Source organism: Halorientalis sp. LT38 (assembly GCF_037031225.1).
In the GTDB taxonomy this organism is placed as follows: Archaea; Halobacteriota; Halobacteria; order Halobacteriales; family Haloarculaceae; genus Halorientalis; species Halorientalis halophila.
This window is the reverse complement of the sequence record NZ_JAYEZN010000001.1, coordinates 2663141-2717173: the sequence shown is the minus strand read 5'-3', so window position 1 is coordinate 2717173 and position 54033 is coordinate 2663141. Positions and strand designations below refer to the sequence as shown.

At 68.0% G+C, this 54033-nt stretch carries 61 protein-coding genes and 2 tRNA genes (2 of these 63 only partly in view); 36 read left to right on the top strand and 27 right to left on the bottom strand.

Annotation, left to right across the window (positions count from 1 at the left end; all coding sequences use genetic code 11):
- Nucleotides 1-1789, top strand: the 3' portion of a protein-coding gene (locus tag U5918_RS13985) for a CARDB domain-containing protein (protein WP_336002029.1). Its footprint begins 455 nt before the window's first position; 1789 of the gene's 2244 nt are visible here — the last part of the coding sequence; its start codon lies beyond the left edge, outside the window; the stop codon is at nucleotides 1787-1789.
- Nucleotides 1790-2143: 354 nt separating this feature from the next.
- The gene (locus tag U5918_RS13980) at nucleotides 2144-4369 is read left to right on the top strand and encodes a carboxypeptidase regulatory-like domain-containing protein (protein ID WP_336002027.1); all 2226 of its coding nucleotides are present in this window, start codon (nucleotides 2144-2146) and stop codon (nucleotides 4367-4369) included.
- Nucleotides 4370-4513: 144 nt separating this feature from the next.
- Here the strand turns inward: U5918_RS13980 and idi are convergent, their stop codons facing one another.
- Both idi and U5918_RS13970 read right to left on the bottom strand, forming a co-directional pair.
- On the bottom strand, nucleotides 4514-5101 hold the full coding sequence (idi, locus tag U5918_RS13975; RefSeq protein ID WP_336002025.1) for an isopentenyl-diphosphate Delta-isomerase: 588 nt from the start codon (nucleotides 5099-5101) through the stop codon (nucleotides 4514-4516).
- A 53-nt stretch (nucleotides 5102-5154) separates the two neighbouring features.
- Nucleotides 5155-6114: a diacylglycerol/lipid kinase family protein gene (locus tag U5918_RS13970; RefSeq protein WP_336002024.1), complete on the bottom strand. Its 960-nt coding sequence runs from the start codon at nucleotides 6112-6114 to the stop codon at nucleotides 5155-5157.
- 56 nt (nucleotides 6115-6170) lie between these two features.
- Between U5918_RS13970 and U5918_RS13965 the strand changes: the two genes are divergently transcribed.
- Nucleotides 6171-6872 carry a CehA/McbA family metallohydrolase gene (locus tag U5918_RS13965; RefSeq protein WP_336002022.1) on the top strand — a complete coding sequence of 234 codons (702 nt, stop codon included), beginning with the start codon at nucleotides 6171-6173 and terminating at the stop codon, nucleotides 6870-6872.
- A 33-nt stretch (nucleotides 6873-6905) separates the two neighbouring features.
- On the opposite strand, the gene U5918_RS13960 is transcribed toward U5918_RS13965, so the two are convergent.
- Nucleotides 6906-7358: a DUF7992 family protein gene (locus tag U5918_RS13960; protein ID WP_336002021.1), complete on the bottom strand. Its 453-nt coding sequence runs from the start codon at nucleotides 7356-7358 to the stop codon at nucleotides 6906-6908.
- A gap of 77 nt (nucleotides 7359-7435) precedes the next feature.
- Nucleotides 7436-7849 (bottom strand): Lrp/AsnC family transcriptional regulator, encoded by a 414-nt coding sequence (locus tag U5918_RS13955; RefSeq protein ID WP_336002019.1) that lies wholly within the window; start codon nucleotides 7847-7849, stop codon nucleotides 7436-7438.
- A 102-nt stretch (nucleotides 7850-7951) separates the two neighbouring features.
- On the opposite strand from U5918_RS13955, the gene carA reads away from it, so the two are divergent.
- Complete coding sequence (gene carA, locus U5918_RS13950) at nucleotides 7952-8998, top strand: glutamine-hydrolyzing carbamoyl-phosphate synthase small subunit (protein ID WP_336002018.1); 1047 nt, start codon at nucleotides 7952-7954, stop codon at nucleotides 8996-8998.
- 64 nt (nucleotides 8999-9062) lie between these two features.
- Here carA and U5918_RS13945 read toward each other — a convergent pair whose 3' ends face one another.
- The 11 genes from U5918_RS13945 to U5918_RS13895 form a co-directional block, all read right to left on the bottom strand.
- Complete coding sequence (locus U5918_RS13945) at nucleotides 9063-10010, bottom strand: hypothetical protein (protein ID WP_336002016.1); 948 nt, start codon at nucleotides 10008-10010, stop codon at nucleotides 9063-9065.
- Nucleotides 10011-10158: 148 nt separating this feature from the next.
- Complete coding sequence (locus U5918_RS13940; protein WP_336002015.1) at nucleotides 10159-10815, bottom strand: DUF7978 family protein; 657 nt, start codon at nucleotides 10813-10815, stop codon at nucleotides 10159-10161.
- An 86-nt stretch (nucleotides 10816-10901) separates the two neighbouring features.
- The gene (gene carB / locus U5918_RS13935) at nucleotides 10902-14105 is read right to left on the bottom strand and encodes a carbamoyl-phosphate synthase large subunit (protein WP_336002013.1); all 3204 of its coding nucleotides are present in this window, start codon (nucleotides 14103-14105) and stop codon (nucleotides 10902-10904) included.
- A 120-nt stretch (nucleotides 14106-14225) separates the two neighbouring features.
- The gene (locus U5918_RS13930; protein WP_336002012.1) at nucleotides 14226-15101 is read right to left on the bottom strand and encodes a phosphatase PAP2 family protein; all 876 of its coding nucleotides are present in this window, start codon (nucleotides 15099-15101) and stop codon (nucleotides 14226-14228) included.
- Between the two features lie 4 nt (nucleotides 15102-15105).
- Complete coding sequence (locus U5918_RS13925) at nucleotides 15106-16893, bottom strand: ABC transporter substrate-binding protein (RefSeq protein WP_336002011.1); 1788 nt, start codon at nucleotides 16891-16893, stop codon at nucleotides 15106-15108.
- 344 nt (nucleotides 16894-17237) lie between these two features.
- On the bottom strand, nucleotides 17238-17465 hold the full coding sequence (locus U5918_RS13920; protein WP_336002010.1) for a hypothetical protein: 228 nt from the start codon (nucleotides 17463-17465) through the stop codon (nucleotides 17238-17240).
- Nucleotides 17466-17641: 176 nt separating this feature from the next.
- Nucleotides 17642-18175 (bottom strand): DUF5815 family protein, encoded by a 534-nt coding sequence (locus U5918_RS13915; RefSeq protein ID WP_336002009.1) that lies wholly within the window; start codon nucleotides 18173-18175, stop codon nucleotides 17642-17644.
- Between the two features lie 53 nt (nucleotides 18176-18228).
- Nucleotides 18229-19062 (bottom strand): DUF7847 domain-containing protein, encoded by an 834-nt coding sequence (locus tag U5918_RS13910; protein WP_336002008.1) that lies wholly within the window; start codon nucleotides 19060-19062, stop codon nucleotides 18229-18231.
- Nucleotides 19063-19162: 100 nt separating this feature from the next.
- Nucleotides 19163-19576 carry a DUF7124 domain-containing protein gene (locus U5918_RS13905; protein WP_336002007.1) on the bottom strand — a complete coding sequence of 138 codons (414 nt, stop codon included), beginning with the start codon at nucleotides 19574-19576 and terminating at the stop codon, nucleotides 19163-19165.
- A 92-nt stretch (nucleotides 19577-19668) separates the two neighbouring features.
- Nucleotides 19669-19860 (bottom strand): multidrug transporter, encoded by a 192-nt coding sequence (locus tag U5918_RS13900; RefSeq protein WP_336002006.1) that lies wholly within the window; start codon nucleotides 19858-19860, stop codon nucleotides 19669-19671.
- Nucleotides 19861-19920: 60 nt separating this feature from the next.
- The gene (locus U5918_RS13895) at nucleotides 19921-21171 is read right to left on the bottom strand and encodes an NAD(P)/FAD-dependent oxidoreductase (protein WP_336002004.1); all 1251 of its coding nucleotides are present in this window, start codon (nucleotides 21169-21171) and stop codon (nucleotides 19921-19923) included.
- Nucleotides 21172-21372: 201 nt separating this feature from the next.
- Here U5918_RS13895 and U5918_RS13890 point away from each other — a divergent pair, with 201 nt between their 5' ends.
- Nucleotides 21373-21969: a DUF6149 family protein gene (locus U5918_RS13890; RefSeq protein WP_336002002.1), complete on the top strand. Its 597-nt coding sequence runs from the start codon at nucleotides 21373-21375 to the stop codon at nucleotides 21967-21969.
- 15 nt (nucleotides 21970-21984) lie between these two features.
- Here the strand turns inward: U5918_RS13890 and U5918_RS13885 are convergent, their stop codons facing one another.
- Both U5918_RS13885 and U5918_RS13880 read right to left on the bottom strand, forming a co-directional pair.
- On the bottom strand, nucleotides 21985-22644 hold the full coding sequence (locus tag U5918_RS13885; protein ID WP_336002001.1) for a hypothetical protein: 660 nt from the start codon (nucleotides 22642-22644) through the stop codon (nucleotides 21985-21987).
- A 61-nt stretch (nucleotides 22645-22705) separates the two neighbouring features.
- Nucleotides 22706-24016, bottom strand: coding sequence for an NAD(P)/FAD-dependent oxidoreductase (locus U5918_RS13880; protein ID WP_336002000.1), 1311 nt, complete (start codon nucleotides 24014-24016; stop codon nucleotides 22706-22708).
- 102 nt (nucleotides 24017-24118) lie between these two features.
- On the opposite strand from U5918_RS13880, the gene U5918_RS13875 reads away from it, so the two are divergent.
- From U5918_RS13875 to U5918_RS13865, 3 genes are all read left to right on the top strand, one after another.
- Nucleotides 24119-24634 carry a hypothetical protein gene (locus U5918_RS13875; protein WP_336001998.1) on the top strand — a complete coding sequence of 172 codons (516 nt, stop codon included), beginning with the start codon at nucleotides 24119-24121 and terminating at the stop codon, nucleotides 24632-24634.
- Between the two features lie 50 nt (nucleotides 24635-24684).
- Nucleotides 24685-25089: a hypothetical protein gene (locus U5918_RS13870; RefSeq protein WP_336001996.1), complete on the top strand. Its 405-nt coding sequence runs from the start codon at nucleotides 24685-24687 to the stop codon at nucleotides 25087-25089.
- A gap of 433 nt (nucleotides 25090-25522) precedes the next feature.
- Nucleotides 25523-30898, top strand: coding sequence for a right-handed parallel beta-helix repeat-containing protein (locus U5918_RS13865; RefSeq protein WP_336001995.1), 5376 nt, complete (start codon nucleotides 25523-25525; stop codon nucleotides 30896-30898).
- 466 nt (nucleotides 30899-31364) lie between these two features.
- Here U5918_RS13865 and U5918_RS13860 read toward each other — a convergent pair.
- Nucleotides 31365-31435: transfer RNA gene (locus U5918_RS13860), tRNA-Gly, on the bottom strand.
- Between the two features lie 81 nt (nucleotides 31436-31516).
- Nucleotides 31517-31885, bottom strand: a complete 369-nt coding sequence (locus U5918_RS13855; protein WP_336001993.1) for a sensory rhodopsin transducer — start codon at nucleotides 31883-31885, stop codon at nucleotides 31517-31519.
- A 168-nt stretch (nucleotides 31886-32053) separates the two neighbouring features.
- Here U5918_RS13855 and U5918_RS13850 point away from each other — a divergent pair, with 168 nt between their 5' ends.
- From U5918_RS13850 to secY, 26 genes are all read left to right on the top strand, one after another.
- On the top strand, nucleotides 32054-32590 hold the full coding sequence (locus U5918_RS13850) for a hypothetical protein (RefSeq protein ID WP_336001991.1): 537 nt from the start codon (nucleotides 32054-32056) through the stop codon (nucleotides 32588-32590).
- Nucleotides 32591-32753: 163 nt separating this feature from the next.
- Entirely contained in the window at nucleotides 32754-33626 is an 873-nt protein-coding gene (locus U5918_RS13845; RefSeq protein ID WP_336001989.1) for an RNA methyltransferase, read from the top strand.
- Nucleotides 33627-33632: 6 nt separating this feature from the next.
- On the top strand, nucleotides 33633-34649 hold the full coding sequence (locus tag U5918_RS13840; RefSeq protein WP_336001987.1) for a 50S ribosomal protein L3: 1017 nt from the start codon (nucleotides 33633-33635) through the stop codon (nucleotides 34647-34649).
- On the top strand, nucleotides 34646-35389 hold the full coding sequence (gene rpl4p / locus U5918_RS13835; RefSeq protein WP_336001985.1) for a 50S ribosomal protein L4: 744 nt from the start codon (nucleotides 34646-34648) through the stop codon (nucleotides 35387-35389). Before U5918_RS13840 ends, rpl4p begins: the two co-directional genes overlap by 4 nt.
- Nucleotides 35386-35640, top strand: a complete 255-nt coding sequence (locus tag U5918_RS13830) for a 50S ribosomal protein L23 (RefSeq protein WP_336001984.1) — start codon at nucleotides 35386-35388, stop codon at nucleotides 35638-35640. The genes rpl4p and U5918_RS13830 overlap by 4 nt, the downstream gene beginning before the upstream one ends.
- 2 nt (nucleotides 35641-35642) lie before the next feature.
- Nucleotides 35643-36374, top strand: a complete 732-nt coding sequence (locus U5918_RS13825; RefSeq protein ID WP_336001982.1) for a 50S ribosomal protein L2 — start codon at nucleotides 35643-35645, stop codon at nucleotides 36372-36374.
- Nucleotides 36371-36793 carry a 30S ribosomal protein S19 gene (locus U5918_RS13820; RefSeq protein WP_336001980.1) on the top strand — a complete coding sequence of 141 codons (423 nt, stop codon included), beginning with the start codon at nucleotides 36371-36373 and terminating at the stop codon, nucleotides 36791-36793. The genes U5918_RS13825 and U5918_RS13820 overlap by 4 nt, the downstream gene beginning before the upstream one ends.
- Before the next feature lie 3 nt (nucleotides 36794-36796).
- Nucleotides 36797-37258, top strand: a complete 462-nt coding sequence (locus U5918_RS13815) for a 50S ribosomal protein L22 (RefSeq protein ID WP_336001978.1) — start codon at nucleotides 36797-36799, stop codon at nucleotides 37256-37258.
- The gene (locus U5918_RS13810; protein WP_336001977.1) at nucleotides 37258-38229 is read left to right on the top strand and encodes a 30S ribosomal protein S3; all 972 of its coding nucleotides are present in this window, start codon (nucleotides 37258-37260) and stop codon (nucleotides 38227-38229) included. Before U5918_RS13815 ends, U5918_RS13810 begins: the two co-directional genes overlap by 1 nt.
- Nucleotides 38226-38438: a 50S ribosomal protein L29 gene (gene rpmC, locus U5918_RS13805; protein WP_336001975.1), complete on the top strand. Its 213-nt coding sequence runs from the start codon at nucleotides 38226-38228 to the stop codon at nucleotides 38436-38438. The genes U5918_RS13810 and rpmC overlap by 4 nt, the downstream gene beginning before the upstream one ends.
- A gap of 2 nt (nucleotides 38439-38440) precedes the next feature.
- On the top strand, nucleotides 38441-38770 hold the full coding sequence (locus tag U5918_RS13800) for a ribonuclease P protein component 1 (protein WP_336001974.1): 330 nt from the start codon (nucleotides 38441-38443) through the stop codon (nucleotides 38768-38770).
- Complete coding sequence (locus U5918_RS13795) at nucleotides 38761-39120, top strand: 30S ribosomal protein S17 (RefSeq protein WP_336001972.1); 360 nt, start codon at nucleotides 38761-38763, stop codon at nucleotides 39118-39120. Before U5918_RS13800 ends, U5918_RS13795 begins: the two co-directional genes overlap by 10 nt.
- The gene (locus U5918_RS13790) at nucleotides 39120-39518 is read left to right on the top strand and encodes a 50S ribosomal protein L14 (protein WP_336001970.1); all 399 of its coding nucleotides are present in this window, start codon (nucleotides 39120-39122) and stop codon (nucleotides 39516-39518) included. The genes U5918_RS13795 and U5918_RS13790 overlap by 1 nt, the downstream gene beginning before the upstream one ends.
- Nucleotide 39519: 1 nt before the next feature.
- Nucleotides 39520-39882: a 50S ribosomal protein L24 gene (rplX, locus tag U5918_RS13785; RefSeq protein ID WP_336001968.1), complete on the top strand. Its 363-nt coding sequence runs from the start codon at nucleotides 39520-39522 to the stop codon at nucleotides 39880-39882.
- Nucleotides 39879-40616: a 30S ribosomal protein S4e gene (locus tag U5918_RS13780; RefSeq protein WP_336001967.1), complete on the top strand. Its 738-nt coding sequence runs from the start codon at nucleotides 39879-39881 to the stop codon at nucleotides 40614-40616. Before rplX ends, U5918_RS13780 begins: the two co-directional genes overlap by 4 nt.
- On the top strand, nucleotides 40613-41146 hold the full coding sequence (locus U5918_RS13775) for a 50S ribosomal protein L5 (protein ID WP_336001965.1): 534 nt from the start codon (nucleotides 40613-40615) through the stop codon (nucleotides 41144-41146). Before U5918_RS13780 ends, U5918_RS13775 begins: the two co-directional genes overlap by 4 nt.
- Nucleotides 41143-41358, top strand: a complete 216-nt coding sequence (locus U5918_RS13770; protein ID WP_336001963.1) for a 30S ribosomal protein S14 — start codon at nucleotides 41143-41145, stop codon at nucleotides 41356-41358. The genes U5918_RS13775 and U5918_RS13770 overlap by 4 nt, the downstream gene beginning before the upstream one ends.
- On the top strand, nucleotides 41355-41747 hold the full coding sequence (locus tag U5918_RS13765; protein WP_336001962.1) for a 30S ribosomal protein S8: 393 nt from the start codon (nucleotides 41355-41357) through the stop codon (nucleotides 41745-41747). Before U5918_RS13770 ends, U5918_RS13765 begins: the two co-directional genes overlap by 4 nt.
- 2 nt (nucleotides 41748-41749) lie before the next feature.
- Nucleotides 41750-42286, top strand: a complete 537-nt coding sequence (locus tag U5918_RS13760) for a 50S ribosomal protein L6 (RefSeq protein WP_336001961.1) — start codon at nucleotides 41750-41752, stop codon at nucleotides 42284-42286.
- A complete protein-coding gene (locus U5918_RS13755; protein WP_336001960.1) occupies nucleotides 42286-43233 on the top strand; it encodes a 50S ribosomal protein L32e in 948 nt (315 codons plus the stop codon). Before U5918_RS13760 ends, U5918_RS13755 begins: the two co-directional genes overlap by 1 nt.
- The gene (locus tag U5918_RS13750) at nucleotides 43230-43679 is read left to right on the top strand and encodes a 50S ribosomal protein L19e (protein ID WP_336001958.1); all 450 of its coding nucleotides are present in this window, start codon (nucleotides 43230-43232) and stop codon (nucleotides 43677-43679) included. Before U5918_RS13755 ends, U5918_RS13750 begins: the two co-directional genes overlap by 4 nt.
- A gap of 1 nt (nucleotide 43680) precedes the next feature.
- Nucleotides 43681-44238 carry a 50S ribosomal protein L18 gene (locus U5918_RS13745; RefSeq protein ID WP_336001957.1) on the top strand — a complete coding sequence of 186 codons (558 nt, stop codon included), beginning with the start codon at nucleotides 43681-43683 and terminating at the stop codon, nucleotides 44236-44238.
- The gene (locus U5918_RS13740) at nucleotides 44235-44867 is read left to right on the top strand and encodes a 30S ribosomal protein S5 (RefSeq protein ID WP_336001955.1); all 633 of its coding nucleotides are present in this window, start codon (nucleotides 44235-44237) and stop codon (nucleotides 44865-44867) included. Before U5918_RS13745 ends, U5918_RS13740 begins: the two co-directional genes overlap by 4 nt.
- Nucleotides 44867-45331 carry a 50S ribosomal protein L30 gene (gene rpmD, locus U5918_RS13735; RefSeq protein WP_336001953.1) on the top strand — a complete coding sequence of 155 codons (465 nt, stop codon included), beginning with the start codon at nucleotides 44867-44869 and terminating at the stop codon, nucleotides 45329-45331. Before U5918_RS13740 ends, rpmD begins: the two co-directional genes overlap by 1 nt.
- A gap of 2 nt (nucleotides 45332-45333) precedes the next feature.
- On the top strand, nucleotides 45334-45843 hold the full coding sequence (locus U5918_RS13730) for an uL15m family ribosomal protein (protein ID WP_336001951.1): 510 nt from the start codon (nucleotides 45334-45336) through the stop codon (nucleotides 45841-45843).
- Between the two features lies 1 nt (nucleotide 45844).
- Entirely contained in the window at nucleotides 45845-47314 is a 1470-nt protein-coding gene (gene secY, locus U5918_RS13725) for a preprotein translocase subunit SecY (RefSeq protein ID WP_336001950.1), read from the top strand.
- A gap of 80 nt (nucleotides 47315-47394) precedes the next feature.
- Here secY and U5918_RS13720 read toward each other — a convergent pair whose 3' ends face one another.
- From U5918_RS13720 to cmk, 5 genes are all read right to left on the bottom strand, one after another.
- Nucleotides 47395-47784 carry a PIN domain-containing protein gene (locus U5918_RS13720; protein WP_336001949.1) on the bottom strand — a complete coding sequence of 130 codons (390 nt, stop codon included), beginning with the start codon at nucleotides 47782-47784 and terminating at the stop codon, nucleotides 47395-47397.
- The gene (locus U5918_RS13715; RefSeq protein ID WP_336001947.1) at nucleotides 47781-47981 is read right to left on the bottom strand and encodes a DUF7557 family protein; all 201 of its coding nucleotides are present in this window, start codon (nucleotides 47979-47981) and stop codon (nucleotides 47781-47783) included. Before U5918_RS13715 ends, U5918_RS13720 begins: the two co-directional genes overlap by 4 nt.
- Before the next feature lie 329 nt (nucleotides 47982-48310).
- Nucleotides 48311-48381: transfer RNA gene (locus U5918_RS13710), tRNA-Pro, on the bottom strand.
- A gap of 47 nt (nucleotides 48382-48428) precedes the next feature.
- Entirely contained in the window at nucleotides 48429-49334 is a 906-nt protein-coding gene (locus U5918_RS13705) for an RNA-guided pseudouridylation complex pseudouridine synthase subunit Cbf5 (protein WP_336001945.1), read from the bottom strand.
- Nucleotides 49334-49912, bottom strand: coding sequence for a (d)CMP kinase (cmk, locus tag U5918_RS13700; protein WP_336001943.1), 579 nt, complete (start codon nucleotides 49910-49912; stop codon nucleotides 49334-49336). Before cmk ends, U5918_RS13705 begins: the two co-directional genes overlap by 1 nt.
- 162 nt (nucleotides 49913-50074) lie before the next feature.
- Between cmk and U5918_RS13695 the strand changes: the two genes are divergently transcribed.
- The gene (locus U5918_RS13695; RefSeq protein ID WP_336001942.1) at nucleotides 50075-51127 is read left to right on the top strand and encodes an AI-2E family transporter; all 1053 of its coding nucleotides are present in this window, start codon (nucleotides 50075-50077) and stop codon (nucleotides 51125-51127) included.
- A 6-nt stretch (nucleotides 51128-51133) separates the two neighbouring features.
- On the opposite strand, the gene U5918_RS13690 is transcribed toward U5918_RS13695, so the two are convergent.
- Both U5918_RS13690 and U5918_RS13685 read right to left on the bottom strand, forming a co-directional pair.
- Entirely contained in the window at nucleotides 51134-52018 is an 885-nt protein-coding gene (locus U5918_RS13690; RefSeq protein WP_336001941.1) for a DUF106 domain-containing protein, read from the bottom strand.
- 69 nt (nucleotides 52019-52087) lie between these two features.
- On the bottom strand, nucleotides 52088-52735 hold the full coding sequence (locus U5918_RS13685) for an adenylate kinase (RefSeq protein WP_336001940.1): 648 nt from the start codon (nucleotides 52733-52735) through the stop codon (nucleotides 52088-52090).
- 110 nt (nucleotides 52736-52845) lie between these two features.
- Between U5918_RS13685 and U5918_RS13680 the strand changes: the two genes are divergently transcribed.
- A complete protein-coding gene (locus U5918_RS13680; RefSeq protein WP_336001939.1) occupies nucleotides 52846-53214 on the top strand; it encodes a DUF7975 family protein in 369 nt (122 codons plus the stop codon).
- A 19-nt stretch (nucleotides 53215-53233) separates the two neighbouring features.
- Here U5918_RS13680 and U5918_RS13675 read toward each other — a convergent pair whose 3' ends face one another.
- Nucleotides 53234-54033, bottom strand: partial view of a TrkH family potassium uptake protein gene (locus U5918_RS13675; RefSeq protein ID WP_336003335.1) — the 3' portion only. It continues 730 nt past the right edge of the window; 800 of the gene's 1530 nt are visible here — the last part of the coding sequence; its start codon lies off the right edge, out of view — the gene reads right to left on this strand; it ends in the stop codon at nucleotides 53234-53236.

Here is a 54033-nt window from a genome sequence, read left to right as displayed (position 1 = left end):
CCAGCTTTCCGGGGTCGCCTCGAACTCGCCGGTGACCGAAGGCGAGACGCTGACGGTCGACGCGACCGTCGAGAACACCGGTAACGATTCCGGCACGCAGACGGTCGACTTCGCCGTCGACGGTTTCTCGGACAGCCAGTCGGTGACGCTCGACGCGGGCGCGTCCACCACGGTCACGTTCGAGTGGACGACCCAGGACGGCGACGCCGGCAGCTACACGGCGACGATCGAGAGCGCCAACGACACCGCGACGACCGACGTCACGGTCGAGTCGCCGGCGCCCGAGCCGACGCCGGCCAGCTTCGACGTGTCCGTCGCGAGCACCAACTCGCCGGTGACCGAGGGCGAGGCGCTCGAGGTGACTGCGACGGTCACGAACACCGGCGAACAGGACGGCACCCAGACGGTCGAACTCGCGTCGAGCGGGTCGACCCTGGATAGCCAGGACGTGACGCTCGCGGCCGGCGCGAGCCAGCAGGTCACGCTCTCGTGGACGACCGGATCGGGTGACGCCGGCTCCTACGACCTGACGGTCTCGTCCGCCAACGCGTCGGCGACGGCGTCCGTGACGGTTGAGGCGCCGGCCGCACCGGCGAGCTTCGGCGTCTCGGTCACGGGGTCGAACTCGCCGGTGACCGAAGGCGAGACGCTGACGGTCGACGCGACCGTCGAGAACACGGGCGAACAGTCCGACACGCAGACGGTCGACCTCGACGTCGGCGGCGGCGTCCAGGACAGCCAGGAGGTGACGCTCGGCGCCGGCGAGAGCCAGACCATCACGCTCTCGTGGACGACCGGGTCCGGTGACGCCGGTGACTACACCGCGACGGTGTCGAGCGCCGACGACTCGGCGACGACCTCGGTTACCGTGGACGAACCGGCCGCGCCGGCGAACTTCGGCGTGTCCGCTGACTCGAGTAACTCGCCGGTCACGGCGGGCGAGGCGCTCGACGTGACGGCGACGATCACGAACGACGGCGAACAGTCCGGCACGCAGACGATCGAACTGAACGTCGCAGGCGGCGTTCAGGACAGCCAGTCGGTGTCGCTCGGCGCCGGCGAGAGCCAGACCATCACGCTCTCGTGGCAGACGGCCGAAGGCGACGCCGGTGACTACACCGCGACGGTGTCGAGCGACGACGCAAGTTCGCAGACGGCCGTCACCGTCGAGGCGGCGACGACGATTCCGTCCAACTTCACAACGGTGGTCGAGGACGGATACATCCAGCTGGGCACCGGTACCGAGGCCTACAGGATCAACCTCACCGAGTGTCCGAACGGTGAAGCGCCGTCCTCGGACGTGCAGTGTCAAACTGCCACGGCAACGGTCGACAGCGAGACCGGGAACTTCACCATCGCATCCGAGGACCTGGACTTCGGCACCACGGTCAACGTGGATGTGATTGGGGAAATTGCCGTGCAGATGAACGCACCGAACGGTCTCACGGGAACGGCCGATTGGGAGTCCGGTGACGTGACGCTCAACGGAGAGTTGAAGGTTTTCGCTTCGGACTTCGGCAGTGAATGTGGCGCGACGACGACGATCAGCGCGACGACCGGTACCGAAGGCCCGCTCACCGGATCGACGTTCAACGTGTCGGACCGCTCTCCCGCGGCGGGGACGCTCGTCGACAGCACTTACAGTGTGCCCGCTGTGACCGGGTGTCCGACGGACTACACGGCTCTCGGTCTCAATGTCAACGACCTTGCGAACAGCCAGCTCGGCCTCCCCAGCGACTCCGGGAACAACCGACTGGTGATGGACCTGCATATGGAGTACGAGGAGTAAGCTCCCGGCGGTCCACCGGTTTACACTGCTTTTCTTCGCGATCCCGCGGCGTTGCCACTTGGACTCACCGGTCGATGACCCGCCGGTCGCGCCAGAACACGCGGATGGCGAAATCCGGCTCGTCGAGCACCACAGCCCGAAACACGTCGTGACCGCCCGGGAGTCACCCGGCGTGAACTGGCCCGTATAGCAAGTAAATTCCTCACCGGTTGAGGCGAAATATTATATGTATGCAACTTTCTATGAGTACCTGGGGGTAGCGGAATAAAAATGAAGCAAGCAAATCGTAAGTACCTGTATTCAGCCGGGTTGACGGCACTGCTTATCGCCGTAGTGGCGATGGGGATGGTGGCGATGCAGCCCGCAGCCGCGACAGACGTATCGACACAGACAGACGGGCCGGAGTTCGACGAGGCGACGGCCGAAGTGACGAAGACGACGCTCTTTACGAACAAGGTATCCAAGGTGACCGTCGGCTTCACCGCTCCTGAGGGGGAAACGGTGGATATCACGGTCGCCGACAAGACCGAGACCGTGACGGCCACGGGCGATCACCAGGATGTGACCGTCCGCGTGGGCGCGTACTTCTTCTTCGGTGAGCACTACCCGGTCGACGTCTCCGCGTCCATCGAGGGCGGCGAGACGGTCGAGGGGACGCTCAACGAGGGCGACGGCGAGATCACGCTCAAGGAGCCGGACACCGATCCGGCGCCGCCGAACCTGGACGTCTCAGGTCTGAGCACGAACTCGCCGGTGACCGAAGGCGAGACGCTGACGGTCGACGCGACCGTTACGAACAACGGTGAGGAAGCCGGCACGCAGACCGTCGAGCTCGACGTCGCCGGTGGCGTCCAGGACAGCACGGAAGTGTCCCTGGACGCCGGTGCGAGCACCGACGTCTCGCTCACGTGGACGACCGCGTCCGGTGACGCGGGCGACTACACCGCCACGGTCAGCTCCGACAACGACAGCGAGACCGCGGCCGTGACCGTCAACGAGCCGGTCACGACCGGAACCATCGCGGGCACCGTCACCGACGCGGGCGGCAGCGCTATCGAAGGCGCGACCGTCACGGCCGACGGCCAGTCCACGACGACCGCCGCCGACGGCAGCTACTCGCTGACCGTCGAGGCGGGCGACTACACGGTCGACGCCAACGCGGACGGCTTCAACCCGTCCTCGCAGACCGTCACCGTGAACGCGGAGGAGACGACCACCGCGGACTTCTCGCTCGAAGCGCAGGTCACTGACGGCACGGTCGAAGGGACCGTCACCGACGCGGGCGGCAGCGCCATCGAAGGCGCGACCGTCTCCGCCGGTGGCCAGTCCACGACCACCGCCGCCGACGGCAGCTACTCGCTGACCCTCACCGAGGGTGACTACTCCGTCGAGGCCAACGCTGACGGCTTCAACCCGTCCTCGCAGTCCGTCACCGTGACGGCCGGCGAGACGACCACCGCCGACTTCGCGCTCGAAGCGCAGGTCACGGACGGCACGATCGCGGGCACCGTCACCGACGCGGGCGGCAGCGCCATCGAAGGCGCGACCGTCTCCGCCGGTGGCCAGTCCACGACCACGGCCGCCGACGGCAGCTACTCGCTGACCCTCACGGAAGGCGACTACACGGTCGAAGCCAGCGCCGACGGCTTCCAGTCCGACTCGCAGTCCGTCACCGTGACGGCCGGCGAGACGACCACCGCCGACTTCGCGCTCGATGCGGTCGTGACCGAGGGTGACATCGCAGGTACCGTCACCGACGCGGACGGCAGCGCCATCGAAGGCGCGACCGTCACCGCGGGCGGCCAGTCCACGACGACTGCCGCCGACGGCAGCTACACGCTGACGCTCGAGGAAGGCGACTACACGGTCGAAGCCAACGCGGACGGCTACGTGGCCGACTCGCAGACCGTCACCGTGACGGCTGGCGAGACGACCACCGCCGACTTCGCGCTCGAGGCGGAAGGTCCGACCTACCAGTCGTTCACGGCCTACACCGAGGACGGCTACATCGACGTGGGGACGGACGAGAACGCCGGCTACGGCGAGATCCCGGAGTGTCCGAACGGCGAACTCCAGGACACGGCGAACTTCAGTAGCTGTGTGAAGTTCAACGCGAGCTTCGACCAGTCGACCGGCGACTACACCGTCGCACCGGAGGACTTCACCTTCCCCGTGATCGACTTCTCGTCGAACACGCTGGGTCCGGTGCCGACCAACAACACGGCCTCCGACACGATCACCGGCTCGCTCGACACCTCGACCGGTGAGAGTACGTTCAACGCGCCGATCTTCGCCGAGCTCCAGCTCGGCACCGACGGCTGTGGCATCCCGGTCAACGTCGCGGGGACGACCGGCCAGAGCGGTGCTCTGACCGGCTCGCCCGCCGACCCGGCCACCTTCGACGCGAACGGCACGGCCGAAGCCACGCTCGTCGACAACGAGCTCGAGGTGCCCGCCACCGAAGGGTGTGGCATCCTCGGCGGCACGATCGACGACGACGTCGGTCTGCCCGCGCCGTCCGGCGAGAACGAGGTCGTCCTGGAACTCTACATCGAGTTCCACGAGGAACCGCTGAACTGACGACGGCTCGAACGCAGAGCCGATCACCGACTCATTTTTTCGACTGTTCGACCCGATAGCGGTCGCTGTGTGACGGAATCGTCGAGACGGACGGCCGATTGTGACGGTAGAGAGAAACCGATAGGCGAGAGCCGTGATCGTGACTCAGTCGTCGCGCCGCATCGCGATCTCGAACCAGGGACAGAGGCGGAGCTGGCGGTACCAGCGCGGGTTCTCGCGGAGGCGCTCGTAGGGTACCCACATGATCCCGGCCACCTCGTCGGGGTCCGGGTCGAGCGAGCGGTCGGTCAGGGTGGCCTGCAGCACGGCACAGACCTCCCACTCGACGCCCTCGGTCGGGTAGTAGCGCTTGTACTCGAAGCGGTCGGTCACCCGGAGGTCGTCGTACTGGTCGGGCGTGACGCCCAGTTCCTCCTCGAGGCGCTGGCGCGTGGCGTCCTCCTGGCTCTGGCCCTGGACCGGGTGGGAGGCGACGGTGCCGTCCCAGTAGGTGTCCCAGAGGCGCTTGTCGGGGCTGCGCTGTGCGAGCAGGATGTTGTCGTCCTCGTCGAACAGCAGGGACGTGAAGGCGCGGTGGCGGATCCCGTCGCCCGTGTGGGCGTCGAGTCGGTTCACCGTCCCGAGTTCCTCGTCGTCCGCGTCGACCCGGACGACCGCCTGCCGGGCGTTCTCGTGTTCGGGGTCGTCGGCCCCCCCGGACTCAGCCGCTCCGGGCGTTTCCTCTGAACTCATGGCTGTCCAATCGGTGGACGGGTTGAAAAAGGAATCGAGGTTGTCCGAGCCGCTCACTCCGCGTCGGGGTTCGGCCGATAGGCCGGCCCGACCGGGAGCCGGACGGCCGACGGCTTCGTCCGCAGGTCGACCTCGGTGACTGACTGGAGTTCCCCGTCGAGGCTGAACGTGGCCGGGCCGTCGTCGATCACCTGGACGGACAGCGCCGGCGCTCGCAGCCGAGTCACGTACTCGGCGTCGGTGCCGAGCACCCGTTCGAGCACCGCCGTGCGCGCGAGACCGGCCAGGTCCGATCCCGGCCGCTTCTCGACGACGGCCACGTCGAACAGGCCGTCCTCGACGTTGGCCTGGCTGCGGCCCTGCGCGGGGAAACAGCGGGCGTTGCCGACGAGCAGGAGAACGGCCGTCCCGGTCCACTTGGTCTCGCCGTCGGCCGCACCGAAGGCCTCGATGTCGAGCGAGACGCCGTCGAACGACGCCGCCGTCCGGAGGGTCTCGAGGACGTACGCCAGGACGCCCAGTTCGGACTTGGCCTCGGCGTCGGTGTCGGCGCTGGCGTCGGCGGTCAGCCCGCAGACCGCGGAGTTCAGGAAGGGCGCGTCGTCGGCCACTCCGAGGTCGATCCGGCGACGATCTCCGGTCTCGATCAACTCGAAGGCGTGTTCGATTCCCTCGATGCCGACGTTGTCGGCGAAGTTGTTGCCCGTCCCGGCGGGGACGGCGGCGAACTCCACCTCGGGGAGGGCGTCGGCCCGGACGAGTCCGCGGATCACCTCGTTGAGGGTGCCGTCGCCGCCGGCCGCCGCGACGAGGTCGGCCCCCTCGTTTGCTGCCTCGGCCGCGAACCGAATCGCGTCGCCCTCGCCTTCCGTCTCGCGGACGGCGAAGCCGTACTCTCCGGCCAGTTCGCGGACGCGCTCCGCGTGCCCGGCGTCGCCGCTCACCGGATTCGACACCAGTACCCGTTCGGCCGTCGCGTCGGCGTCCGCCGTCGCGCGTTCGGGATGGGTCACTACTCGCTAGAAAAGCGGACAGAACGCAAAAGGACTGTTACCGCTTCCTTGCCTCCGTGTTCGCAGTCGACCTCCACACGCATACGCGGTCGTTTCACGGGTTCGAGTCGCGTCCCACGCCGGTCGATCCGGCGGGCGCGCGGGCGCTGGCGGCCGTCGCCCGCTATCGCGGGCTCGACGGACTCGCCTTTACCAACCACGACTACGCCACCGACTACGACGTTCCAGGGCTCGTCACGATCCCCGGCATCGAAGTATCGAGTTCCCGGGGGCACGTCGTGGTGCTGGGGCCGGACCCGCCCGCGGCGACGAAGGTCGGCGGGATGGATCCCCCCGCGGTCGTCGACCTCGCGCACGATCGGGGCTGCGTCGCCATCGTCGCCCACCCCTATCGGAATAGCACGGTGCGGGAGGTCGACGCGCCGTTCGACGCCATCGAGATCAACGGCAAACACCCCCGGACGCGGAGCTGGGTCGAGCGGCTGGCCGAGCGCCACGACCTCCCCACCGTCGGCGGCAGCGACGCCCACTACCCCTTCGAGGTGGGCCGTGCCCACACGCTCGTGGACGCCGACGAGTTGACCCCGGCCGCGGTCGTCGACGCCATCCGGAACGATCGGGTCGCACCGCGGATCGATACCTGGCTCCCCCACCAGCTACTCAGATCGGTCTACCGCCGAATCCACAGCGAGAAAGATCACCTGACCGAGCCGGAGTGGACATCTCCCGGCGTCGGCTCGCCGCCCGGCGAGGAGTGAGGGCCCGGTGGCGCGGCCGCCGTCCGGCCCCGCTCACTCCCAGTCGTAGCCGAACTCCTCCGAGGACCGGTCGATGTAGTCGTTCTCGAGGACCTCGCTGACGATGCGGCCCAGGTCGTCGAGTTGGCCCTCGATCTCCTGGACGTCGTCGCGGTCGAGCGCCGCGTCGTAGGGCGCGGGCCGGTCGTCCAGCAGTTCCGGGGCGCGATAGCCGACGTCCTCGGCGTTTGGGTTGTAGTGGAAGTCGAACCGGTCGATCACCGACAGGTCGACGACCGCCTGGAACTGCTCGGCCGAGAGGGAGGTCCCCCGGCGCCACTCCTCGAAGGCGTCCTCCCAGGCGCCCGCTTCGAGCATCTCGGCGAGGGCCCGCCGCGGGGCGTCGTCGCCGGTCCACTCCTCGGGTTCCTCGACGGCGTCGTAGTCGCCGGGGTCGCCCGGGCCGCTCAGATCCGGTGGGTCTGGTCGCTCGACTTCGAGTGCCATGGCCCGTACTTCGGTCGGCAGCGGTATGTGCGTTCCCCCGACGGAGCGGTCAGGATCCGATCCAGTCTCGCCGTGGTCTACCCGAGCCGCTCGTCCAAGATGAGGCGAGTCTTCGTGCTCACCACTTCGTCGAGCTCCCGGGCCTTCGTGATCAGCTCGTTGACTCGCTCGGTGTCGGCGGCGTCGACGACCAGCACGATGTCCTCCTCGCCGGAGACCTGCCAGACGGAGTCGACCTCGCGCCACTCGATGATGCGGTCGCAGACGGCCGCGGTGTCGACGTTGACGTCGACGCCGAGCTCGATCATCGCTTTGACGTTCCCGGTGGACGTGGCGACGGTAAAGCGCTCGATGATCCCGTCCTCGACGAGACGCTCGACGCGGTTGCGGACCGTCCCCTCCGAGGTCCCCACCCGATCCGCGATCTCGGTGTAGGCCGTCCGAGCGTCCCGCCGCAGGATACTCAGGATCTGCCGGTCCAGCTCGTCCATTGAGGTGCGACACTACAGGAGGGCCGTACTTGAGGATTTCGAAATTCGTAACTGCGCTTCGAAAGCAACACTTATGGACGGCGGGCGGATACGCATCTCGTAATGACGGACGCCTACGTCGCGATCGAGGGCGGACGCGTGGTCGAAGCGCGCGCCCGCGCTCCGGGCACGACACGCGGAGAACTGGTATTCACGACGGCCTACACCGGCTACGAGGAGAGCCTGACGGATCCCTCCTACGAAGAGCAGATCCTCACCTTCTCGTACCCGCTGATCGGCAACTACGGCGTCCGGGAGGAACGCTTCGAGTCCGACCGGGTCCACCCCCGCGGCGTCGTCGCGCGCGAACTCACCGACGACGTCGCCGAGTGGCTCGCCGAGGAGGGCGTGCCGGCCGTCGACAACCTGGACACGCGCGAACTCGTCACCGGCATCCGCGACGAGGGCGCGATGAAGTGCGGCATCGCCGCCGGCCCGGACGTCACCGAACAGGACGCGCTCGACGAACTCGACCAGTGCGAGCACATGTCCGACCACACGGACATCGGCGCGCAGGTCAGCGTCGGCGAACCCCAGGTGTTCAACGAGGACGGCGACGGCGCGACGGTCGCGCTGATCGACTGCGGCGCGAAGGGCTCGATCATCGACTCGCTGGTCGAACGCGACAGCGTCGTCCACGTCCTGCCCTACGACGCCACCGAGGACGACGTGGCCGCCGTCGACCCCGACCTGCTGTTCGTCTCGAACGGCCCCGGCGACCCCGAGAACTTCCAGCAGACGAAGGATCTCGTGGACAGCTACGCGGGCGAGACACCCATGGCCGGCATCTGCCTGGGCCAGCAGGTCGTCGCCAGCGCGCTCGGCGGCTCCACCGAGAAGATGGAGTTCGGCCACCGCGGCGTCAACCAGCCCGTCCGTGACCTCCGCACCGATCAGGTCGTCATGACCACGCAGAACCACGGCTACACCGTCGCCGAACCCGGCGAAAAGCTGGAGGTCACCCAGATCAACGTCAACGACGACACGCCCGAGGGCCTGGAGAACGACGACCTCGAGATCATCACCCGCCAGTACCACCCCGAGGCCCACCCCGGCCCCCACGACTCGCTGGGCTTCTTCGACGACGTGCTGGCGATGGCTGAGGACTGACGGGAGAACGACGACGTCTGCCGACCGACCTTTCGAGAGGCTGCCTTCGAAGCGACCCGACCGCCTACACCGCACTCCGTCCGTCGGCCCTTATCTCGCCGAGTTCCGTCTCCATGATCTCGTACTCGTCGAGGTACTGGCTGCGGACCTGCTGGAGCCGTTGCTCCATGTTCTCGTCGTTGTTCTTGAGGGTCTCCAGCCGGCGGTGGACCAGGTCGACCTGGTCGGCGACCGCCGACTCGCCGCGGAGTTGCATGAACTCGGTCCGATAGGCGTCGAGCAGGAGTTCGGCGTAGGCCTCGGTGTCGAGGTAGGCGGTGCCGTTCAGTGACGGCTCCGGGTTCGTGAGGACGAGACGGGCGAACAGCCGCGGATGGGCGTCGATGAACTCGTTCGGGTCGACCCAGGGGTCAACGTCGTCCGCGCGCGCGGCGTCGGCGTAGGCCTCGGGAACGAGGTCGTCGATGACCTCGGGCGGGTCGGACAGCTCGAAGCCGTGCTGGACGATCCGTGCGAGGTCGACGTGCAGTTCCCGCCAGGCGTCGCGGTACTCGCGGCTGGCGGTGAGGAAGGCGCTGACGTCCGAGACCAGGTCGGGGTGGTCCCGGGAGATGTCGGCGACCACGTCGTCCGGGACACCGGTGTCCTCGATCTCCGGGTAGACCGGCATCCCGGCAGGCGGGTTCGTCCGGTTCCACCGGGAGCGGTTCGTCGTGAGCCACTCGAGGATGCGGTCGATGCCCGTCGCGACGACGCGCTTGACGTACGGCCGCCGCCGGAGTTTGCGGCTCTCGGCCTCCGCCGCCTCCAGTCGCCTGGCGTACCAGCCGACGATCACGAGCAAGACGACCGTCGCGAGCGCCGCGGCGACGCTCGCCAGCGTCTGTGCCGTCGCCAGGCTGTCGGTGAACGCCGTGATGAGGACGCTGACGACGATCCCCACCACCGCGATTGCCAGTACCTGCACCGCTCCCGCGAGTATCCGCGCCGTGCTGTTGTCCCTGTCTAACATACCCTCCCCTCCGATACGTCTCCCTTCTTACCTGTGCGGGTACTTAGCAACTGTTATCTGACGGGTCCGCGCGCGAGAGTTCGCCGCGGGGCGCATGGGTGACGCTCGCGAACTGTCGAGGGCTCGCAACCGGTCCTCCTGCCCGCCGTCAGCGGGGGGCGTCCCCGGTTCCGCCGCGCTTCCCGGCGAGGACGGCGCCGAACGTCCCGAACACGAGCGGGTAGAGCAGTCCCACCAGCAGGATCGACGGCAGCAGTTCGGGCCCGGCCGCAACGGAGAGGCCGGTCTGTCCCTGCACCGTCAGCGATCGGGAGTGCGCGAAGACGAACGCGCCGGCGACCGCCAGCGCGAGGTAGCCGATCGCGACGGACGTACCGCGGGCGGCCGACCGAGTCGGCGCCATCGCGACGGCCCCGCCCGTCCAGCGGGCCAGATAGCCCGCGCCGAGGAGTGCGAGGGCCGGCACGAGCAGGTACAGCGGTTCCGGGATCGTACTCGTCAGCCCGGAGACCGGGGTCGCGAACCCGTCGCCGGTCATCTGGAAGACGCTCGCGTGCTCGGTGACGCCGTCGCCAGTGGCGCCGCTGCTCGACTCGATCCGGACGGTGTGCGCGCCGTAGAAGACCCACCCGGCGGCCTTCCAGAGCGGGAGGTCTCCGGCCACCTCGAACCCGTCGACGACGGCGAACGCGAACGTGATCACGTAGCCCGCCAGGTACGCGCCGGCGCCGATCAGGGCGCCGTCCAGTAGCTGCTCGGTGACCGCATCACTGACGCGCCGTGACTGTCCCACTCCCCCAGTCATGCGGGGACGTACGACGGAATCGGTGAAATGGATGCTGCAACGTGAGAGAAAACGGAGAAGAGCGGGCCGCTACGGCGTGGTGGCGCTCAGTAGTCGCCCCAGTCGCGGGTGTCCTTCGGGCGGGCGGCGACGTCCTGGACGTTCAGGGGCTGGTCGGCCGACTCGATGGCCTCCAGCGCCGCCTCGGCGCTCTCGATAGTCGAGAAGTAGGTGATCGTCTCCTCGACGCACACCTCCAGGATCTCGCGGTTGCGCGAGACGACGAGGTCGATCTCGCCGTCGCGCAGGCGGGACTTGACCGCTTCGAGGTCGGCCTCGTCGAGGTCCTCGACGTCGAAGTGCTCCTCGAAGCCGATCACCGGCAGGTCGACGATGGCCGACCCTTCGAGGGGGATGGCCTTGCCGACGGACATCTGGGCCTTCTGGTAGGCCTTGCCGAAGGAGCCGGCGGTGCCCATGACCTCGCCGGTCGACTTCATCTCCGGGCCCAGGCGCGGGTCGCTACCCGGCAGGCGGTCGAAGGGCAGGACGACCTCCTTGACGGAGACCTGGTCGGGGATCTGCTCGTCGACGTCCAGGTCCTCGAGGGTCGCGCCGGCCATGACCTGCGCGGCCAGCTTCGCGATGGGGACGCCCGTCGCCTTCGAGACGAAGGGCACGGTGCGGGAGGAGCGCGGGTTGGCCTCCAGTACGTAGACGGTGCCGTCTTTCACTGCGAGCTGGACGTTGAGCAGGCCCACCGTGTCCAGCGCCGCCGCGATGTCCTCGGTGACCTCGCGGACGCGGGCGAGCGTCTCCTCCGACAGCGAGCGCGGCGGGATCATACACGCCGAGTCGCCGGAGTGGACGCCGGCGGTTTCGACGTGTTCCATGATGCCGCCGATGAGCACGTCGTCGCCGTCGGCCACGGCGTCGACGTCCAGTTCCACGGCGTCGGCGAGGAAGTCGTCGATGAGGATCGGCTTGTCCGGGGAGACGCGAACCGCCTCCTCGATGTAGGTCTTGAGGTCCTCGTCGTTGTAGACCACGTCCATCGCGCGGCCGCCCAGCACGTAGCTCGGGCGCACGAGGACGGGGTAGCCGATGTCGCGAGCGATCTCCAGGGCCTCCTGTTCGGAGGTCGCGGTCCCGCCCTCGGCCTGGGCGATGCCCAGTTCGTCCATCAGCTGGTTGAAGCGGTCGCGGTCCTCCGCGAGGTCCATCGCCTCGACGGCCGTCCCCATGATTTCGCAGTCGAGGCCGCGGCGCTCGATCTCGTCTTCGAGGGGCTCGCCGATGTCGACGGAGGTCTGGCCGCCGAACTGGACCATCACGCCGTCGGCGTCGGTGGTCTCGATCACGTCGGCGACCTCCTCGGCGGTGATCGGCTCGAAGAACAGGCCGTCGGAGGTGTCGTAGTCCGTCGAGACGGTCTCGGGGTTGTTGTTGACGACGTGGGCGTCGATGCCCGCGTCCTCGAGCGCCTGGACGGCGTGGACCGAACAGTAGTCGAACTCGACGCCCTGCCCGATGCGGATCGGGCCGCCGCCGACGACCACGACGCTCTCGACGTCGCGGTCGACCTGCACCTCGTCGCGGCCCAGTCCCGACAGCGGCTCGCGCGAGGAGTAGTAGTACGGCGTCGAGGCGGCGAACTCGCCCGCGCAGGTGTCGACCTGCTTGAACGTGCGGTCGGGCGTCTCGGCGTCGACCTGCTCGACGGTGACGCCGGAGCCGTCCGCGGACACCTCCTCGCTGTCGACCTGCTGTGCCTCGTCGCGATCAGGCAGCCAGGAGGCGTGCGTGTCGTTGAACTCGCCGCCGGCGATGGCGGTGATCTCCTGGTCGGTGAACCCTTCTTCGGCGGCGGTCGCGAAGTCGCCCGCCGCGGCGCCCGCGGCGGCGTCGGCGATCCGCTTGTAGCGTTCGAGGTACCACTCGCGGATCTCGGTGAGTTCGTTGACTTTCTCGATCGAGTAGTCGCGCTCGAAGGCCTCGAAGATCGCGTAGGTGCGGTCGGGCGTCGGGCGTTCGAGCCACTGGGATTCGAGTTCGTCGTCGCTGACGTCCGCCCAGTCGACCGCGGGGTCGTACTCGGAGGAGCGGAGGGCCTTGAGCATCGACTCCTCGAACGTCCGGCCGATGGCCATGGCCTCGCCCGTGGACTTCATGCCTGGGCCGAGTTCGAACTCCACGTCGCGGAACTTGTCCTTGGGCCAGCGCGGCACCTTCGTCACGACGTAGTCGATCGCCGGCTCGAAGGCGGCGGTGGTCTGGCCGGTGATCTCGTTTTCGATCTCGTGGAGGCGCTTGCCCATCGCGACCTTCGCGGTGACGCGGGCGATGGGGTAGCCGGTCGCCTTCGAGGCCAGCGCCGAGGAGCGGGAGACGCGCGGGTTGACCTCCACCACTCTGTATTCGCCGCCGGGCGTGCCGTCGTCGCGCCAGGCGAACTGGATGTTACAGCCGCCCTGGATGCCGAGTTCGCGAATGACCTTCAGGGCCGTGTTGCGCATCTCCTGGTGGCCCTCGTCGGGGATGACCTGGCTGGGCGTGACGACGATTGACTCGCCGGTGTGGATGCCCATCGGGTCGATGTTCTCCATGTTGCAGATGATGATACACGAGTCGTCGGCGTCGCGCATCACCTCGTACTCCAGTTCGATCCAGCCGTCGATCGACTCGGTGATCATCACGCGATTGTCGCGCGAGAGGCTGAGCCCCTTCCGGGTGGCCTCCTTCAGTTCCTCCATCTCGTCGATGACGCCCGACCCCGCACCGCCCAGGGTGTAGGTCGTCCGCATGATGACCGGGAGGCCGCCGACGGCCTCGACGGCGTCCTCGACCTCGTCGACGGACTCGATGGTCACGGATTCACAGACCGGTTCGCCGATGGACTCCATGCGCTGGCGGAACTGGTCGCGGTCCTCGGTCGCGTAGATGGTGTCCAGCGGCGTCCCCATCACCTCGACGTCGTGTTCCTCGAGGACGCCTTCCTCGGCCAGTTCGGCCGTGACGTTCAGCCCCGTCTGGCCGCCCAGACCGGCGATGACGCCGTCCGGTTTCTCCTTCCGGATGATCTCGGCGATGGCCTCGGTGTTGATCGGCTCGATGTACACCTTGTCGGCCATCTCCGGGTCGGTCATGATCGTCGCCGGGTTCGAGTTCACCAGGACGACCCGCGCACCCTCCTCCTGGAGCGCGCGGCAGGCCTGTGCGCCGGAGTAGTCGAACTCCGCTGCCTGCCCGATCTTGATCGGCCCGCTTCCGATCAGCAGGATCGTCTCCGCCTCGTCTGGTCCGTCTGTCATTGTCCGTCCTCAGTTCGCTCATCGTAATAAGCCCGGCGATAGATTGCGAGCATCGTAGCCGAATTTCGAAATTCGTATTGAGAGACGGTCACACGGGACCGGTGTCGGGCCGGGGGCGCCTCAGCGCCGCCAACTGGGGAGCCGGTCGCGCCAGCCGTTCGGGGCGAGGCGATCGAACCGCTCGCGAACGGCGTCGTCGTGCCGGTCGGAAAAGAGACGGATGCGCCGCGCCGCGACGACGCAGAACACCGCGAGGAGCGTCCCGGCGACGACGTCGACCCCCCAGTGGATCCCCAGGTACATCGTCGAGGCGGCGACGCTCGCCGCGCCGATGGTCGCGACGGGGAGCCAGGCGGGATAGGCGTCGCGGGTCCGGTAGGCCAGCAGCGCGACGGTCACGGACAGGGAGGTGTGCAGCGAGGGGAAGACGTTGGTGTTGCGGTTGATCTCGCTCGTCAGCAGTTGCGACCGCGGCCAGTTCGTGTACAGCAGCGGTTCGACCAGGTCGGGCATGAAGTTGCGCGGGCCGTAGGCGATGAAGGCCAGATAGCAGATCAGCCCGATCCCGTAGTTGAGGATGTACGCGACGACGAGTTCGCGCATCGGCCGCTGGTCCTCCAGCGCCAGGTACGCCACCACCGGGAAGATCATGAGGAACGCGTAGCCGTAGACGTAGACGAACGAGAAGTAGCCGGTCAGCGGGGGTGCTGCGAGCGACTGCACCTCCGCGACGAAGGTCCCCTCGATGGCGAAGATGGTACTCGTGATCCGGACGCCGACCAGCTGTGAGACGTCGTTGCTCACGTCCCTGACGACGCTGTTCAACAGGAGGACGACCGCGAGCACGGCCATCGCCGGGCCCGTCTCTCTGATCCGCTGGCGGCCGTCCGTCCACGTCGCTCTGAGTCGACGCGGGCCGACGACGATGAGCGAGGCCGCGACGAGCATCACCGCGACCACGCCGAGCACACGGATGGAGAGTTCGAGCAGTCCCATGGTGTCACCGTCCGCGGAGGTTCCCGTTCTCGTAGCGGTAGCCGATGTTCGCCCAGGCCTGGCGGACGCGGTCCTCGTCCAGTTCCCCATCCGTCCCTAGGAACGGCGTCATCGGGTGATCGCCGTTCCACTCGAGACTGGCTGGGACCCAGTCGGTGTCGGCCAGCGGGCTCGCCGCCGCCGAGGCGTAGCCGTCGTAAACCGTCTCGACCAGCGACTGGCGGTCGATCAGCCCGCTCAGCAGCCGGCGGAACTGGAAGTTCGAGAGCGGTGCCCGGCGCGCGTTGTACCCCAGGATGTAGTAGGAGTTCGAGGGCCGGGTCAACAGTTCGAGTTCCTCGGCGCTCTCGATGCGGTCGACGGTCTGGGCGCCGATGCCGTTGATCGCGGCGTCCAGCGTCCCGTCGGCCGCCGACTCGACGATGATCCCGTCCGAGACGTCCGCCCGCACGACCAGTCGCTCGAACGGGATCCCACCGTCCATCCACGACGGGAACTCGTCGCCCGCGTTCCGGTGGAGGAAGTGATCGTCGAAGCGCTCCAGGACCAGTTCGACGCCCGAGGGGTCCTCGGCGAAGGCCAGCGGCCCGCTCCCGATGGCCGGCAGGTTCTCGGTGACCAGCGCCTCCGTCACCTGCCCGCCGACGTCGACGCCGCCGATGGTCGCCGGTTCCCGCCGCTGTTGCCAGACGTGTTCGGGGAGCAGGGGGACGGTGAACGCCCGTCTGGCGACCGCCCGCGAGACGTCGCCGAAGGTGAACTCGACGGTCCGGAGGTCGACCGCCCGGACGTTCTCGACCAGGCTGGCCTCCCCCTGATACCGCGGCACGGGAACGAAGTTCTCGCTGTCCTCGGCCGAGGTGTCGGCCACGAAGTCGTACGTGAAGGCCACGTCGCTCGCCGTCAGCGGTTCGCCGTCGTGCCAGCGCTGGTTCGAGCGCAGGCGGACGGTCGCCCGCTGGCCCCCGTCCCACTCGTCGAAGGTCCAGTCGGCGGCCAGCCACGGCCGGATCCGGTCGCCGTCGTAGGTCCGCCCCAGGGGTTCGTAGAGCAGGTTCGTCAGGATCGTGTTGTCCCGGAACCGCACCGCGAGCGGGTTCAGGTTCTGGGTCTCCTCCTCGTAGGTCGTCCCGAACCGGAGCGTCCGCGGACTGGTCCCCGCCCCCGTCGTGGCCTCGAGGGCCAGATACCCGATCGGCGAGTCCAGATCGGCCCGGTCCCAGCCGGTGAACCGGTCGGTCCGCACGGCCCGGATCGTCTGCGGGAACCCGAGGATGCTGAACGGCTGGGTGCGCGAGATCGTCCGCTGGAGGCTCGCCACCGCGTCGCGGCGCGCGTCGCCGCTGGCCCGCCGCTGGCGGTCGAGCAACTCGTCGACCTGGAAGTTCGAGTACCCGAATGGGTTGCGCCACCCCGGCGAGGAGACGCCCGTCGAGTGCAACAGCGAGTGCAGCGCGTCCGGCCGCCGGGGAACGTCCGGCGTCCGCCCGACGAACAGGTCGAACTGGTGGTTCACGAGGATCTGCCGGCGGAGTTCGTCCTCGGCGGTCGGGACGATCCGGGCGTCGACGCCCGCGGACTGGAACCACGCCCCCACCGCACGGGCCAGCCGCTGGGCGTACGGGTCGGCGTCCGCCGGGAGCGTCTTGATCCGCACCGTGAGCTGCCCGCCGGAGCGCCAGCCCAGCAGCGCCTGGAGCCGGTCGAGACAGCCGGCGCTCGACCCGGCCGCCACCGTCGCGGCCCCGGCCAGGAGCTTCCGCCTGCCCAGTCCGTCTCCGCCGGCCGACATTGTGTTGCGCTTACGTTTACTCGTCGCCGCTATATCCCTTATGTATTCGACTACCGCTCCCGAGGCCGCACGAGCCGACGCGGTCGCCCCGCGGCCCCTCACGGACCGACGCGCGCCCGCCGTTCGGTGCCGGTCCCCTGCCGGACCGACGGCGCCCAGGCTCGCGGACGCGACTGCACCGCGCCGAGTCCGGCGAGTCGGACGACGACCGCGACCGCTACTGGCCCCGGCCTCGGGCAACGGGCCTCGCATATCGGTACCAGTGCGGACAGACCACCAAAACTATCCCGGTCAGTCCTACTCGACAGCCAAGAGGTTCCGTCCCGTTCCGCCCCGTGGACGCCTCAGGACCCGTCCGCGAAGCGGTACTTGTAGGGCTGCTCGCGGATGACCTCGACCTCGTCGGTGTCGGCGCGACGCCCCAGCACGGTCGCGACCTGGTGGGCGCTGTCGAACCCCTCGCCCGACTCCTCGAGCAGGGCCAGAATCTCTCGCGCCGTCAGCGGCTCGTCTGCGTCCGCGTCCGCACAGACGGCGCGGATCCGCTCGAACTCGCTCCGACGGAATCGCATACTATAGTCTTGGCCTGCAAACACATTAAACGGCGTCAGACACTCGTCAGACGCTCCGCTCTTCAGATCTCCGTGTCGTGTTCGGACTCGAACCACCGGTGGACAGCGTCCACCGACGTCCCGGTCGCTCCCGCTCCCGGGACTCCCCTGGGAGTACTCGCGGCCCACGACACGGCTCAGATCGCCGTGTCGTGTTCGGACTCGAACTCCCGTTCGGCCCGATACCGCTCGACGAACTCGCTCACGTCGAACTCGAGCATCTGTTCTTCGAACTCGGCCATGGCGTCGTCGTCGCCGGCGTGGCTCATGGCGTGTTCCATCAACTCGACGAGGAGTTCGACGACGACCTCGTGGAGCCGTCGGGCGTCGAAGTCGGTGATCCAGACGGCGCCGTAGCCCACGTCACCGTCGTCAGAGAGGTCCGCGCTCGCGACCAGTTCGGGGAACTCCTCGATGAGCATCCCCATCAGGTGAGCCGTCGTGAACTCGTCGAACTCGTCGGCGGGTTCGACCGTCGCCCGCAACACGTCGGCCAGCGACTCCGGGACGAACCGCCCCAGCGGGTGGACGTCCATCACGACCCCGTGGGCGTCGCCGCAGTCGCAGTCGTACTCCCGGACCCCCAGGTCGAGGTCGCGGGGGCTGACGGACTCGCCGCAGGCCAACTCGAGCCGGTCGCTCCCGCCGCCCGGGACGCGCGGTTCTGCCATCGCCGCCGGCTACCACCTGCGCCCGGTTAAACGCCGCGGGTCGCCCCGGCGAGTCAGACCCCGGCGGGGTCGTCCCACTCCTCGCCGTCGTCGAAATCCGTCGTCTCGTCAGTCTCCTCGGGCCCCCGGAGCTGTTCGTAGGCTCGCGTCGTCGCCGCGATGCCGAACGCGCCCGTGATCGCCCCGAAGGTCACGCTGAGGATGGTACTCGCCTCCGGCCCGAGGAAGCTCCCGAGGCCGCCGACGACGCCGACGGACGCGCCGAGGACGCCGAACAGCAAAATGAGGGCGAGCAACTGCCAGCGGTTCCCCTTCGCCCGGTCCCAGCTCTCGCTCAGCGCGCCGAGGAAGTTCTCGTCCTCGAGGGCGACCTCCTGCCGGACGAACAGCAGGGAGATGGCGACGAACGCGGCCAGGACGAACCCGCCCACGATCAACCCGATCAGGCCGACGACGAACGCGAGCGCGATCAGCACGAACGCCAGGATGCCCGCGACGAACGCGTTGAGCGTCGCCATCGGCAGCCGGTCGGTCGCGCCCGTCCACGGATCGTCCGCGTCGCCGGCGAAGACCCGCACGGCGACGACGCTGAGGGCTTCGGTCACGACCGCGAGCAGGAGGAAGAGCACGGCCAGAAGCGACGGTGCCAGCGAGACGGCAAAGGGGGTCGGACCGGTGGACTGGCGGAACTGCTCCAGTTCGCGGGTCTCGGACAGTTGCGGGCCCAACTCGTCGACCACGAACTCGACGAAGGCCACCGTCATCGACTGGGTGACGACGACGTTCGCGAGTCCGAGCGCGAGGAAGGCACCGACGAGCGTGAGGCCCGGGGCCGACGCCAGCCGATCGATTCCCTCGTGGAGGACCGCACCGATATCGATGGACATGTCGGGTAGACAACCACACGGCCCAAAACAGTGTCGTTCGGCGTCGGGGAGCGCTCGGGACGGTGCGCGGGGCGAGCGCGGACGATGCGAAGCGAGTCGGTCAGGGCCAGTCGTCGCGGCTGTCTTCGACCTGCTGGTCGGGGCCCTCGGGGTTGCCGAGTTCCCAGTCCGCCGCCTCGGCGGCGTCCTCGACGTGGAGGAACTCCCAGCCGACGGCGTCGGCGAGGGCCTCGTCCTCGTCGTCGGTACCGACGAAGACGTGGCGTTCGGTCTCGAACTGGCGTTTGACGTTCTCCAGGCTCTCTTCGCGGCCGCGCGGGCCCGAGAAGAAGTCCTGGCGGATCCGGTGTTTGCGCGTGAAGTTGGTCACGACGTAGGTCGGCTTCTCGGAGACGACGCCGACGTACTCGCTCCACTGGCGCGCGTCGTTGAACACCGCGTCCGGGTGTTCGAGCTCCTTCAGCGCGCTCAGATCGAACGCCAGGGTCATGTCGCCGCTCCCGCCACCGTTCATACCTCCCGGTGGGCCCGGGCCGGAGAAAACGCCTTCGGTACGGCCGCTCACCGAGGCGGCTGCGACGACGCGGCGTCACGAGGGACGGCGGCCTACCCCAGGTCGAAGCGGCGGTACAGTGTCCAGCCGACGGCGACTGCGGCGGCAGTGACGCCGAGGACCGTCGGAAGCGGGTCACCGCTCCCCCAGCGCCACCCGAAGGCGACGGTCCCGACGACGGCCACGAGCGCGACGAGCGCGCCGACCATCTGGAGGGGTCTCGATTGCGAGGGACGACCGGGCATGGTCGGCGGTTCGTCCCGATAGCTGAAAAATGTAGGTCCGGAACTCGACTGTTCGGTCGGCTACTCGGACTCGGCGGTCGCGGGGGCGTCCAGTTCGTCGAGGTCGACGCTCTGCTGGAGGAGGACCTCCTTCTGGTCGGCGACCTCGCGTTCCTCGCGGATCAGCTGCTTGTACTTCGACTGGGGGGCCAGGTCGCCGATGAGGACGCCGCCGACGACCTTGCCGTCCTTGAAGGCGATGCGGCGCCACTCGGTGTCGGAGTACTTGCGCTCTGCGTGGTCGTCGCCCAGCGTCGGGTGGCCGAAGGAGAGGAAGGGGAAGTCGAAGTGGGTGATCGAGTACGAGGAGACCCAGCGGAACGCTTCGGCTTCGTCGTCGGCGACCATGTTCTGGCCGGCGACGGCGCCCTGCTCCTTGGCCGAGCCCCAGGCCCCGTTCTGCGTGTACTCGCCGATGATGGTGTCGTAAAAGCGCGTGATGTCGCCCGCCGCGTAGACGTCCTCGACGTTCGTCTGCATGTACTCGTCGACGACGACCCCGTCGTCGAGTTCCAGGTCCGTGTCGCCGAGGAACTCGGTGTTGAAGTCGAGCCCGATGGCGACGCCGACGAACTCGCCGTCGAACTCGTCGCCGTTGGGGTCGACCGCGCCCGTGACGTGGCCGTCGTCGTCGACCGTGAAGCGGTCGACACCGGAGTCGAAGACCGGGGTGACGCCGTTCTCCGCGAGCGCGTCGTGGATGATCTGCGCCCCGTCGAGCGAGAGGGCGTAGCGCCACCAGCGGTTGCCCCGCATCAGGTAGTTCGCCTCCACGTCCTGCGCACCGCAGATAGCCGCCAGGTCGATGCCCAGCAGGCCCGCCCCGATGACGATGCCGGTCTCGGACTCGTCCGCGTGCTCCCGGATGGCGCGGGCGTCCTGGAAGGTCCAGAAGTGGTGGATGCCCTCGGCGTCCGAGTTTTCGACGGGGAGCTGCGTGGGCGTGCCGCCGGTCGCGACGAGGAGTTTGTCGTACTCGATGTCGTCGCCCTCGTGGGTGCGGACCACCTTCTCGTCGGTGTCGACGCCCGTCACCACGGTGTCGAGCGCGAGGTCGATGTCCCGCTCGGCGTACCAGTCTTCCTCGTGGATCGAGATGGGGGCCTCCGGGAGTTTCCCCTTGGCGAACTCCTTGATGAGGATCCGGTTGTACAGCGCCTCACCCTCCTCGGTGACGACGGTGATGTCGGCATCGGGGTCCTGTTCCCGGATCGTCTCCGCGGCGGAACTCCCCGCGATGCCGTCTCCGATGATGACGTGCGACGCGCTCATAACTCGTCGTTTGCATACCGGGCCTAATGTGCATTGCTATCCGAGAGAGTTTCGCGGGACCGTACCGTCGCGGGGTCGGACCCGGGGCACCCTCGCTTCCCATCCGCCCAGACCGGTCCCGAGTAGTCGACTCACCCGCTGGACCCCCGGTCGCCGCGAGTCGGGACGTTTTAGGCCGTTCCGGCCCTAGGCGTGTCACCGATGAAACTCCGACAGAACGTGCGCCACTGGGCCGCCAAGAAGGCGCTGACGGCGCCCGTCATCGGCCAGCGGGTCAACGACAAGCTGGTCGACCTCCACACGGGCATCTTCCTGGAGAAGGCAGACGCCGACCACCGCGAGGCCCGGCGCGCGCACCTCGACGAGTTCTTCGACGCCACGATGGACACCTACGTCGCGGCGCTCGACGCCGGCTACACGGAGGCCGAGGCCCGGGAGATCACGCACGTCCAGGCCAACTTCGACTTCTACAACCACGGCTGGACGGAGATGATGGAGTTCCCGAGCGACGAGCTCGAGGCCCACTACGACCGCTACGCCGACTTCTTCCAGCGCTGGGGAATCACCATCGACGACCCCCTGGGCGACTTCCGCCCCGCTGGCGGGATCCCCGAGGCTCCCTCGACCCCCGAGAAACTCGACGACCCCGAACACCCTCACGCCGAGGGCGGCTTCGCCGACGACGTGTACGTCGAGACCGACGACGGCGAGGTCGTCGTCGGCGGGCAGGACGAACCCGAAGACGTCGACCCGAGCGAGGCGCCCGGCGTCGACTCCGACGAGGCCGGCGCGGACTGACCGGAGAACGACCGATTATCGCTGGACCTCGAACAGCGCGACGCACTCGAAACGGGTCGATCCGCCCGCTTCCCCGCCCGGAGATCCCGTGATCGCGAACGCGTAGATGCCCGATTCGAGGTCTTCGACCAGTGTCATTTGCTCCTCCCGCTCCCCTGAGGGGTGGGTCTCGACGCTCAACCGCCAGTTGTAGGTCTCGCCGTCCGGGAGAGTGTACCACGGTTCGACGTATTCCTCGGGCGCGACGTGTTCCCAGCCGTCGGCCGTCCGACGCTTTATCGACCAGGCGTAGGGGTTCAGGCCGAACGAGCCGCCGGACTGGTTGTGGAGCGTGAACGTGATCGTCTCCACCGTGTCGTCGTCGGTCGTCGGCTCGAACAGTTCCCGGTCGGGTTCAACCCACACCTCGGTCGACCCGGTTTCCAGCGCGTGGAAACAGACCGTCCGGTCGACGCTGTCGCTGAAGGTGGGACACTCCTCCCCGTCGAATCTGCCTGAGGGGGCCGTCGGGCTCCGTATCTCGTCGGTTGCGGTCCCGGCGGGTGTCTCCGTCCCGCCACCGGTCCCCGGTCCGTCTGTATCGGTCGGCGTCGATCCGTTCCCGGACCGATCGAGACACCCTGCAGTCGCGACCGTGGCCGTACCGAAGGCTGCCAGTACTGTGCGGCGTTTCATGCCCGATCGGAGACGGCCACGGATAACCTGTCTTCTGGTGAGTCAAAGGCCGGTTTGACACTCACCGGCGTGCGAGCGCGTCGGCGGCGGCGAACCCGGCCTCGATGGCCCCGTTGAGGCTCCGTTCGGGGTACTGGGCGCGGCTGGCCATGCCGGCGTAGGTGACGCCCTCGGCGACCGGCTCGGAGAGGTCGTAAGGGATCACCATATCGAGGTAGCCGCGCTCGTAGACCGGTGCCGTCCGGGGGTTGCTCGCTGTTTCGACCCAGTTGAGAGTGGTCGAGTCGAAGCCGGGGAACAGGTCGGCGATGCCCTCGCGCCAGTGGTCCTCGACCTCGTCGTCGTCCATCTGCCAGAGGTCCTCGTCGAGATCCTGGACGTAGCTGGCGGTGTAGTAGAGGTGTTCGCCGCCGTAGCGCTCGGGCGGCACGAAGTTCGTGTGCTCGATGAACACGCCGAAGGGCGCCTCGTCGGCGACGTTCAACCAGTAGGTGTCGGTCAGTGACTCCTCGAGGCTCCAGACCGAGCAGACCGTCCCCTGGAAGTCGATCTCGCAGGGGTAGCCGGTGAGTGCCTCCAGCACGTTCGGCATCGCGGCGACGACCACGCCGTCGACCTCGTGGGACTCGGATTCCCCGGCGGTCTCGACGGTCAGCGACTCGACGGCCCCGTCCGCGGTCGCGAGGTCGGTCACGCGTGCGCCTGTGGTCACGTTCTCCCGGCCGACGGCCTCGACCAGGGCGTCGAGGAACGGCGCGAACCCACCCTCGGGATAGCCCAGGATCTCGCCACGGAGGAGGTCGCGCTCGCCGCGGAACTTGACCCGGCCAAGCAGCCAGGCGGCGCTGACGTCGGCTTTCCGAGAGCCGAACTTCGCGTCCAGCAGGGGCTCCCAGAAGTTCTCGTAGACGCTCCTGGTCGTGTGCTCGTACAAGAAATCCGTGACGGGCACGTCCTCGAACGCTTCGAGGTCGTCGTAGGTGTCGAACGAGGGGAGTCCGCCGCGGACGTCCACCTCCATCGTGAGCATCGTCAGCCGGAACTTGTCGTACAGCGAGAGGTGCGGGTAGGCGAGGATCTCCCAGGGTTTGTCGAGCGGATGGACCACGCCGTCGACGTAGTAGGCGTTCTTTCCGACGCGCCACTCGATTCGTTCCCCGAGTCCCAGCTCGTCGGCCAGTTCGACGATGGTCTCCTCCGACTTCGAGAGGTGGTGGTAGAACTTCTCGATGGGGTCGCCCGCGGTCTCGTAGACGGCCGCGAGGCCGCCCACGTCGTCGCTCGCCTCGAACACCCGTACCTCGTGGCCGGCCCGCTGCAGCCGGTAGGCTGCGGCCAGTCCCGCCACCCCGCCGCCGACGACGCCGATCATGTCGACCCGTCCGCCCGGCGGGCACATGTGCGTTGCCTTCGACCGCGCCGGGACAGTCACCACGCCGGCGGATTTTTATACCCCGCGTGCGCCGGTGTCGCCGTGTCTCGACGCCCGCTCGCCTGTGCGCTGCTGTTCGCCCTGGCGCTGCTCGCGGCCGGCTGTACCGCCCCCGCCGAGGACCCCGCGACCGGGACGAACGTCTCGGTCTCGGTCACCAACGAGCACGCGTCGGCCCAGGAGGTCCGGATAGCCGTGGTGACCGGCGAGTACGACGGGATCGACCTCACCTACCGCAACGGCTCGACGCGCCGGGTGGTCGGCTCGAACGTCTCGGCGATTCCGCCGGCCGCGCTCGCGAACGTGACCGACTTCGCCGTCCGGGGCGACGACGTCCAGCGCCGCTCCTACCGCCTCACCCCTGGGAGCGGAACGGGTGCGACCTACGGCGTGGACGGCCCCGCGACGGTCGTCTACGCCTACTGGCCGCGCGGCGGCGAGCGCGTCACCGACTACGGCCAGTTGGGGTGCGGACAGTCGAACGCCGTCCTCGACGCCCGGCTCGTGATCGGCGCGAACGGGTCGGATTCGGCCACGGTGACCTGTCGCGGCGGTTAGTGCGATCCACTGACACAGCGGATATACGTTCTCGCGTCGTACCCGAGGCCATGGACGAGATCGAACTCGACCAGGCCACGATCACCTACGAGGACCCCGATGAGGGGACGGTGACGGAGACCGTGGACAACGAGAACGTGGTCTACGCCCGCGACCACTGGATGGTCAAGACCGGGACCGACGACGAGGGCAACGACCTGATGCACCAGATCCCCAAGGAACGCGTCCACCGGGTCTCCCGGAACGTGGAGCAGTTCGAGGAACAGGCCCAGACCGTCCGCCACCGCGTCGAGTCCTTCGCCAGCGACATCCGGGAGCGCCTCCCCGTCGACATCGGTGAAGGCGACCAGACACACGGAGAGACGCCGCCCTCGGACAGCACGACCGTCCAGATCGAGACCGATCCCGAGGAGCGCGAACACCAAGGAGAGTCCGAAGCCGAGAGCGAGTCCTGAGGCCCCGGAGCGGGACTGGCCGCGTCCGGCTCGGGTGATCCGTTCTTCCGCCCCGGCGGTCTGCCAATAGAACCGCCTGCCGACGTCCGCGACCCGCGTCGGTCAGTCCCTCGTCGTGTCCGGCCGTGCCCGGGCCGTGACCGTCAGCTGTCTGGTGAGCGACAGCAGTCCTTCTGCGGCGGGTTCCGCAGTCCGTGGCGGGTGTCGACGGTCGGACCTGTGGACCGCCGCCGACGCGCCCCGCTCTTCTTCCACCGCGAGAGTGATTATTCAAAGATTATTTACGTTTTAATTACAGCTATCAGAGCAAACATGAAATGCGGATGGGGGACGTCATGACGCCGCGAACGCCAGTGAACGTCGATTCGAACGGGGGGCGCGCTCCCCTCGTCGGTACATCGCGGTTCCGACACGAAGGGAGGGCGGCGGGCCGATGAGCCGGCACGGATCCGGACGGTCGATCCTCGTTCTCGGGGTCGTCGCGATGACGGTCTTCCTCTCGGTCGGCGTCGCCGCAGGCGCGTCCGCTGGAATCGAGGCGTCGTCGTCGGCCGGCAACTCGGGCGGCGAGACGGTCACCGACTGCAGACAGCTCAACGAGTCGGGGCTGTACGAACTCGGTGGGAACATCACGGCCGACGCGACCGAGGAGTGTCTCTTCGTCAACGCGAGCGACGTGATCGTCCACGGGAACGGGCACTGGCTGAACGGGTCGGTCGACGGCGGTGCCCACGGACACCCCATCGCCGTGCAGGGGTCCCCGACCTACCCCGACTCGCGCCCCGGCAAACTCTCGAACGTGACGCTACGAAACGTCCGGGTCGCCAACTGGTCGCAGCCGGTCGTCTTCAACGCGGTCGAAAACGCGACCGTCGTCGATTCGGTCCTCCGGGACGGGTTCAACGTCGGCGGAACGCGGTCCGGGAACGGGTTGCAGATCAACGACGGCTCGAACGCGACGGTGGTCGAGACACGGGTCACCGGCTTCCCCGGCCGGGGGATCGAACTGTTCGACGTAGCGAACGCGACGGTCACGAGAACGGCGGTCGTGAACAACGGCTATCAGGGCGTGATGGTGAACGACGGTGACGACAACGCGATCCGGAACAACACCATCGTCGGGAACGCCCACAACGCCCGTGGCGGTAGCGCGATCCAGTCGAACGGGCCGCTGGCGGGGCTGACGATCAGGGACAACAACGTCAGCTACAACAACGGTAACGGGATGAAACTCGGCGGCTCCGAGGGCGGGCTGATCGCGAACAACACCGTCCGCTCGAACAATCACGGCATCCTCCTCCACAGCTGGGGCAGCGGCAACAACACGATCCGTGACAACACGGTCGCGGACAGCTACCGGGTCGGCATCTATCCGCGCGTACCACACACGGTGGTGGAGGACAACAGAGTCGTCGACAGCGGGAGCCACGGAATCAACTTCCGCCCCAGTATCAACGGCGACGCGTCGTTCGGCGTCGCCCGGAACAACACGGTCCGCCGCAGCGACAGCGACGGAATCGTCGTCAACTCGGCGCGCAACGTCTCGCTGGTGGAAAACCGCGTCGCGAACAGCACCGGAAACGGCCTGCTGCTCCAGGGGGACGTGCCCGAACTCCGGGCCACGGGAAACCTCTTCACCAGGAACAAGCGAGGGATCAGCGTCAAGACCGACACCGCGTCGGGGACCGTCGAACGCAACGGGTTCGTCAACAACAGTCAGTGGGGTGCCCACTTCCTGTGGGACGCGGTCGAGACCCTGAATCTGGAGCACAACATCATCACCGGGAACGGTGACCGGGGCGTCATCTACCGCCAGGACGACGACGGGGCGGTCAGCGCCACGAACAACTGGTGGGGTCACCCGAGCGGGCCAGCGAGTCCGGGGAACGGGAACCTGACCGATCCGGAGACGGGCGCGGTCGCGAACGGGACCGGGGACGTCGTCTCGGAGAACGGCTCGACGGGGGTCGCGAACGTCCGCTTCGACCCGTGGCTCGAAACCCCGCCGACCGTGCCCTTCCGGACCGAGGGCCCGAGCATCACGACTGACACTCTGCCTCACTCGAAACTGGGCGCTGATACCTCGTCCCGGATCGACGTGCGGAGTTCGGCGGCGGTCGATTCCTTCGCGGTCGTGAACGGATCGCTGCCGGCCGGTCTCGAACTCCACGACGACGGGGTCGTCAACGGGACCGCCGGCGAGGTCGGTACCTACACGTTCACCGTCCGGGTGACTGACGCCGACAACGCGACGGCGAACAGGACGCTCACGAAACGCGTCTCGGCGACGATCCCCCAGGCCGACCTGGAGATCGAGAAGGAAGGCGGTCGCGCGGTTCCCGGACGCAAGCAACTGTATCTCATCAGGCTCACCAACACGGGCGACACCGTCGCCACGAACCTCTCGATCGAGGAGTACCTGGAGCCGTGGTTCACCTTCGCCGAGTCGAACCCCGAGCCAGACTCGCTGAACACCACCACGACGTACAACGGGACGGCGGCAGGCTTCGACGACGACCTCACGCGGACCACGATCCGGTGGAACCTCTCGGACCTGCAACCGGGTGAGAGCCACCTGCTCACCTACCAGGCGCGCCTCGACGACGGACTCCCGGACGGCATGACGGTGACGGGGGAGGCCTGTGCCAGCGACGGCACACCCTGTGATACGCGCTACAGGCGCTGTCGACGGGTCGGGGCACAGAAGTGCGACGACGAAGTCGGTGCGCTCGCGCAGGCCTCGAAGGTGCAGGACTGCCTGACGGGCAGCATCTCCGAGTGTATCGCTTCCCACGGACTCGACTCCGTCCAGAGTTGCAAGGACGCCGTCAAAGGCGCCTGCAAGGCCCGGTACCAGAAGTGCAAGGACCTGAAACAGACCGAGAACCTCCGCGGCGACGAGCACCTCACGCCACCGTGTGCGCCCGACGAGAACCAGGTCGACGCGGCGACCGACCCCAACGAGAAGATCGTGGGGACAGATCGATACATCACGCCGAACACCACGCTGCCCTACGTCGTCCACTTCGAGAACGTCGGGAACGGGACGGCGACGAACGTCACGATCACCGACCGGCTCCCCGACGCGCTGAACCTCTCGTCTGTCGAGGTGTTCACCGCCGACCGGACGCGCGTGTCGCTGAACGCCAGCGACCCCGCGACGCTGTTGAACCGGAGTCGGACCCGGACCCGCAACGTCACGCTCGGTAACGAGACCGTCACGCGCACGGAGACGGTCGTCGAACGCCACACGGCGTCCCTCGACGGCCGGACCGTCGAGTGGCACATGCAGAACGTCGACCTCGCGCCCAACGAGACGGGGTCGGTCCTGTTCTCGTCCGACTCGGCGGACGGCGTCGCCGACGGCACGCGGATCGAGAACGACGCAACCATCGAGTTCGACGAGGTGAGCAGTCTGACGACCGACGACACGCTCAATATCGTCGATCGGACGGCCCCGAGCTGTCAGGTGTCGCCGCTGCCGGCCCGCAGTCCGCGGACCGTCACGCTCTCGTGGACCGGGGCGGACCCGACCGGCGAAATCGACTACGTCTCGCTGTTCGTCTCTTCGGACGGCGGGGAGACCTGGGAGACGGCCGCCGCGGGACTCGAAAACGAGACCACCTCGTTCCGGGGCGAACTCGGCGAGGACTACCGGTTCATGTGTACCGCCGTCGACACCGCCGGCAACCGGGAAACCCAGACCCCGTCGGCGGAGGCCAAGACGACTGTCGCGGCGGTGAACGTGACCGGAACCGTTCGCGAGGCGGATGGTGACCCCGCGGTCGCAGACACCGTGACCGTCGCCGACGCGACGCGCGGATTCGGCCCGGTCGTCGTCGAGGACTGGAACGGCACGGTCTGCCGGCTCATCGGCCTCGACGGCGAGGTCGTGACCGACGGCGCGGGCCGGTTCGACCTCACGACGGAAACCGGCCTCCCGAAGGAACTCTCGTACTACCAGGCCCATCCCGCGACCTTCCCGCAGCGCAACGGAACGGCACCCACAGACGCGGAGGCGTTCCCCCGGGACGGCTCACCGGACCTGTTCGGACTCGCACGGCTCACCCCGACCGGTGACGTGGACCTGGGAACCGAGCGGCTCCCCGACGCGCATCCGGTCAACGTGACCGTCGTGACCGAGAGCGGCCCCCCCGTGGAGAACGCATCGCTGCGAGTGCAGCACACCGCGGAGACCGGCGCCCGCGCGGCCATCGTGTTCCCGAACGCGACGACCGCCGACGGCCGGTTCGTCCCGGGGGCGTCGGACACGCCGGGAGTGGAGGTGACCGGCAACGTCAGCATCGCGGTGCTCGTGCCGAACGAGAGCCGCTACGACGGGCGCTTCTACGCCCGCTCGCTCGACGTGGACTCGGCCCGGAACCTGACGATCCGGGTGAACGAGACAGACGACTCGCCGCCGGTGATCGAGCGGTTCGACTCCTCGCGCGACCCGCGACCCGTGGGCCCCGACGCGCCCACGACGATCACGGTCGACCTCGACGACGAGACCCCGGGCGACGCGACCCTCTCGATCAGTCGCAACGGGACCACGGAGACGGTCTTCGAGCGTGACGTCTCGGCGGCGTTCGACGATCGAGTCTCGTTCGAGTGGAACGGAACGAACGACACCGGCGCGCCGCTTCGACCGGGTCGGTACGACCTCGTCCTGACCGCCCGGGACGCGCTGGGTCACGAGACGACCCGGAAGCTCACCGTCACCCGCCGCGGCTCCGGCGACGAGAAGCGTGAGGATCCCGACAACGGAAACGACGGCTCCAACGGGAATAGCGGTTCCAGCGGAAACGGCGGCTCCGGTGGCGCTGGCGGCGGCTCCGGGAGCGGGTCCGCCGGAGGCGGCGGCTACTGGACCGGCCCGGACGACCCCGCTTTCGCGGTCGAGGGGACCGTCGCGTCGCGGCTGGTCGCGGTCGGCGACCAGGTGGCGATCGATGCAACCGTCCGGAACACCGGCGACGCGACCGGCGAGTTCGACCTCGGGCTGGTCGTCGACGGCGAGGTGACGGGTGCGAATCGGACCGGCGAACTCGACGCCGACGAGGAGACGACGCTGCAGTTCCGGTACAACGCCACCGAACCGGGCGTCCGCGACCTCCGGGTCGGCGAGGCTGATCTGGACCGTCTCTCCGTCGTCGACGGCGTCGAGTCGGTCGCGGACGCGCCGATCGAGAACGACACCGCGACCTTCACCAACGGGACCGTCGACGGCGTCGAATTCCACGGCGAACAGTCCGGGGTCGTGAGCGTGGCCCATCGGGCGGCGGTGCCCGACGGCGACCCGAGCCCCGAGGGCCCGATCCTCGCGGTCTTCGAGATCCACCCCGAAGCGGCCGACGACGCGTCGGCGACCGTCCGGTTCGGCCTGGCGCGCAGCGCCCTCGACGACGCCGACGTCGCGTCCGAGGACGTGGAACTGCTCCACTACGCCCCCGAGTCCGGCGAGTGGGAACCGCTGGAGACGCGCGTCGAACGCGCCGGCACCGATCGCGTCGAATTCGCGGCCGATAGCACGCTCTCGCGGTTCGCGGCCGTCGGTCGACCGGCCGGCGACCAGCAGAACGAGACCGAGACACCGACGGAACAGAACGAGTCCGAGACGCCGAGGGAACCGACCGGGACGGTGACGCCCATCACCGAACCGGGCCCGGCGGCGGACCTGACGCCGGCCCCCGACGGAACCGCGTCAGAAGACGCGACCACAGACGGGGAGGGGACCGGATTCGGGTTCGCGGCAGTACTGGTCGCCATCGCGCTACTGGTGACTGTCGCGACGCGTCGGCGACCGTAGGGCCGCCGGCGGAATCGGCGGCCGATTTTCCTGCGAACCGCTTCGCTGGCCGAGATTCGAACTCGTCGAGACGTTCCGGGCGTGCGGCCTCGCTCTGCTCACGGGTCACTCCGTTCCCCGCTCGCCTTGAGGTCTCACTCCGTTCGACCTCCCATCGCTCGGCCGTTCCGGGGCTGCGACTCGTCTGCTCAAATCTCGGTGGCAGACCTGCGGCTCACGGACGACTCGCGACGCTACGCGTCGCTCGTCGGTATGGTTCGCCGCAGGAATGCGCTGGCCGAGATTTGAACTCAGTCACTCCCGTTCGCTCGGTGACTCGCGGCTTCGCCGCTCGTCCCCCGAGGCGCTTCGCGCCTCGCATCGCTCGCTCACCTCTCGTTCCCTGCTCAAATCTGCGGGGCGGTTTCGTCTCGCGCGGTGTGAGCGACCGCGACGCGGTCGCTCACGGGTTTGCGCTCGACAGAAATGCGCTGGCCGAGATTTGAACTCGGGTTAGGACCGTGGCAGGGTCCTGTGATACCACTACACCACCAGCGCGCTACATTCCTACAATCCGCCGATATGGATATAAGGCTTCCGGATCGGGGCGAAAATCGCGGTACAGCGTCCCACCGTCGCTCACGAATCGCCCGGGAACGCCACCGTCGACAGCAGCGCGTTCTCCGCCTGCCGGGAGTCCAGGCGCGTGTGCTGACAGACCACCCGCCGGTCCGACTCGATCACGCTCGCGAAGGCCGTCCCCCGCGGAATTTCCGGGTCCTCGAAGTCGTTGAACTGGACGTGGCGCGTCCGCTCGGCCGGAACGGACAGTTCGTAGGGCCCCGCTGGGTCCCGGTCCTCGAAGTATACCGTCACCTGCACGTGCGCGTCCGCGTCACCTGCGTTCAGGAGACAGATCGTCTCGTGACTCTCCATCTCCGGCTCCGGGCCCGTGCTGGTCTCGGGAATGTACCCCTCCGGAATGGCCCACCGGGTGCGTCCGATCACGGGCGTCGTACCACGCGAGCCCCCATAAACGGCGGTCTGGGGTCGCATCTGCCTGCCTGGCGGTTGCCGGTCGCGTGTCGGGCTGGCGCGGACTCCGTCGGTGACCGGTGACCACTCCGGAACCGATCCGTCGGTACGCCTACCGCCCTCGTCGTCGACGTCGTACAGGTGAGTGACTCCGCGACTTCGGCGACGGCACCCCCTCGAAGCGTAGACGAGCTGACCGTCGACGTCGATCCGGCCGGCGGTTCCGGGGACCATCGGTCCCGACTCAGGGGGTTCGGCCTCGGCGCGATGGGCGGCGCGGTCGCCACTGTCGTCATGACCGCGTTCCGGATCCCGATCACCGACTCGCTCCCGCCGACCGCGCAGTTCTGGGCGAAATACGTCGGCGACGAGGGACCCGATGCATATCCGGTTCAGGCGCTCGTCCTGCACCTGCTATACGGGATGGGGGCTGGGGCGGTGTTCGGGGCGGTGTTCACCCCGCAGTCGGAGGGCCCGGAGGTCCGACAGGAGCGGCGCGGGACGGCACTGGCGACGGGCTACGGCCTCCTGCTGTCGGTGTTCGGGACTCGCGTGGTGCTGAAACGGTTGCTCGGGCTGGATCTGGAGCCGGACGAGCGGTGGATCTTCCACCTCGGGCACGCGATCTACGGGCTGACGCTGGGGGCGTGGCTGGGGTCGAACGCGTCGGATCGCTGAGTGGCCGGCTGGGGTCGCGGCCAGGGGTCGCTCTGTGGCCCGCTGGGGCCGCCGAGCGGGCCGTGTGAACGCGACGCACCGCCGATTCGAAACGGTCCCTTTTTACGCTGGCAGTAGAGTAGATTCGGCACAGTCTAGTGGCGTGGCGTGGAAGCGTCACGGCATGACAGTCAGCGTGCTCGTGCCGTCATCGCTGACCCGGGAAGCCGAGGACAAACGCGAGGCAACTCGCAAACTCGGTTACGTCGCCCGCGCGGCGACGGTGTTCCGGGTCGACCGCCTGGTCGTCTTCCCCGATCCCGGGGGGACGAGGGGGCAGTTCGGTGACGGGTTCGTCGAAACCGTGCTGCGGTACGCCGCGACGCCGCCGTACCTCCGAAAGGAGGCGTGGGGCAAGCGGGACGAACTGGAGTACGCGGGCGTCTTGCCGCCGCTCCGCGTTTCACCACGGACCGGCTCCGGATCGGACGATTCGGGGTCGTTAAGACAGGGAATCGTGACCGAGGTCGGATCTGACGGACGCGTCCGGGTCAATTGCGGACTGCAACACCCGATCTCCCTTCCAGCGCCCGACGGGGGCCTGTCGGAGGGGGAGCGCGTTTCCATCAGGGTCTCTTCGCGACGGCCGGTCCGCGCCAAGTTCGCCGACGCATCCCCGCCGGGATACGTCGTCGAGGCGTCGGACCTCTCGACGGAGCTCTCGCGTGACGACGCCGGCATACGCCTTGCCACATCACGGCACGGCGAACAGCTGAGTGTCGATCGTCTCGGCGACATCGTCGCCGAAACGGACACGCGAGGGATGACGGTCGCGTTCGGAGCGCCCGAGCGCGGCCTGCCGGAGATACTCGATGTCTCCCCACCGGGAGGCGACGAGGGCGGCGAGGAGACCGAGCGAGAATCGACGGCTCTGCGGGAACCGGATGGATCCCGGTTCGACCTCTGGCTGAACGCGGTTCCGAACCAGGGCAGCGAGGTCGTGCGAACCGAAGAAGCGATGTTCGCCGTGCTCGCCTGCCTCTCACTCACGGAGTGAACCAGAATGCCACAACCAAGCAGACCACGCAAAGGCTCGCTGGGCTTCGGCCCGCGCAAGCGGTCGGTCAGTGAAGTACCGCGCTTCAACACCTGGCCGGACGACGAGGGACAGCCGGGTCTCCAGGGCTTCGCCGGATACAAAGCCGGCATGACACACGTCGTGACGATCAACGACGAGCCCGACTCCCCGCGCGAGGGGATGGAGGAGACCGTTCCGGTGACCGTCGTCGAGACGCCGCCGATGCGCGCCGTCGCCGTGCGAGCCTACGAAGACACGCCCTACGGCAAGCGACCGCTCACGGAGGTCTGGACCGACGAGTTCCACCCGGAACTCGACCGGACCCTCGACCTGCCCGACGAGCACGACGCCGAAGGTGCACGCGAGCAAGTACAGACCGCGCTGGAGAACGGCGACCTGGCGGACGTGCGTGTCATCACGCACTCCGTCCCGGACGACGTCCCCAGCGTTCCCAAGAAAAAGCCCGACGTGATGGAGACACGCGTCGGCGGCGGCTCCCTCGAGGACCGCGTCGAGTTCGCCTTCGACCTCCTCGACGAGGGTGGCGAACACGCGATGAACGACGTGTTCCGCGCCGGCGAGTACATGGACGTCTCCGGCATCACGAAAGGCAAGGGGACGCAGGGTCCCGTCAAGCGCTGGGGCGTCCAGAAGCGGAAGGGCAAGCACAAGCGCCAGGGCTGGGAGCGACGGATCGGCAACCTCGGTCCGTGGAACCCCTCCCGGGTTCGCTCGACCGTGCCCCAGCAGGGGCAGATGGGTTACCACCAGCGGACCGAGCTGAACAAGCGGCTCGTCGACGTCGGCGACGGGGACGAACCCACCGTCGACGGCGGCTTCGTCAACTACGGCGAAGTCGACGGGCCCTACGCGCTGGTGAAGGGGTCGCTGCCGGGGCCGGACAAGCGCCTCCTGCGCTTCCGCCCGGCGGTCCGACCGAACGACCAGCCGCGCCTCGATCCCGAGGTGCGCTACGTCTCCACGGAGAGTAACCAAGGATGAACGCGACAGTACACAGCCTGGACGGCGACGAAGACGGCGACCGGGAGCTCCCGGACGTCTTCGACACCCAGCTCCGCCCGGATCTGATCCGGTCGGCGGTGGTCGCCGCACAGGCGAACCGGAAACAGGACTACGGCAGCGACGAGTACGCCGGCCTGCGGACGCCGGCCGAGTCGTTCGGGTCCGGCCGCGGCATGGCCCACGTCCCCCGAGAGGGTGGCAAGGCACGCCGCGTCCCCCAGGCCGTCGGTGGCCGACGGGCCCACCCGCCGAAGTCCGAGAAGGATCGCACCCGGAACATCAACGACAAGGAGCGCAAACTCGCGCTCCGCTCGGCCGTCGCGGCCACGACCGATTCCGAGGTCGTCCGCGAGCGGGGCCACGCGTTCGACGACGACGTCGAACTGCCGCTGGTCGTCAGCGACGAGTTCGAGGACCTGGAGAAGACCCAGGAAGTCGTCGACGTGCTCTCCGCGCTCGGCATCGACGCCGACGTCGAGCGCGCCGACGAGACGAAGATCAAGGCCGGGCAGGGCAAGACCCGCGGACGGAAGTACCGCCGGCCCTCGTCGATCCTGTTCGTCACCAGCGAGGAGCCCTCGCGCGCCGCCCGCAACCTCGCGGGCGCCGACGTGGCGACGGCTCGGGAGGTCAATCCCGAGGACCTCGCGCCGGGCGGCGAGCCCGGTCGACTCACCGTCTGGACCGAGAGCGCCGTGGAGGAGGTGGCCGAACGATGAGTTCGATCATCCGCTACCCCCACGTCACCGAGAAGGCGATGAACAAGATGGACTTCGAGAACAAGCTCCAGTTCGTCGTCGACACCGGTGCGGAAAAGGGCGAGATCGCCACCGCCATCGAGGACCAGTTCGACGTCGGCGTCGTCGACGTGAACACGATGGTCACGATGGACGGCGAGAAGAAGGCCACGGTGACCCTCTCGGAAGAGGACGACGCCGAGGAGATCGCCTCGCGGATCGGGGTGTTCTGACCATGGGACGACGAATTCAGGGACAACGACGCGGTCGCGGTGGCCCCACGTTCCGGGCCCCGTCGCACCGCTACAAGGCGGACCTGTCGCACCGGAAGCTCGAAGACAAGGACGTCGTCTCGGGGACGGTCGTCGACATCGAACACGACCCGGCCCGCAGCGCGCCGGTCGCGGCCATCGAGTTCGACGACGGCGACCAGCGCCTCGTGCTCGCGCCCGAGGGGATCGGCCTGGGCGACACGATCCAGGTCGGTATCTCGGCGTCGATCGAGCCGGGCAACACGATGCCCCTGGCCGAGATCCCGGAAGGGGTCCCGGTCTGTAACGTCGAGGCCAACCCCGGAGACGGTGGGAAGTTCGCCCGCGCGTCGGGCGTCTCCGCCCAGTTGCTGACCCACGACCGCTCGGTCGCGGTCGTGAAGCTCCCGTCGGGGGAGATCAAGCGGCTCGATCCGGACTGCCGGGCGACCATCGGGGTCGTCGCCGGTGGCGGTCGGACCGAGAAGCCCCACGTCAAAGCGGGCAACAAGTACCACAAGATGAAAGCGCGAGGGACGAAGTGGCCGAACGTCCGCGGTGTGGCGATGAACGCCGTCGACCACCCGTTCGGTGGCGGCGGTCGCCAGCACCCCGGCAAGCCCAAGTCCATCTCGCGGAACGCGCCGCCGGGCCGGAAGGTCGGGGACATCAGTTCCCGGAAGACCGGCCGCGGCGGGAAGGGTGGTAACGAATGAGTTCGGAGTACCAGATCGGCCACGAGGGGGAGTTCTCCTACCGTGGTCACACGCTCGAGGAATTGCAGGACATGGACGTCGCAGAGGTCGCGGAACTGCTCCCCGCACGCCAGCGGCGAAGCATCGAGCGCGGCCTGTCCTACGAGAAAGAACAGCTGCTCGAAGCGGCCCGCGAGGCCGACGAGGAGGAGACCGCGAACGACCCGATCCGGACGCATCTGCGCGACATGCCGATCCTGCCGGAGATGGTCGACGTCACGTTCGCCGTCCACAACGGCGAGAGCTTCGAGCGCGTCAAGGTAGAGCCGGAGATGCTGGGCCACTACCTCGGCGAGTTCCAGCTCACGCGGACATCCGTCGAGCACGGACAGGCCGGGATCGGGGCGACCCGCTCCTCCAAGTTCGTGCCACTCAAGTAACACATGGGAATCAGCTACTCAATCGACCCGGACCCGGACACGACGGCGAAAGCGATGCTTCGGGAACGGCAGATGAGCCACAAGCACAGCAAGGCCATCGCCCGGGAGATCAAGGGCATGACCGCCGGCGAGGCCGCGGAGTACCTCGAAGCGGTCATCGAGGGCGACCGTTCGGTCCCCTTCAGGTCCCACAACTCGGGCGTCGGGCATCGGAAGGACGTCGACGGCTGGGACGCCGGCCGCTTCCCCGAGAAGGCCAGCGAGGCCTTCCTCGACCTGCTCGAGAACGCGGTCGGCAACGCCGACCACCAGGGATTCGACGGCGAAGCGATGGAGATCATCCACGTCGCCGCCCACAAGGTCGGCGAACAGCAGGGCCGCAAACCCCGTGCGATGGGTCGCGCGACCGCCTGGAACTCCCCGGAGGTCGACGTCGAACTCATCCTCGAGGAGGGTGATGCCTGATGGCTGACGAACACCAGTTCATCGAGGACGGCCTCCAGCGGACCCAGATCGACGAGTTCTTCGCCGACGAACTGGGCCGTGCGGGCTACGGCGGCATGGACGTCGCCAAGACGCCGATGGGGACCCAGATCGTCCTCAAGGCCGAAAAGCCCGGCATGGTCATCGGCAAGGGCGGGAAGAACATCCGGAAGGTGACCACGGAACTCGAAGAGCGGTTCAACCTGGAAGATCCCCAGATCGACGTCCAGGAGGTCGACGAGCCGGACCTGAACGCCCGGATCGTCGCCGACCGCCTGGCCAACGCCCTCGAACGGGGCTGGTACTTCCGGAAGGCCGGTCACACCACGATCGACCGGATCATGGACGCCGGCGCACTGGGCGCCGAGATCGTCCTCTCGGGCAAAGTCACGGGCGCACGCTCACGCGTGGAGAAGTTCAACCGTGGCTACATCAAGCACAACGGCGAGCCCGCCGAAACCATCGTCGACCACGGGCAGGGCGTCGCAGTGATGAAGCTCGGCACGATCGGCGTGGACGTGAAGATCATCCCGCCGAACGCCCAGCTCCCCGACGACTTCCGCATCTACGAGGACGAGGACGTCGAGGACTACGTCGCCGACGTCGAGGGCGAGAGCGTCGAGGAACTCCTCGAGGGCGAACCCGAGGACGCCGAAGGCGAGGAGCCCACGACGGGTGCGCCGCCCGAGGCCGACGAGACCGCCGAAGCCGACGACGCCGACGAGGAAGTCGTCGACGAAGAGGTCGTCGAGGAAGAGGACGTCGAGGTGCCCGACGAGGAGCCCGACGACGTCGACATCGACGAACTGGACGACGCCATCGAGTCCGAGGTCGACGAGGAGACCGAGGCGGAAGCCGAGGAACTGATGGACGAGATGGAAGACGAAGAACCGGCGGCCGACGAGGACGCCGAAGAGGCAGCAGCCGACGACGCGGAGGGTGACGACGAATGACCATCCTCCACGCCGAGGAAATCCGCGACATGACGCCGCCCGAACGCGCGGCGGAGCTGGAGGACCTCGAGACGGAACTGCTGAACACCCGGGCCGTCCAGGCCGCGGGTGGTCGCCCGGAGAATCCGGGCGAGATCAAGGAGATCAGGAAAGCCATCGCCCGGATCAAGACGATCCAGCGCGAGGAAGGCGACCTGGACGAAGAATAACGATGCCACTGACACCCGCAACGCTCACGAGACACGAACTCATCGGCCTCCCAGCGAGGGTGGCCGCCGCGTCCAACCAGGACCTCGTCGGCATCGCCGGCGAGGTCGTCATGGAGACGACGCGGACGCTGTCGATAGCGGCGAGTTCGGAGTCCAGGCGCCGGACGGTGTCCGGCGACGGCGAGCGGGTGTGGCAGGTGCCGAAGGGCGACGCGACCTTCGAGTTCACGCTCGACGGCGACGACGAACAGGTCGTCACGGTCGAGGGCGAGCGACTGGTCGCGCGGCCCGCGCGGCGCACGGAACGAACAGGTGATTCGAAATGGCGCTAGGACTTAACGTAGAACGGCCGGAGGAGGCCTGTTCCGACGAGAACTGCCCGTTCCACGGCACGCTCAGCGTGCGTGGGCAGACGCTCGAAGGAGAGGTCGCCTCCACGGACATGGACAAGACCGTGATCGTCGAACGCGAGTACGACGTGAAGGTGCCCAAGTACGACCGATTCATGAAGCGTCGGTCGCGGGTCCCGGCTCACGCACCCCCGTGCGTGGACCTGGACGTGGGCGACACGGTCCGTATCGCAGAGACACGACCCCTCTCGAAGACGAAAAGCCACGTCGTCGTGGAACGCGTGGACGCCGCGGACGCCACCGAGGCGGCCGCCGCCGGAGGTGACGACTGATGGAGGCGCTCGGCGCCGACGTCACCCAGGGCCTCGAGAAGGGCTCGCTGATCACGTGTGCCGACAACACGGGCGCACGACAGCTGAAAGTGATCAGCATCTCGGGCTACTCCGGGACCATCAACCGCCACCCGAAGGCGGGACTCGGTGACAAGATCACCGTCTCGGTCACCAAGGGGACGCCGGAGATGCGTCGCCAGGTGCTCGAGGCAGTGATCGTCCGCCAGCGCAAGCCGATCCGGCGGCCGGACGGCACGCGCGTGAAGTTCGAGGACAACGCGGCGGTCATCATCGACGAGAACGAGGAGCCCCGCGGGACGGAGATCAAGGGCCCCATCGCTCGCGAGGTTGCCGAACGGTTCGGCTCCATCGCGAGCACCGCGACAATGATCGTATAGCATGACACGACAACCACACAAACAGCGAACGCAGACCGAACGCGCGCCGCTGCACGAGCGCCACGCTCAGGTGCGGGCGACGCTGTCCGACGGCCTCCGCGAGGAGTACGGCCAGCGCAACGTCCGCGTCAACGAGGGCGACACGGTCGAGGTCCTGCGGGGCGACCACGCCGGCGAGGAAGCCGAGGTCGTCGCCGTGGACCTGGCCGACGGCGTCGTCCACGTCGAGGACGTCACGCTGGAGAAGGCGGACGGGGAGGAAGTTCCCCGCCCGCTCGACGCGTCGAATCTCCGCGTGACGAACCTGAACCTCGACGACGACCGGCGGCAGGCGCGACTCGAATCAGAGGAGGACAGCGCATGACGAAACATCAGAAGCGACTCTCGGTACCGAAGAGTTGGCCGGTCGAGCGCAAGACCGAGACGTTCACCGTGAAGGCCGACGCCGGTCCGCACGGCGAGGCGGGGGTTCCCCTGCTGATCGTCCTGCGGGACGTGCTCGAGTACGCGGACTCCCGGAAGGAGGCCCGCTACGCACTCAACCAGGACAACGTCCTGATCAACGGGACGCCGGTCGCAGACGAGGAACGCCCCGTCGGGATGTTCGACATCCTGGCCTTCGACGAGCGCGACGAGCACTACCGGGTGTTCCCCGGACAGGGCGGACGGCTGGCCCTGACGCCCATCGACGCCGACTCGGCGGGCAGCAAGCTCGGCAAGATCGTCGAGAAACGCACCGTCCCCGGCGGCGACCTGCAGCTGACGCTGCACGACGGGCAGACGCTGCTCGTCGAGGACGACAGCGAGTACGGCGGCAACGACTCCGTGGTCGTCTCCAACGACGACGGCGAGATCGTCGCCCACTTCCCCTACGAAGAGGGCGAACTCGTGACGGCGGTCGACGGCGCACACGCCGGCGACATCGGTCGGATCGAAGAGATCCAGACCACGCCCGGCAGCTCCTCGAACAACGTCATCGTCGAGCAGGAAGACGGCGACGGGTTCGAGACGGTAGAGGAGTACGTCGTCGTGATCGACGAGAACTTCACCGGTGACGACGAGGCCGACGCGACGGCCAAGGAGGGTGACGACGAATGAGCTCCGAGTCAGAGACCGGGGGCGACTTCCACGAGATGCGCGAGCCCCGGATCGAAAAGGTCGTCGTCCACATGGGCGTCGGTCAGGGCGGTCGCGAACTCGCAAACGCCGAGGACATCCTCGCCGAGGTCACGGACCAGCAGCCTGTCCGGACGACGGCGAAGGCCACGGTCGGCGAGTTCAACATCCGCCAGGGCGACCCCATCGGTGCGAAGGTCACCCTGCGCGACGAGGAGGCCGAGGAGTTCCTGCAGACGGCGCTGCCGCTTGTCGACCTGTCGTCGTCGCAGTTCGACGACACCGGCAACTTCAGCTTCGGCGTCGAGGAACACACGGACTTCCCGAGCCAGGAGTACGACCCGAACATCGGGATCTACGGGCTGGACGTCACCGTCAACATGGTGCGCCCCGGCTACCGCGTGGCCAAGCGCGACAAGGCCTCGCGAGCGATCCCGTCGAGCCACCGTCTCGACCCCGACGACGCCGTCGCGTACGTCGAGGCGGCCTTCGACGTGGAGGTCAACGAATGAGCGAAAGCGAGACAGAAGCCGACGTCGAGGGCGAGGAGGGCGAGGAGGCCCGCGACGCCACCGGCGAACAGACGGCGAAACGAACGGAGCAACTCCGCTCCTGCCAGCGGTGCGGGCGCGAGCAGGGACTGGTCGGCAAGTACGACATCTACCTCTGTCGCCAGTGCTTCCGCGAGATCGCACGCGGCATGGGCTTCAGGAAATACTCATGACAGGCAACGATCCCCTGTCCAGTGCGCTCTCGGGGCTGAACAACGCCGAAAGCGTCGGACATCTGGCACAGACGGTATCGCCCGCCTCGAACGAGATCGGCAGCGTGCTCGAGGTCTTCTACGACCGCGGGTACATCGACGGGTTCAGCTTCGTCGACGACGGCAAAGCCGGCGAGTTCGAGGTCGAACTGAAGGGTGCGATCAACGAGTGCGGCCCCGTCAAGCCCCGCTACAGCGCGGGCGCGGACGAGTTCGAGAAGTGGGAGAAGCGGTTCCTCCCCGCTCGGGACTACGGGACGCTCGTCGTGACCACAAGCCACGGGATCATGAGCCACTACGAGGCCCGCGACCAGGGCATCGGTGGCCAGGTGATCGCGTACGTCTACTAACAATGCCACGCACAGAACTACAGATTCCGGACGAAGTAAGCGCCGAGATGGACCATCTCGACCTGACCGTCGAGGGTCCCAACGGCAGCGTGACGCGCCGGCTCTGGTACCCCGACGTCGACGTCTCCGTCACGGACGGCGCCGTCGTCGTCGAGAGCACGGAGTCCGACGCGAAGACGAACTCGACGATCGGTACCTTCGAGAGCCACGTCAGGAACATGTTCCACGGCGTGACCGAGGGCTGGGAGTACGAGATGGAGGTCTTCTACTCTCACTTCCCGATGAAGGTGCGCGTCGAGAACGGCGAGGTCGTCATCGAGAACTTCCTCGGCGAGAAAGCACCCCGGCGGACGACCGTCCACGGGGACACGGACGTCTCCGTCGACGGCGAGGAACTGACCCTCAGCGGCCCCGACATCGAGGCCGTGGGCCAGACCGCCGCCGACATCGAACAGCTCACCCGCGTCAAGGACAAGGACGTCCGGGTGTTCCAGGACGGCGTCTACATCACCGCAAAGCCCACGCGAGGTGAGGCCTGATGGCCGACGAACTCGAAGACGTCGCAGGCGTCGACACCGAGACGGCCGCCACCCTGCGCGGGGCCGGCTACGAGGACGTCGACGATCTCGCGGAGGCGAGCCAGGAGGACCTGGCCGAAATCGAGGGCATCGGCAACGCGCTGGCCGCTCGGATCACGGCCGACGTCGGCGATGTCGAAGTCGACGACGACGCGACGGCCGAAGTCGAAGACGACGGCGAGGACGCGGACGCGTCGGCCGACGAGGACGAGGCCGAAGCGTACGACGACCTGACCGACATCAGCGGCGTCGGTGACTCGAAGGCGGCCGCGCTCGAAGGCGCCGGCTACCGGACGGTCGACGACGTCCGCGGTGCGAGCCAGGACGACCTCTCCGAGGTCGACGGCATCGGCAACGCGCTGGCGGCCCGCATCAAGGCGGACGTCGGCGGGCTCGAGGTCAGCGAGGAGACCGAGGCCGAAGTCGAAGACGAGACCCCCGAGCCCGAGGAGACCGAGGACGTCGAGACGGAACTGCAGGCTCGCGGGCTGACCGAGAAGACGCCCGACCTCGGCGAGAACGAAAAGCGGCTGCTGAACCAGCGGGGACGCGAGGGCAAACCGCAGTTCAACCGCCAGGACCACCACAAGAAAAAGCGTGTGTCCACCTCGTGGCGCCGGCCGCGCGGCCAGCTGTCGAAGCAGCGCCGCGGCATCAAGGGCAAGGGCGCCACCGTCGAGGCCGGGTTCCGCACCCCGAAAGCGGTCCGGGGCAAGCACCCGAGCGGCTTCGAGGAGGTCCGCGTGCACAACGTGGACGACCTCGAGGGCGTCGACGGCGACCGCGAGGCGGTCCGGATCGCCTCGAAGGTCGGCGCGCGCAAGCGCGAACGCATCGAGGAGCAGGCGGAGGACCGCGGCGTGCGCGTCCTCAACCCCACCTACGTCGAAGTGGAGGTCGAAGAATGACGGATCTGAGTGCACAGAAGCGACTCGCGTCGGACATCATGGACGTCGGGAAGAACAAAGTCTGGTTCGACCCCGACGAACAGAGCGAGATCGCCGACGCGATCACGCGCGAGGACGTTCGCGAACTGATCGATCAGGGCGCGATCCAGGCCGAGGACGCGACGGGTAACTCCCGCGGCCGGGCCCGCGAGCGCGCGGCGAAGCGCTCCTACGGCCACCAGAAGAACGCCGGCTCCCGGAAGGGGAAGGCCGGTGGCCGCCAGGATCCCAAGCAGGACTGGGAGAGTCGCATCCGCGCACAGCGCAATCGGCTGCGCGAACTGCGCGACGAGGGTGACCTGTCGAAGTCCGCCTACCGCGAAGTCTACAACCTCGCCGGTGGGGGCGAGTTCGACAGCGTCGCCGACATGGAACGGTACATCGACAACCAGTACGGAGGCGAATGACATGGCAACAGGACCACGATACAAGGTGCCGATGCGGCGTCGCCGCGAGGCACGAACGGACTACCACCAGAGGTTGCGCCTGCTGAAATCCGGGAAACCCCGGCTGGTCGCTCGCAAGAGCAACCAGCACACTACGGCGCAGCTGATACTCACCGGCCCGCAGGGTGACGAGACGGCTGCAAGCGCACACTCGAGCGACCTCGAGGAGTTCGGCTGGGAGGCTCCCACCGGGAACCTGCCCGCCGCGTACCTCACGGGGCTGCTCGCCGGCAAACGCGCGCTCGCCGCCGGCCTCGAGGAGGCCGTGCTCGACATCGGGTTGAACACGGCGACCCCGGGCAGCAAGGTGTTCGCAGTACAGGAAGGTGCAATCGACGCCGGGCTCGAGATCCCGCACAACGACAGCGTGCTCGCCGACTGGGAGCGTACCAGCGGCGAACACATCGCCGAGTACGCAGACCAGCTCGACGAGCCGCTGTATTCGGGCGAGTTCGACGCCACGGAACTGCCGTCGCACTTCAGCGACGTGCGCGAGACACTGATGGAGGCAGATCTATGAGCAACGGATGGGAACCGCGAACGCGGCTCGGTCGGAAAGTACAGGAGGGCGAGATCGACTCGATGCAGGAGGCCCTCAACTCCGGCCTGCCGCTGAAGGAATCGGAGGTCGTCGACCAGCTGGTCCCCGACCTCGAGGACGAAGTGCTGGACATCAACATGGTCCAGCGGATGACCGACTCCGGCCGCCGGGTGAAGTTCCGGTGTGTCGTCGTCGTGGGCAACCGCGACGGCCTCGTCGGCTACGCCGAGGGGCGTGACGACCAGGTCGGCGGCGCGATTCAGAAGGCGATCGACATCGGGAAGCTGAACCTGATCGACGTCTCCCGCGGCTGCGGGTCCTGGGAGTGTGGCTGTGGGCGACCCCACACCGTCGCGCTCCGGACGACCGGCAAGGCGGGTAGCGTCGAGGTCGAGCTCCGCCCCGCCCCGCGCGGGCTGGGCCTGGCGGGCGGGGAGACCGTCCGGCACGTCCTGGAGCTGGCCGGCATCGAGGACATCTGGACGCGCAGTTCGGGCAACACGCGCACCACGGTCAACTTCGCGAAGGCGACGTTCAACGCCCTGCAGAACACGGCCGAGGCGCGCGTCCCCGAGCGCACGATGGAGAAGCGCGAGGTGATCGAGTGATGCAGGCGCTCGTCCAGATCCGCGGCGACGTCAACATGGCGACGGACGTGAGCGACACGCTTTCGATGCTGAACGTCCACGACGTGAACCACTGCACGCTGGTTCCCGAGACCGACGCCTACCGCGGGATGATCCACAAGGTCAACGACTACGTGGCCTACGGCGAACCGAGCCAGGCCACCGTCGAGACGCTGCTGCAGACGCGGGCCGAGCCCCTCGAGGGTGACGCCGACGTCGACGACGAGTGGGTCGCCGAGAACACGGACTACGACGCCATCGACGGGTTGGCCTTCGCACTGATCGCCGAGGAGACGACGCTGCGCGAGCAGGGGCTGGCGCCCGTGCTCCGCCTGCACCCGCCCCGCGGCGGCCACGACGGCCTGAAGGGCCCGACCGCAACGGGCGGCGAACTCGGCAAACACTCAACCGAGGAGATCGACGAGCTCCTCACAGCGATGCGATAACAATGACGAGCAAAAAACGACGACAGCGCGGTTCGCGGACACACGGCGGCGGGACGCACAAGAACCGGCGCGGGGCCGGCCACCGCGGTGGCCGCGGCCGTGCCGGTCGCGACAAACACGAGTTCCACAACTACGAACCGCTCGGGAAATCCGGCTTCAAGCGCCCCCAGAAGGTCCAGGAAGAGATCGCGGAGATCGACCTCCGCGAACTCGACGAGGACGCGGCCCTGCTGGCCGCGGAGGGCGTCGCCGAGGAGACCGACGGCGGCTTCCGGATCGACGTTCGGGACGTCGTCGAGGACGGCCACGAGGTCGACGCGGTGAAGGTCCTCGGTGGCGGACAGGTCCGCAACGAACTCGACGTGGTCGCGGACGACTTCTCGGAGTCGGCCCGCGACCTCCTGAGCGAGGCCGGCGGCAGCGCCGAACTGACCGAGCGCGGCGAACAGCGTCAGGCCGAAGCCGAGGACGAATCCGATACAGATACAAGCGAGGAAGAAGGGTCGGCGTAGTATGGGTTGGAAAGAAACCGCCGAACCGATACTCACCCGCATGCCCTCGGTCGCCCGACCGGAGGGCCACGTTCCGTTCAAACGGAAACTGGCCTGGACAGCGGGCGTGCTGGTGCTGTATTTCTTCCTGACGAACGTCACCATCTACGGGATGGGGACGGGCAGCAGCGACATCTTCGGACGCTTCCGTTCGATCCTCGCCGGTGGCCAGGGCAGCGTGCTCCAGCTGGGGATCGGCCCGATCGTCACCGCGTCCATCGTCCTGCAGTTGCTCGGCGGTGCGGACCTGCTGGGGCTCGACACCCAGAACAACCCCCGCGACCAGGTGCTCTACCAGGGCCTCCAGAAGCTGCTGGTGATCCTGATGTGTATCCTGACCGGGCTCCCGATGGTGTTCGGTGGCAACTTCCTGCCCCCGAGCCCGCAGGTCGCCCAGGGCCTCGGCATCGGCCTCGGCGGCGTGCAGACGCTGATGTTCCTGCAGATCTTCGCCGGCGGGATCCTCATCCTCTACATGGACGAGGTCATCTCGAAATGGGGCGTCGGCTCCGGCGTCGGCCTGTTCATCGTCGCCGGCGTCAGCCAGCGCCTCATCGGCGGTTTCTTCGCCCTACCGGGGATCGGGAACCCCGAGCAGACCGGCTTCTTCCCCTCCTGGATCCTGATCGCGATCGGGGAGCAATCGCTCGGGCCGCTGCTTGGCTCCGGGCTGCAACAGGTGCTGATGAGCGAGTCCTTCGGGCTGATACGCCTGGCGACCACAGTCCTGATCTTCGTGGTCGTCGTCTACGCGGAGTCCGTTCGCGTCGAGATCCCGCTGTCGAACGCGCGGGTCAAGGGCGCGCGCGGTCGCTTCCCCGTGAAGCTCATCTACGCGAGCGTCCTGCCGATGATCCTCGTCCGGGCGCTGCAGGCGAACCTGCAGTTCCTGGGCCGGATCCTCGACCAGCAACTCGCCAACATGCCGCTCTGGCTCGGGGAGTACTCCCAGAGCCAGCCCGTCGGCGGGCTGTTCTACTACATGGCCCCGATCCAGTCGCCCGGTGACTGGATCCCGGCGCTCGGGCAGACCACCGCCGAGGCCTGGCAGATCGCGCTGCGCGTGAGCGTCGACCTGACGTTCATGGTCATCGGCGGCGCCATCTTCGCCATCTTCTGGGTCGAGACCACGGACATGGGTCCGGAGGCGACGGCCCAGCAGATCCACGGCTCCGGGATGCAGATCCCCGGCTTCCGGCAGAACCCCGGCGTCATCGAGAAGGTCCTGGAGCGGTACATCCCCCAGGTCACCGTCATCGGCGGCGCCCTCGTGGGCCTGCTGGCCGTCGCGGCCAACATGCTCGGCACCATCGGCGGCGTCGGCGGGACCGGCCTGCTGCTGACGGTCTCCATCACGTACAAGCTGTACGAGGAGATCGCCGAAGAGCAGCTCATGGAGATGCACCCCATGATGCGCCAGATGTTCGGGTAATCCCGGACGACCCGATTTCGGCTCGCGTTTTTTCTTCCGCTCGACTGCGCCCGGCAGTCGCCACGCTCGGATGCTCGTCCCTACGTTCGGAGATTGGTGACCGGCATGCGGTCGGTCAGGTGTTCGGTCTCGAAGTCCGCGTCGGCGACGACGAGTTCGTCACCGGTGGAGCGGGCGGTCGCGGCGATGAGGATGTCCGTCGTCGATAGCCGAGTCCCGTCGTTGACCAGTTCGTCCTGTATGCGGGCGGCCTCTAGAGCGATAGACTCGTTCAGGTCGAGCGCCTGCACACCGCCGAACTCCTGGCGAACGGACACGACGTCGGTCTCACCGACGCCGAGTCGGCCGTTGATGACTTCGTAGACGCAGATGGTGGAAGTCCACCAGGGTTCGCGGCCGGTGATGTATTCACGGACCGCCTCGTCCCCTTTGAGGTACTGGATGATCGTGGAGGTATCGAGAAACGTCATTCCGCACCGCGCTCGCGTCCTTCCCGCAGCCGCTCCATCGCCGTCTCGGCTTCCTCCTCGGACCACGCCCCGAATTTGATCGGGTCCTCGTCACTGGTCACCCGACGCAGGAACTCGTCCCACGTCTCGTCGTCCCGTTTCAACTCGTCGAGTCGATCCTTCGTCTCGGAATCGACCGGGATCGAGGTTCGGCTCATAGTAATTCATAGTGAATTCATCGTGTTGTGTCTTCCGGTGGTCTGACTGACCCAGAGGAGAACTGGAACCACAAAACGGTGGTGCCAGCATCCGCGCGAACGAAGTGAGCGCGGTTCACCGGACGCGAGCGGAGCGAGCGTCCGGCTTTTTCGCCCACGTTTTTCGGAGAGAGGTTCCCGATGCGAGCCGAAGGCTCGCGAGGGTACCCGAACCGAAAAACGTGGTAGTGGGACCACCGGAAGACTCACTGCGTTCGTCTTCCGTCGTCCCACGTTTCCCGCTCGCAACGCTCGGTCGCGCCGCTCCCTCGCTCGCGTCGCGTGAAAAGTGGGACCGCCGAGATTCGAACTCAGGTCCGACGCACCCCATGCGCCGAGGATACCGCTACCCCACGGTCCCGCAAATCGACAGACGAGGGTCCCCGGATTAAGGGTGTCGTTTCGCGATTACACCAGCACCCGCTCGAGTTCGACGACGGTCCCCGACTCGCCGTCGGGATCGCCGACCAGTCGGCCGAGACAGATGGCCGCGCCGTCGGGCGTGGAACAGACCACGAGCGGGCGATCGCTCGCGGCCTCGGCGCCGAGATCCGAGTCGATCACGCCGGGGGCGTACACGGGCGCGCCCTCGGCCACCTGGTCGGCGGCGCTGGGGGCGATGGTCAGGCTTGGCAGCGGTTCGAGGGCGCGTTCGGCGGGCTGGACGATCTCGCGGATCGGTTCCTCGTCACCGTCCTCGGTCCACCACGCGAGCGCGTCGGTGAGGGCCTCGAGGGTCACCAGATCGGTGTCGTCGAAGCGGCCGGTCGCCGTCCGGCGGAGGTGGCCCATGTGCGCGCCGGTGCCCAGCGCCAGCCCGGCGTCGTGGCAGAGCTTCCGGACGTAGGTCCCGCTCTCGCAGCGGACGCGGAGGAGGGCGCGGCGGTCCTCGACCTCTGCGACCTCGAGGTCGTGGATCTCGCGAACGCGGAGCTGGCGCTTCACGGCGCTCTTGCGCGGGGGTTTCTGGTAGATCGGGCCCTCGAACTCGGCGAGGACCGACTCGAGGTCGGCGGGGGCCCGGCCGTGGAGTTCGAGGACGGCGACGTACTCCTTGACGGCGTCGTCGAACACCTGCGCGGCACGGGTGGCGTCACCGAGCAGGAGGGGCAGGCAGCCGGTGACCTTCGGGTCGAGCGTCCCGGCGTGGGCGACGCCGTCGATGCCCTCGTCGGTGAGGGCGTCGGTCACCAGATCCCGGACCCAGGCGGCGACCTGGTGGGCGGAGGGGCCCGGCGGTTTGTCGAGGTTGACGACGCCGAACTCGAGGAGTTCCGGGATCGATCGGTCGTCGGGAGCGCCGCGACGGGCCATCAGAACTCGTACCGGACGCCCTCGACGGGGTACTGCCCCTCGTCGCGGTCGCCGGCGTAGGACTCGACGGCCGAGCGGACGAGCGAGAGGCAGGCGTCGGGGTCCCAGCGGGCGGTGTTCACGGTGAGGTCGTAGATCGAGCGGTCCTCGATGTCGATGCCGTAGTACTCCCGGTAGCGCTGGGCCTCGCTGGCGGCGCGGGCGCGGGTCTCCTCGAGGACGGTGTCCAGCGCCTTGTCCTCGCGGTCGGCGATGCGGGCGGCACGCACGTCGAGCGGGGCGTCGAGCCAGAGTCGCAGATCGGCGTAGTCGGCGGCCATCCAGCCGGCGAGTCGCGACTCGAGGACGAGGTCAGTCGACTCGCGGGCGGTCTCGCGCAGGCGACGGTCCAGGTCGCGGTCGATCTGGTCGTCCTCCTCGGCGAGGCGGTTGAACTCGACCAGCGAGTGGCCGCGCTCGTCGGCCAGCGAACGAAAGATGTCACCCCCACTGACGTGCTCGTAGTCGAGCGCGTCGGCCAGTCCCGCGGCGAGCGTGCTCTTCCCGCTGCCCGCGGGGCCGGAGACTGTAATCAGCATATCAACCCTCCGGCGGTCGCGGTAAAAGAGGTTGTGTCTTCCGGTCGCGCGGTGGGTCACGCGACACCGGAACCCCCGCCCACACCCCAGTCTCACCTGCTCGACGTGACGGCCGTCAGAGGAAAGCGTGGATTTTGGGGGCTCGACGCCGTCCGTCGGTCCATGGAGTTGACCTGGCGCGTCAGCCGCGCACAGGTGGTCTGGACGCTGGTGGGGGTCGTCGTCGCCGCGCTCCTCGTCGTCGTCCTCGCGTCGTTCGTCGGCGGCCTCGCCATCGGCGTCTTCCTCTACTACGCGGTCAGGCCGGTCTACCGGTGGGTCGCGGCCCGGATCGGTCACGACGGGGGTGCCGCGACGGCCGCGCTCGGGCTGGTCGGGGTGCCGATACTCGCCGTGCTGGGCTATGCCGTCCTGGTCGGCGCACGCGCCCTGAACGCCGTCGTCGGCCAGATGGGGCTGTCGCAGTTCCGGGACTCCCTCTCTCCCTACGTCGACGTGGCGTCGCTGACCGAGCCGTCGGCCCTGCTCGGGCTGCTGGGCGGGGAGCTGGGGCCGGTCACGAACTACCTCGGCCTCGCGATGACCTGGGTGCTTCGCGTCTTCGTCGCCGTCACGCTGGCCTACTACCTGCTGTGCGACGGGGACCGAATCGGCCGCTGGTTTCGCGAGACGTTCGGGGAGTCGCCGGGGGCCGTCGCGTTCGCCGAAGGCGTCGACGACGACCTGACGACCATCTACACGGGGAACCTGCTCGTCATCGGCGCGACGTCCGCCATCGCGGTCGCCGTCTACGTCGGACTCGGAAGCGTCGCGCCGGCCGCGCTCCCGATCCGGTATCCCGTCCTGCTGGGCCTGCTCGTGGGCGTTTTCACCCTCGTCCCCGCAGTCGGGATGAAAATAATCTGGGTCCCATACGCCGCGTCCCTGTTCGTGCGGGGGCTGCGCGCCGACGCGGGCCTGTGGTTCCCCGTCGTCTTCACGGTCGTCACGTTCGTCGTCGTCGACTTCGTCCCGGACGTGTTCGTCAGGTCGTACCTCTCGGCGGGCAGCCTCCACATGGGACTGCTGGTGTTGACGTACGTCCTGGCCTCCGTCGCCTTCGGCTGGTACGGCATCTTCGTCGGGCCGATCTTGCTGGTCGTCGCCGTCCACTTCGCGCGCGAGATCCTGCCGGCGCTGGTCGAGGCGAATCGCGTCGACGCCGGGGAAAACTGAGCCCGATCAGGTCGGCGTCGTCTGGATGTTCAGTGACTTGCGGATGATCTGGGTGAAGCCCATCGAGCAGAGGAAGTACCAGAGGATCCAGGCCTGCAGCGGGCCGAGGATGCCCGCCCGCCAGCCGGTCTCGCCCAGCAGCGGCAGGACGACCGTCTGGCCCTCGATCTGGCCGGTCTGGAGCATCCAGTACATCCAGAGGAACACGGGGATGGTCAGCAGCATGATCCAGACCATCGGCCGGATCTGCTCTTTGAACATGCCCATCTGGTCGCCCATGGCCTCCATCTGCTCCTGCTGGATGCGGTCGAGGGCCTCGTCGTCGCCCCGCTCTTTGGCCGCCTTCCGTTTCTCCTGAATCTCGGACATCCGCTCCTGGTACTCGCTCATCTTGTCCATGTCCATCAGGTTCGCCTGCAGGAGCGTCGAGTACAGCCCCGTCAGCATGGCGAGCACCATCACGACCACGTAGAAGGGCAACATCGCCTCCAGCGGGCCGAACAGGGCGTCGAGCGTCCCGCCGATGGCGTTCCGGACCGACGACAGCGTGTAGCCGGCCATCATCGCCAGCGCGCCGACGCCGGCGATCTTGTCGTAGCTCGACCACGAACTCTCCTCGTCGCCGGAGGCGGCCGCGTCGCTCACGTCGTCGTCGGTGAGCGCCTCGCGGACGCCGCCGGGGTCGTCGACGACGAAGCCGCTCCCGTCGGCGTCGACGAGCAGGCCCTTCTCGATGAGACGGCCCCACTGCCCGCTGGTCATCTCGTCGCTGACGTCGCTCCACTCGACCGTCCCCTCCGTCTCGGCGACGTCGAGGGCGGCCTCGAGCGCGTCCAGCAACTCGCCGTCCTCGCGGGCGAGCGACTCTACTTTCTCGGCTGTCCGTGGCATTGGAGGCCCTAGAACACCGCCGCTAATCAACTTTTACTCTGCCGCCGTCGGAAAATCGCCCGGCGCCGCTCAGACCCGCTCGTCGATCGCCGCTTCGATGTCGCTCCAGACCTCGTCGGGCGTCTGCTCGCCGTCGATCTCGACGAAGCCGTCGTGGTCGCGGTAGTGGTCGATCACCGGCGCGGTGTTGTCGTCGAAGACGTCCAGCCGGTTGCGGACGGACTCCTCGTTGTCGTCGTCGCGCTGGATCAACTCGCCGCCGCACTCGTCGCAGACGCCCGCTTCCTCGGGCTGATCGAACTCGACGTGGAAGTTGGTGCCGCAGTCGTCGCAGACCCGGCGGCCGGTCAGCCGGTCGACGAGTTCCTCGCGGCTCACCGAGAGCGAGAGGATCACGTCGAGGTCGGTCATGCCTTCGAGTTCCTCGGCCTGCTCCATGTTGCGCGGGTAGCCGTCGAGCACGTAGCCGTCGGCGCTCGCGAGTGCCTCCTCGACGATGGCGTTGACGACGGCGTCGGGTACGAGGTCGCCCGCCTCCATGTACTCGCGGGGCGTGTCGTACTCGGTGTCCATGTCGCTAATGTCCATGTCCTTGTTCCCCCGCAGCGCGTCGCCGGTCGTGACGTGCTCCACGTCGAAGCGGTCGGCGATCTTGCTGCTCTGTGTCCCCTTGCCAGCGCCCGGCGGTCCCAGGATCAGGACGTGTGCGTTCGCCATGTGCGCGGCTTCACCACCCCGGAACTTCTACCTGTTGTTCTGTCCCGGCGTGGACGTGTCCGCCCGGCCGAACGCGGCCGCTTTTGTCCCTGGCCGCCCTCGGTCCGGACATGACCGACGGGGGAGAGTACGCGGCGGATCGCCGGACCCGGATCGCGACGGCCATCCTCGCCCACCGAAAGGCCGGGAGCGAGTCGCCCGTCCGGTTCGCCGCCGCCGACGCGGACGCACCCGCCGTCGAGTACCGCGACCGCGAGATCACGGTGTGGGTCGACGAGGCCGAACGCGAGCGACTCGACGCCCTCCTCGGGGAGTTTCACGTGTTCAAGGTCGCCCAGCCAGCGACGCGGAAGGCCCCCGACGGCGAGGTCCACCTCTCGGCACTGGCGGACCCGAAACACGCCGCCGATTTCGTGGATCGGCTCTTTCTCTCGGTGTTCGAGTTCCCGGACGGGTACGACCTCCGCGTCGAGGAGTGAGGGCGGGCGAGAGAGTGCCTTATGGGCTGTCGTCGATGGCGCTCACGAGCAGCGCGAGGACCGGGACGATCTCGAGGCGTCCGGCCCACATGAGGAACGTCATCCAGAGCTTCGAGACGGGCGAAAACTGGAGGTAGCTGCCGAACGGCCCGACCGAGCCGAATCCGGGGCCGATGTTCCCGATGGTGGCCAGCGCGGCGCTGAAGGCCTCGAACGTCGAGAGCTGGTAGCCGATCCGGGCCGAGTCGAGTTCGAGGAACACGGCCGAGACGCCCATCAGGACGAAGTAGAGGAGGGTGAACACGAGGATGCCCCGAATCGCGTCTTCGTCGACCACGCGACCGCCCAGCCGGACCGGGCGAACCACGTCGGGTCTGGCCGTCGTGTACAGTTCCCGGCGGATCACCTTGAGGGTCACCAGCCAGCGGACGACCTTGATCCCCCCGCCGGTCGACCCGGCGGAGCCGCCGATGAACATCGCGAACAGCAGGATCATCCGGCCCTCCGGCCCCCACTGCGCGAAGTTCGATGTAGCGAACCCGGTCGAGTTCAAAAGCGAGGCGATCTGGAAGGCGGCCTGTCGCAGCGCGTTCTCGGTGATGCCCTGGGTCGTGCCGCCGAGATCGCCCAGTGGCGGGGCCGCGCCGCGATAGAGGACGAACGCCAGGACGGCCGTGATCACCGCGATCGCCCCCGCGTAGGTCCGGAACTCGGCGTTGTCGAGCATCGTCCGGAACTCGCCCCGGAGGACGTGCCAGAACAGCGCGAAGTTGACGCCGGCGACGATCATGAACGGGATGAACACCCACTGGACGACGG

What these genes read in the sequence shown, in the direction of transcription:
- U5918_RS13980 (WP_336002027.1), top strand. Translation starts at nt 2,144, where the DNA reads ATGCAGCCCGCAGCCGCGACAGACGTATCGACACAGACAGACGGGCCG.
- idi (WP_336002025.1), bottom strand. Translation starts at nt 5,101, where the DNA reads ATGAGTTCAGAGGAAACGCCCGGAGCGGCTGAGTCCGGGGGGGCCGAC.
- U5918_RS13960 (WP_336002021.1), bottom strand. Translation starts at nt 7,358, where the DNA reads ATGGCACTCGAAGTCGAGCGACCAGACCCACCGGATCTGAGCGGCCCG.
- U5918_RS13955 (WP_336002019.1), bottom strand. Translation starts at nt 7,849, where the DNA reads ATGGACGAGCTGGACCGGCAGATCCTGAGTATCCTGCGGCGGGACGCT.
- carA (WP_336002018.1), top strand. Translation starts at nt 7,952, where the DNA reads ATGACGGACGCCTACGTCGCGATCGAGGGCGGACGCGTGGTCGAAGCG.
- U5918_RS13945 (WP_336002016.1), bottom strand. Translation starts at nt 10,010, where the DNA reads ATGTTAGACAGGGACAACAGCACGGCGCGGATACTCGCGGGAGCGGTG.
- U5918_RS13940 (WP_336002015.1), bottom strand. Translation starts at nt 10,815, where the DNA reads ATGACTGGGGGAGTGGGACAGTCACGGCGCGTCAGTGATGCGGTCACC.
- carB (WP_336002013.1), bottom strand. Translation starts at nt 14,105, where the DNA reads ATGACAGACGGACCAGACGAGGCGGAGACGATCCTGCTGATCGGAAGC.
- U5918_RS13930 (WP_336002012.1), bottom strand. Translation starts at nt 15,101, where the DNA reads ATGGGACTGCTCGAACTCTCCATCCGTGTGCTCGGCGTGGTCGCGGTG.
- U5918_RS13925 (WP_336002011.1), bottom strand. Translation starts at nt 16,893, where the DNA reads ATGTCGGCCGGCGGAGACGGACTGGGCAGGCGGAAGCTCCTGGCCGGG.
- U5918_RS13920 (WP_336002010.1), bottom strand. Translation starts at nt 17,465, where the DNA reads ATGCGATTCCGTCGGAGCGAGTTCGAGCGGATCCGCGCCGTCTGTGCG.
- U5918_RS13915 (WP_336002009.1), bottom strand. Translation starts at nt 18,175, where the DNA reads ATGGCAGAACCGCGCGTCCCGGGCGGCGGGAGCGACCGGCTCGAGTTG.
- U5918_RS13910 (WP_336002008.1), bottom strand. Translation starts at nt 19,062, where the DNA reads ATGTCCATCGATATCGGTGCGGTCCTCCACGAGGGAATCGATCGGCTG.
- U5918_RS13905 (WP_336002007.1), bottom strand. Translation starts at nt 19,576, where the DNA reads ATGAACGGTGGCGGGAGCGGCGACATGACCCTGGCGTTCGATCTGAGC.
- U5918_RS13900 (WP_336002006.1), bottom strand. Translation starts at nt 19,860, where the DNA reads ATGCCCGGTCGTCCCTCGCAATCGAGACCCCTCCAGATGGTCGGCGCG.
- U5918_RS13895 (WP_336002004.1), bottom strand. Translation starts at nt 21,171, where the DNA reads ATGAGCGCGTCGCACGTCATCATCGGAGACGGCATCGCGGGGAGTTCC.
- U5918_RS13890 (WP_336002002.1), top strand. Translation starts at nt 21,373, where the DNA reads ATGAAACTCCGACAGAACGTGCGCCACTGGGCCGCCAAGAAGGCGCTG.
- U5918_RS13885 (WP_336002001.1), bottom strand. Translation starts at nt 22,644, where the DNA reads ATGAAACGCCGCACAGTACTGGCAGCCTTCGGTACGGCCACGGTCGCG.
- U5918_RS13880 (WP_336002000.1), bottom strand. Translation starts at nt 24,016, where the DNA reads ATGATCGGCGTCGTCGGCGGCGGGGTGGCGGGACTGGCCGCAGCCTAC.
- U5918_RS13870 (WP_336001996.1), top strand. Translation starts at nt 24,685, where the DNA reads ATGGACGAGATCGAACTCGACCAGGCCACGATCACCTACGAGGACCCC.
- U5918_RS13865 (WP_336001995.1), top strand. Translation starts at nt 25,523, where the DNA reads ATGAGCCGGCACGGATCCGGACGGTCGATCCTCGTTCTCGGGGTCGTC.
- U5918_RS13845 (WP_336001989.1), top strand. Translation starts at nt 32,754, where the DNA reads ATGACAGTCAGCGTGCTCGTGCCGTCATCGCTGACCCGGGAAGCCGAG.
- U5918_RS13840 (WP_336001987.1), top strand. Translation starts at nt 33,633, where the DNA reads ATGCCACAACCAAGCAGACCACGCAAAGGCTCGCTGGGCTTCGGCCCG.
- rpl4p (WP_336001985.1), top strand. Translation starts at nt 34,646, where the DNA reads ATGAACGCGACAGTACACAGCCTGGACGGCGACGAAGACGGCGACCGG.
- U5918_RS13830 (WP_336001984.1), top strand. Translation starts at nt 35,386, where the DNA reads ATGAGTTCGATCATCCGCTACCCCCACGTCACCGAGAAGGCGATGAAC.
- U5918_RS13825 (WP_336001982.1), top strand. Translation starts at nt 35,643, where the DNA reads ATGGGACGACGAATTCAGGGACAACGACGCGGTCGCGGTGGCCCCACG.
- U5918_RS13820 (WP_336001980.1), top strand. Translation starts at nt 36,371, where the DNA reads ATGAGTTCGGAGTACCAGATCGGCCACGAGGGGGAGTTCTCCTACCGT.
- U5918_RS13815 (WP_336001978.1), top strand. Translation starts at nt 36,797, where the DNA reads ATGGGAATCAGCTACTCAATCGACCCGGACCCGGACACGACGGCGAAA.
- U5918_RS13810 (WP_336001977.1), top strand. Translation starts at nt 37,258, where the DNA reads ATGGCTGACGAACACCAGTTCATCGAGGACGGCCTCCAGCGGACCCAG.
- rpmC (WP_336001975.1), top strand. Translation starts at nt 38,226, where the DNA reads ATGACCATCCTCCACGCCGAGGAAATCCGCGACATGACGCCGCCCGAA.
- U5918_RS13800 (WP_336001974.1), top strand. Translation starts at nt 38,441, where the DNA reads ATGCCACTGACACCCGCAACGCTCACGAGACACGAACTCATCGGCCTC.
- U5918_RS13795 (WP_336001972.1), top strand. Translation starts at nt 38,761, where the DNA reads ATGGCGCTAGGACTTAACGTAGAACGGCCGGAGGAGGCCTGTTCCGAC.
- U5918_RS13790 (WP_336001970.1), top strand. Translation starts at nt 39,120, where the DNA reads ATGGAGGCGCTCGGCGCCGACGTCACCCAGGGCCTCGAGAAGGGCTCG.
- rplX (WP_336001968.1), top strand. Translation starts at nt 39,520, where the DNA reads ATGACACGACAACCACACAAACAGCGAACGCAGACCGAACGCGCGCCG.
- U5918_RS13780 (WP_336001967.1), top strand. Translation starts at nt 39,879, where the DNA reads ATGACGAAACATCAGAAGCGACTCTCGGTACCGAAGAGTTGGCCGGTC.
- U5918_RS13775 (WP_336001965.1), top strand. Translation starts at nt 40,613, where the DNA reads ATGAGCTCCGAGTCAGAGACCGGGGGCGACTTCCACGAGATGCGCGAG.
- U5918_RS13770 (WP_336001963.1), top strand. Translation starts at nt 41,143, where the DNA reads ATGAGCGAAAGCGAGACAGAAGCCGACGTCGAGGGCGAGGAGGGCGAG.
- U5918_RS13765 (WP_336001962.1), top strand. Translation starts at nt 41,355, where the DNA reads ATGACAGGCAACGATCCCCTGTCCAGTGCGCTCTCGGGGCTGAACAAC.
- U5918_RS13760 (WP_336001961.1), top strand. Translation starts at nt 41,750, where the DNA reads ATGCCACGCACAGAACTACAGATTCCGGACGAAGTAAGCGCCGAGATG.
- U5918_RS13755 (WP_336001960.1), top strand. Translation starts at nt 42,286, where the DNA reads ATGGCCGACGAACTCGAAGACGTCGCAGGCGTCGACACCGAGACGGCC.
- U5918_RS13750 (WP_336001958.1), top strand. Translation starts at nt 43,230, where the DNA reads ATGACGGATCTGAGTGCACAGAAGCGACTCGCGTCGGACATCATGGAC.
- U5918_RS13745 (WP_336001957.1), top strand. Translation starts at nt 43,681, where the DNA reads ATGGCAACAGGACCACGATACAAGGTGCCGATGCGGCGTCGCCGCGAG.
- U5918_RS13740 (WP_336001955.1), top strand. Translation starts at nt 44,235, where the DNA reads ATGAGCAACGGATGGGAACCGCGAACGCGGCTCGGTCGGAAAGTACAG.
- rpmD (WP_336001953.1), top strand. Translation starts at nt 44,867, where the DNA reads ATGCAGGCGCTCGTCCAGATCCGCGGCGACGTCAACATGGCGACGGAC.
- U5918_RS13730 (WP_336001951.1), top strand. Translation starts at nt 45,334, where the DNA reads ATGACGAGCAAAAAACGACGACAGCGCGGTTCGCGGACACACGGCGGC.
- secY (WP_336001950.1), top strand. Translation starts at nt 45,845, where the DNA reads ATGGGTTGGAAAGAAACCGCCGAACCGATACTCACCCGCATGCCCTCG.
- U5918_RS13720 (WP_336001949.1), bottom strand. Translation starts at nt 47,784, where the DNA reads ATGACGTTTCTCGATACCTCCACGATCATCCAGTACCTCAAAGGGGAC.
- U5918_RS13715 (WP_336001947.1), bottom strand. Translation starts at nt 47,981, where the DNA reads ATGAGCCGAACCTCGATCCCGGTCGATTCCGAGACGAAGGATCGACTC.
- U5918_RS13705 (WP_336001945.1), bottom strand. Translation starts at nt 49,334, where the DNA reads ATGGCCCGTCGCGGCGCTCCCGACGACCGATCGATCCCGGAACTCCTC.
- cmk (WP_336001943.1), bottom strand. Translation starts at nt 49,912, where the DNA reads ATGCTGATTACAGTCTCCGGCCCCGCGGGCAGCGGGAAGAGCACGCTC.
- U5918_RS13695 (WP_336001942.1), top strand. Translation starts at nt 50,075, where the DNA reads ATGGAGTTGACCTGGCGCGTCAGCCGCGCACAGGTGGTCTGGACGCTG.
- U5918_RS13690 (WP_336001941.1), bottom strand. Translation starts at nt 52,018, where the DNA reads ATGCCACGGACAGCCGAGAAAGTAGAGTCGCTCGCCCGCGAGGACGGC.
- U5918_RS13685 (WP_336001940.1), bottom strand. Translation starts at nt 52,735, where the DNA reads ATGGCGAACGCACACGTCCTGATCCTGGGACCGCCGGGCGCTGGCAAG.
- U5918_RS13680 (WP_336001939.1), top strand. Translation starts at nt 52,846, where the DNA reads ATGACCGACGGGGGAGAGTACGCGGCGGATCGCCGGACCCGGATCGCG.